Annotated in this window: 49 protein-coding genes and 3 rRNA genes (2 of these 52 cut by a window edge); 22 read left to right on the top strand and 30 right to left on the bottom strand. The window is 72.1% G+C overall.

From position 1 onward, the window contains the following. From Q2K16_RS05190 to nhaA, 3 genes are all read left to right on the top strand, one after another. Window positions 1-96, top strand: the 3' portion of a protein-coding gene (locus Q2K16_RS05190; protein WP_302743870.1) for a sensory rhodopsin transducer. The gene continues 282 nt to the left of window position 1, outside the view; the window shows 96 of its 378 coding nt (coding positions 283-378); its start codon lies beyond the left edge, outside the window; it ends in the stop codon at window positions 94-96. A gap of 41 nt (window positions 97-137) precedes the next feature. Next, window positions 138-1,280, top strand: coding sequence for an FUSC family protein (locus tag Q2K16_RS05185; protein ID WP_302743869.1), 1,143 nt, complete (start codon window positions 138-140; stop codon window positions 1,278-1,280). A 98-nt stretch (window positions 1,281-1,378) separates the two neighbouring features. After that, on the top strand, window positions 1,379-2,722 hold the full coding sequence (gene nhaA, locus Q2K16_RS05180; protein ID WP_302743868.1) for a Na+/H+ antiporter NhaA: 1,344 nt from the start codon (window positions 1,379-1,381) through the stop codon (window positions 2,720-2,722). Window positions 2,723-2,737: 15 nt separating this feature from the next. On the opposite strand, the gene Q2K16_RS05175 is transcribed toward nhaA, so the two are convergent. From Q2K16_RS05175 to Q2K16_RS05155, 5 genes are all read right to left on the bottom strand, one after another. After that, the gene (locus Q2K16_RS05175) at window positions 2,738-3,820 is read right to left on the bottom strand and encodes an ABC transporter ATP-binding protein (RefSeq protein WP_302743866.1); all 1,083 of its coding nucleotides are present in this window, start codon (window positions 3,818-3,820) and stop codon (window positions 2,738-2,740) included. After that, entirely contained in the window at window positions 3,802-4,632 is an 831-nt protein-coding gene (locus tag Q2K16_RS05170; RefSeq protein WP_489671901.1) for an ABC transporter permease, read from the bottom strand. The genes Q2K16_RS05175 and Q2K16_RS05170 overlap by 19 nt, the downstream gene beginning before the upstream one ends. Then, the gene (modA, locus tag Q2K16_RS05165) at window positions 4,608-5,390 is read right to left on the bottom strand and encodes a molybdate ABC transporter substrate-binding protein (protein WP_489671851.1); all 783 of its coding nucleotides are present in this window, start codon (window positions 5,388-5,390) and stop codon (window positions 4,608-4,610) included. Before modA ends, Q2K16_RS05170 begins: the two co-directional genes overlap by 25 nt. Beyond that, window positions 5,387-5,812: a TOBE domain-containing protein gene (locus Q2K16_RS05160; protein WP_302743864.1), complete on the bottom strand. Its 426-nt coding sequence runs from the start codon at window positions 5,810-5,812 to the stop codon at window positions 5,387-5,389. Before Q2K16_RS05160 ends, modA begins: the two co-directional genes overlap by 4 nt. Before the next feature lie 227 nt (window positions 5,813-6,039). After that, entirely contained in the window at window positions 6,040-8,103 is a 2,064-nt protein-coding gene (locus tag Q2K16_RS05155; protein ID WP_302743863.1) for a M4 family metallopeptidase, read from the bottom strand. A gap of 451 nt (window positions 8,104-8,554) precedes the next feature. Between Q2K16_RS05155 and Q2K16_RS05150 the strand changes: the two genes are divergently transcribed. The 7 genes from Q2K16_RS05150 to fxsT all read left to right on the top strand — a co-directional run bounded on the left by Q2K16_RS05150 (window position 8,555) and on the right by fxsT (window position 18,618). Next, the gene (locus Q2K16_RS05150; protein WP_302743862.1) at window positions 8,555-9,457 is read left to right on the top strand and encodes a DUF4231 domain-containing protein; all 903 of its coding nucleotides are present in this window, start codon (window positions 8,555-8,557) and stop codon (window positions 9,455-9,457) included. Window positions 9,458-9,553: 96 nt separating this feature from the next. Further along, the gene (locus tag Q2K16_RS05145; RefSeq protein ID WP_302743861.1) at window positions 9,554-9,727 is read left to right on the top strand and encodes a hypothetical protein; all 174 of its coding nucleotides are present in this window, start codon (window positions 9,554-9,556) and stop codon (window positions 9,725-9,727) included. Next, a complete protein-coding gene (locus Q2K16_RS05140; protein WP_302743860.1) occupies window positions 9,699-12,023 on the top strand; it encodes an FxsB family cyclophane-forming radical SAM/SPASM peptide maturase in 2,325 nt (774 codons plus the stop codon). The genes Q2K16_RS05145 and Q2K16_RS05140 overlap by 29 nt, the downstream gene beginning before the upstream one ends. Further along, complete coding sequence (locus Q2K16_RS05135) at window positions 12,014-12,808, top strand: AAC(3) family N-acetyltransferase (protein ID WP_302743859.1); 795 nt, start codon at window positions 12,014-12,016, stop codon at window positions 12,806-12,808. The genes Q2K16_RS05140 and Q2K16_RS05135 overlap by 10 nt, the downstream gene beginning before the upstream one ends. Window positions 12,809-12,882: 74 nt before the next feature. Beyond that, window positions 12,883-13,563: a TIR-like protein FxsC gene (locus Q2K16_RS05130; protein WP_302743858.1), complete on the top strand. Its 681-nt coding sequence runs from the start codon at window positions 12,883-12,885 to the stop codon at window positions 13,561-13,563. Further along, window positions 13,550-14,713: a TIR-like protein FxsC gene (locus tag Q2K16_RS05125; RefSeq protein WP_302743857.1), complete on the top strand. Its 1,164-nt coding sequence runs from the start codon at window positions 13,550-13,552 to the stop codon at window positions 14,711-14,713. Before Q2K16_RS05130 ends, Q2K16_RS05125 begins: the two co-directional genes overlap by 14 nt. Next, entirely contained in the window at window positions 14,710-18,618 is a 3,909-nt protein-coding gene (gene fxsT / locus Q2K16_RS05120) for an FxSxx-COOH system tetratricopeptide repeat protein (protein WP_302743856.1), read from the top strand. Before Q2K16_RS05125 ends, fxsT begins: the two co-directional genes overlap by 4 nt. On the opposite strand, the gene Q2K16_RS05115 is transcribed toward fxsT, so the two are convergent. After that, on the bottom strand, window positions 18,612-19,562 hold the full coding sequence (locus Q2K16_RS05115) for an alpha/beta fold hydrolase (protein ID WP_368052541.1): 951 nt from the start codon (window positions 19,560-19,562) through the stop codon (window positions 18,612-18,614). The two genes, fxsT and Q2K16_RS05115, sit on opposite strands and share 7 nt — an antisense overlap. A 209-nt stretch (window positions 19,563-19,771) precedes the next feature. Then, a complete protein-coding gene (locus Q2K16_RS05110; RefSeq protein ID WP_302743854.1) occupies window positions 19,772-20,743 on the bottom strand; it encodes a helix-turn-helix domain-containing protein in 972 nt (323 codons plus the stop codon). 148 nt (window positions 20,744-20,891) lie between these two features. On the opposite strand from Q2K16_RS05110, the gene Q2K16_RS05105 reads away from it, so the two are divergent. Further along, window positions 20,892-21,662 carry a nucleotidyltransferase domain-containing protein gene (locus tag Q2K16_RS05105; RefSeq protein WP_302743853.1) on the top strand — a complete coding sequence of 257 codons (771 nt, stop codon included), beginning with the start codon at window positions 20,892-20,894 and terminating at the stop codon, window positions 21,660-21,662. 150 nt (window positions 21,663-21,812) lie between these two features. On the opposite strand, the gene Q2K16_RS05100 is transcribed toward Q2K16_RS05105, so the two are convergent. The 3 genes from Q2K16_RS05100 to Q2K16_RS05090 form a co-directional block, all read right to left on the bottom strand. Continuing rightward, window positions 21,813-23,159 carry a DivIVA domain-containing protein gene (locus Q2K16_RS05100; protein ID WP_302746370.1) on the bottom strand — a complete coding sequence of 449 codons (1,347 nt, stop codon included), beginning with the start codon at window positions 23,157-23,159 and terminating at the stop codon, window positions 21,813-21,815. A gap of 316 nt (window positions 23,160-23,475) precedes the next feature. After that, the gene (locus Q2K16_RS05095) at window positions 23,476-23,616 is read right to left on the bottom strand and encodes a hypothetical protein (RefSeq protein WP_302743852.1); all 141 of its coding nucleotides are present in this window, start codon (window positions 23,614-23,616) and stop codon (window positions 23,476-23,478) included. An 11-nt stretch (window positions 23,617-23,627) separates the two neighbouring features. Further along, complete coding sequence (locus Q2K16_RS05090) at window positions 23,628-23,957, bottom strand: hypothetical protein (RefSeq protein WP_302743851.1); 330 nt, start codon at window positions 23,955-23,957, stop codon at window positions 23,628-23,630. Window positions 23,958-25,321: 1,364 nt separating this feature from the next. On the opposite strand from Q2K16_RS05090, the gene Q2K16_RS05085 reads away from it, so the two are divergent. The 5 genes from Q2K16_RS05085 to Q2K16_RS05065 all read left to right on the top strand — a co-directional run bounded on the left by Q2K16_RS05085 (window position 25,322) and on the right by Q2K16_RS05065 (window position 32,248). Further along, window positions 25,322-26,835, top strand: a 16S ribosomal RNA gene (locus Q2K16_RS05085). Between the two features lie 388 nt (window positions 26,836-27,223). Beyond that, a 23S ribosomal RNA gene (locus tag Q2K16_RS05080) occupies window positions 27,224-30,332 on the top strand. 105 nt (window positions 30,333-30,437) lie between these two features. Continuing rightward, window positions 30,438-30,554 (top strand): 5S ribosomal RNA (gene rrf / locus Q2K16_RS05075). Together the 16S, 23S and 5S rRNA genes form the textbook arrangement of a ribosomal RNA operon. 288 nt (window positions 30,555-30,842) lie before the next feature. Continuing rightward, window positions 30,843-31,433 (top strand): response regulator transcription factor, encoded by a 591-nt coding sequence (locus tag Q2K16_RS05070; RefSeq protein WP_302743850.1) that lies wholly within the window; start codon window positions 30,843-30,845, stop codon window positions 31,431-31,433. Between the two features lie 110 nt (window positions 31,434-31,543). Next, a complete protein-coding gene (locus Q2K16_RS05065) occupies window positions 31,544-32,248 on the top strand; it encodes a response regulator transcription factor (RefSeq protein WP_302743849.1) in 705 nt (234 codons plus the stop codon). Between the two features lie 184 nt (window positions 32,249-32,432). On the opposite strand, the gene Q2K16_RS05060 is transcribed toward Q2K16_RS05065, so the two are convergent. From Q2K16_RS05060 to Q2K16_RS04990, 15 genes are all read right to left on the bottom strand, one after another. Then, window positions 32,433-34,199: an ATP-binding cassette domain-containing protein gene (locus Q2K16_RS05060; protein WP_302743848.1), complete on the bottom strand. Its 1,767-nt coding sequence runs from the start codon at window positions 34,197-34,199 to the stop codon at window positions 32,433-32,435. Further along, window positions 34,196-35,863, bottom strand: a complete 1,668-nt coding sequence (locus Q2K16_RS05055) for an ABC transporter ATP-binding protein (protein ID WP_302743847.1) — start codon at window positions 35,861-35,863, stop codon at window positions 34,196-34,198. The genes Q2K16_RS05060 and Q2K16_RS05055 overlap by 4 nt, the downstream gene beginning before the upstream one ends. Before the next feature lie 70 nt (window positions 35,864-35,933). Beyond that, a complete protein-coding gene (locus tag Q2K16_RS05050) occupies window positions 35,934-36,053 on the bottom strand; it encodes a SapB/AmfS family lanthipeptide (RefSeq protein ID WP_067312693.1) in 120 nt (39 codons plus the stop codon). A gap of 76 nt (window positions 36,054-36,129) precedes the next feature. Then, the gene (locus tag Q2K16_RS05045) at window positions 36,130-36,249 is read right to left on the bottom strand and encodes a SapB/AmfS family lanthipeptide (protein ID WP_302743842.1); all 120 of its coding nucleotides are present in this window, start codon (window positions 36,247-36,249) and stop codon (window positions 36,130-36,132) included. A gap of 68 nt (window positions 36,250-36,317) precedes the next feature. Further along, complete coding sequence (gene lanKC / locus Q2K16_RS05040) at window positions 36,318-38,924, bottom strand: class III lanthionine synthetase LanKC (protein WP_302743840.1); 2,607 nt, start codon at window positions 38,922-38,924, stop codon at window positions 36,318-36,320. Window positions 38,925-39,221: 297 nt separating this feature from the next. Beyond that, window positions 39,222-39,920: an aspartate/glutamate racemase family protein gene (locus Q2K16_RS05035; RefSeq protein WP_302743838.1), complete on the bottom strand. Its 699-nt coding sequence runs from the start codon at window positions 39,918-39,920 to the stop codon at window positions 39,222-39,224. After that, window positions 39,917-41,218: an NAD(P)/FAD-dependent oxidoreductase gene (locus Q2K16_RS05030; RefSeq protein ID WP_302743836.1), complete on the bottom strand. Its 1,302-nt coding sequence runs from the start codon at window positions 41,216-41,218 to the stop codon at window positions 39,917-39,919. Before Q2K16_RS05030 ends, Q2K16_RS05035 begins: the two co-directional genes overlap by 4 nt. 11 nt (window positions 41,219-41,229) lie before the next feature. Beyond that, complete coding sequence (locus Q2K16_RS05025; RefSeq protein ID WP_302743834.1) at window positions 41,230-42,105, bottom strand: family 3 encapsulin nanocompartment shell protein; 876 nt, start codon at window positions 42,103-42,105, stop codon at window positions 41,230-41,232. Window positions 42,106-42,149: 44 nt separating this feature from the next. Further along, complete coding sequence (locus Q2K16_RS05020) at window positions 42,150-42,989, bottom strand: class I SAM-dependent methyltransferase (RefSeq protein WP_302743833.1); 840 nt, start codon at window positions 42,987-42,989, stop codon at window positions 42,150-42,152. Window positions 42,990-43,032: 43 nt separating this feature from the next. After that, a complete protein-coding gene (locus tag Q2K16_RS05015; protein ID WP_302743831.1) occupies window positions 43,033-43,860 on the bottom strand; it encodes an SDR family NAD(P)-dependent oxidoreductase in 828 nt (275 codons plus the stop codon). A 5-nt stretch (window positions 43,861-43,865) separates the two neighbouring features. Then, window positions 43,866-44,822 (bottom strand): sulfotransferase, encoded by a 957-nt coding sequence (locus Q2K16_RS05010; protein WP_302743830.1) that lies wholly within the window; start codon window positions 44,820-44,822, stop codon window positions 43,866-43,868. Beyond that, window positions 44,819-45,991, bottom strand: coding sequence for an MFS transporter (locus Q2K16_RS05005; protein ID WP_302743829.1), 1,173 nt, complete (start codon window positions 45,989-45,991; stop codon window positions 44,819-44,821). The genes Q2K16_RS05010 and Q2K16_RS05005 overlap by 4 nt, the downstream gene beginning before the upstream one ends. After that, a complete protein-coding gene (locus Q2K16_RS05000) occupies window positions 45,988-47,349 on the bottom strand; it encodes a DegT/DnrJ/EryC1/StrS family aminotransferase (RefSeq protein WP_302743828.1) in 1,362 nt (453 codons plus the stop codon). The genes Q2K16_RS05005 and Q2K16_RS05000 overlap by 4 nt, the downstream gene beginning before the upstream one ends. Window positions 47,350-47,869: 520 nt before the next feature. Continuing rightward, on the bottom strand, window positions 47,870-49,240 hold the full coding sequence (locus tag Q2K16_RS04995) for a M23 family metallopeptidase (protein ID WP_302743827.1): 1,371 nt from the start codon (window positions 49,238-49,240) through the stop codon (window positions 47,870-47,872). Between the two features lie 162 nt (window positions 49,241-49,402). Then, window positions 49,403-49,573: a LysE family transporter gene (locus Q2K16_RS04990; protein ID WP_489671850.1), complete on the bottom strand. Its 171-nt coding sequence runs from the start codon at window positions 49,571-49,573 to the stop codon at window positions 49,403-49,405. On the opposite strand from Q2K16_RS04990, the gene Q2K16_RS04985 reads away from it, so the two are divergent. Then, window positions 49,527-49,934 (top strand): LysR substrate-binding domain-containing protein, encoded by a 408-nt coding sequence (locus Q2K16_RS04985; RefSeq protein WP_302743826.1) that lies wholly within the window; start codon window positions 49,527-49,529, stop codon window positions 49,932-49,934. The two genes, Q2K16_RS04990 and Q2K16_RS04985, sit on opposite strands and share 47 nt — an antisense overlap. A gap of 77 nt (window positions 49,935-50,011) precedes the next feature. On the opposite strand, the gene Q2K16_RS04980 is transcribed toward Q2K16_RS04985, so the two are convergent. Next, window positions 50,012-50,965 carry a GlxA family transcriptional regulator gene (locus Q2K16_RS04980; RefSeq protein WP_302743825.1) on the bottom strand — a complete coding sequence of 318 codons (954 nt, stop codon included), beginning with the start codon at window positions 50,963-50,965 and terminating at the stop codon, window positions 50,012-50,014. Between the two features lie 101 nt (window positions 50,966-51,066). Between Q2K16_RS04980 and Q2K16_RS04975 the strand changes: the two genes are divergently transcribed. The 3 genes from Q2K16_RS04975 (at window position 51,067) to Q2K16_RS04965 (ending at window position 53,122) form a co-directional block, all read left to right on the top strand. Next, on the top strand, window positions 51,067-51,723 hold the full coding sequence (locus Q2K16_RS04975) for a DJ-1/PfpI family protein (RefSeq protein WP_302743824.1): 657 nt from the start codon (window positions 51,067-51,069) through the stop codon (window positions 51,721-51,723). A gap of 9 nt (window positions 51,724-51,732) precedes the next feature. Beyond that, window positions 51,733-52,065: a hypothetical protein gene (locus Q2K16_RS04970; RefSeq protein WP_302743823.1), complete on the top strand. Its 333-nt coding sequence runs from the start codon at window positions 51,733-51,735 to the stop codon at window positions 52,063-52,065. A 109-nt stretch (window positions 52,066-52,174) separates the two neighbouring features. Then, window positions 52,175-53,122: a hypothetical protein gene (locus Q2K16_RS04965; protein ID WP_302743822.1), complete on the top strand. Its 948-nt coding sequence runs from the start codon at window positions 52,175-52,177 to the stop codon at window positions 53,120-53,122. 277 nt (window positions 53,123-53,399) lie between these two features. Here Q2K16_RS04965 and Q2K16_RS04960 read toward each other — a convergent pair whose 3' ends face one another. Genes Q2K16_RS04960 through Q2K16_RS04945 form a run of 4 tightly spaced genes read right to left on the bottom strand, consistent with a single transcriptional unit; the run spans window position 53,400 to window position 55,621 of the window. After that, window positions 53,400-53,726, bottom strand: a complete 327-nt coding sequence (locus Q2K16_RS04960; RefSeq protein ID WP_302743820.1) for a hypothetical protein — start codon at window positions 53,724-53,726, stop codon at window positions 53,400-53,402. Then, window positions 53,723-54,916: a WXG100-like domain-containing protein gene (locus Q2K16_RS04955; protein WP_302743819.1), complete on the bottom strand. Its 1,194-nt coding sequence runs from the start codon at window positions 54,914-54,916 to the stop codon at window positions 53,723-53,725. Before Q2K16_RS04955 ends, Q2K16_RS04960 begins: the two co-directional genes overlap by 4 nt. Then, the gene (locus Q2K16_RS04950; protein ID WP_302743818.1) at window positions 54,913-55,233 is read right to left on the bottom strand and encodes a type VII secretion target; all 321 of its coding nucleotides are present in this window, start codon (window positions 55,231-55,233) and stop codon (window positions 54,913-54,915) included. Before Q2K16_RS04950 ends, Q2K16_RS04955 begins: the two co-directional genes overlap by 4 nt. Then, entirely contained in the window at window positions 55,220-55,621 is a 402-nt protein-coding gene (locus Q2K16_RS04945; RefSeq protein WP_302743816.1) for a YbaB/EbfC family DNA-binding protein, read from the bottom strand. The genes Q2K16_RS04950 and Q2K16_RS04945 overlap by 14 nt, the downstream gene beginning before the upstream one ends. Before the next feature lie 297 nt (window positions 55,622-55,918). On the opposite strand from Q2K16_RS04945, the gene Q2K16_RS04940 reads away from it, so the two are divergent. Next, window positions 55,919-56,560, top strand: coding sequence for a hypothetical protein (locus tag Q2K16_RS04940; protein ID WP_302743815.1), 642 nt, complete (start codon window positions 55,919-55,921; stop codon window positions 56,558-56,560). A 146-nt stretch (window positions 56,561-56,706) separates the two neighbouring features. Continuing rightward, window positions 56,707-57,380: the 5' portion of an SDR family oxidoreductase gene (locus Q2K16_RS04935; RefSeq protein WP_302743814.1), read on the top strand. Its footprint extends 796 nt past the window's final position; the window shows 674 of its 1,470 coding nt (coding positions 1-674); its start codon is at window positions 56,707-56,709; its stop codon lies off the right edge, out of view.

Here is a 57,380-nt window from a genome sequence, read left to right as displayed (position 1 = left end):
CGCTCGCCGGTGCCGGTGGTGGTGCAGTTCCTGCGTCAGGACACCCGGCTGCCCGGTGCGCTGGCGCTGGCCGCCACGATGGCGTACCCGGCCTGAGCGGGCGGGTTCGTCGGGGGCCGTCCCGGGTAACCGGGCCCATGGGTCAGACGGGCCGGGTGGCCGACGGGCGGTCGGCGGCGACCCGGCTCGGCGACCGGATCTGCGCCGTCGGGCGGGACTCGCACCGCCGGTTGCAGACGTACCTGATCGTCGCGGTGCAGGCCGGGCTGGCGGCGGCGCTGGCCTGGGTGCTGGCCCGGGAGGTGCTGGGCAACGCGGAGCCGACCTTCGCCCCGGCCGCCGCCGTCGGTGTGATCGCGGCGGCGTTGGGCAACCGGGCCCGGCGTACCGTCGAACTGGTCGTCGGGGTGGTGCTCGGCATCCTCGTCGGTGACCTGCTCATCCTGCTGGTCGGCACCGGTCCCTGGCAGACCGGCGTGATCGTCTTCCTGGCGATCACCGTCGCGGTGCTGGTCCGGGGCACCGGCGCGCTGGTGACCCAGGCCGGCGGTACGGCGGTGCTGATCGCCACGCTCACCCCGACCGCGCCGGACCTGGAACTGCCCCGCACGCTCAACGCGCTGATCGGCGGCGCGGTGGGTCTGTTCGTGGTGCTCGTGCTGGCCCCGCTGCATCCGCTGCGCACCGTGCGCCGGGTGGCCGGCCCGGCGCTGGAGCTGTTCGCCCGGGACCTGACCGCCTCCGGACGCGCCCTCGCGGGTCGGGACGCGGACGCCGCCGAGGGGGTCCTGGACCGGATGCGTGACGCCGAGCCGGAACTGCGTCGGCTCGGTGAGGTGATCGAGGCCGCCGACGAGGTGGTCCGGTTCTCCCCGGTGCGCTGGCGGCGACGCCGGGCGCTGGCCGCCTACCGGCACGGCGCCGACCACCTGGACCGGGCGTTCCGCAACAGCCGTTCGCTGGTCCGCCGGATCGGCTCCGCGCTGCGGGACGACGAGCCGGTGCCGGCCGGGTTGCCGGTCGCCGTGGCCGATCTCGGGGAGGCGGTCCGGCTGCTGCGCGGGGAGTTTCTCGGCACCCGCGAGCCGGTGCGTGCCCGGGAACGGGTGCTCGACGCCGTCCGGGCCGCCGGTGCCGCCTGCCGGCAGGAGGTCGGCTTCTCCGGCACCATCGTCGTGTCCCAGCTCCGGACGGTCGCCAACGACCTGCTGCGGGCCACCGGGGTGCCACGCGACGAGGCCCGACGGCTGGTCCGCCGGGCCGCCGCCGGCCAGCGCTGACCCGGCGGCCGGCCGCCGTACCGGATAGGGTTGCCCCAGGTGTGCCGGGAAGTCTGGTCGGCGGTCGATGACGCGACCCCTGCCGACGAGGAGTTTCCGTGACCGACGCCGACCGGCGCCGTACCAGCCTGTTCGCCCGCCGCTCGTGGGGCGAGACCAGCCGCATCTCCAGCATTCTCCGCAAGGAGACCGTCGGCGGGGCGCTCCTGCTCGTCGGGGCGCTCATGGCGCTGATCTGGTCGAATTCCCCCTGGTCGGGGGCGTACCAGGCATTACGGGACACCACCGTCGGCCCGGCGTCGTGGCACCTGGACCTCAGCCTGGCGACCTGGGCCGCCGACGGTCTGCTGGCGGTGTTCTTCTTCGTCGCCGGCCTGGAACTCAAGCGCGAGTTCGTCGCCGGCGACCTGCGCGATCCCCGACGGGCGGCGGTGCCGGTGGCGGCGGCCGTCGGCGGGGTGATAGCGCCGGCGGTGCTGTACTACCTGATCGCCGCTGGAGCGGGGGGCGACGCCGGGCGGGGCTGGGCCATCCCGACCGCCACCGACATCGCATTCGCCCTGGCGGTGCTCGCCGTGGTGGGCCGTTTCCTGCCGTCGGCGTTGCGGACCTTCCTGCTCACCCTGGCGGTGGTCGACGACCTGCTCGCCATCATGATCATCGCGGTCTTCTACACCGCGGACCTGTCCGTCGCCCCGCTGCTGGGCGCGCTGCTGCCGCTCGCCGCGTTCGGGATCCTGGTGCAGCGCCGCATCCGGTCGTGGTGGCTGCTGCTGCCGTTCGCCGCCCTCACCTGGGTGCTGGTGCACGAGTCGGGGGTGCACGCCACCGTGGCCGGCGTCCTGCTCGCCTTCACCGTGCCGGTGGTCCGCAGCGCGGCGGCCGGCGGCCCGGACGCCGGCCCCGGCCTGGCCGAGCACTTCGAGCACCGGGTGCGGCCGGTCTCCGCCGGCATCGCCGTGCCGGTGTTCGCGTTCCTCTCCGCCGGGGTCACCGTCGGCGGGTTCGCCGGGCTGGCCACCGCGTTGACCGACCGGGTGGCGGTGGGCATCGCCGTGGGCCTGGTCGTCGGCAAGCCGATCGGCATCCTGACCGCGACCTGGCTGGTGTCCCGGTTCACCCGGGTCGACCCCGACGAGGGTCTCAACTGGCTCGACGCGTTCGGGCTCGCGCTGCTCGGCGGGATCGGCTTCACCGTCTCACTGCTGATCGGGGAGCTGGCGTTCGGCCTGGGCAGCGCCCGTGACGACCACGCCAAGGTGGCGGTGCTCGCCGGTTCGCTGCTGTCGGCGCTGCTGGCCAGCGTCGTCCTGCGCGTCCGCAGCCGGGTTTACCGGCGGGTCCACGAGGCCGAGAGCGTCGACCTGGACCGCGACGGCGTGCCTGACGTCTTCCAGCCGGAGCCGCCCCGACCCGCCGACGGCCCGCCGGTCCCGAGGTGACCGCCGGCCCGGCGGTCAGGGCCCGACCGGGTACGCCCGGGTGTCGTCGGCCGCGACGCTCGCCCAGACCTGCTGCCCGGGGAGCAGCCGCAGGCCGGCGGCGACGGCGGGGGTGACGTCGGCGACGGTGTCGAGCGCCCCGGTGAGCTGCACCCGCAGGTGGTCGCCGTGCCGGTGCACCCCGGCGACGGTGGCCGGCCAGCCGTGCCGGGTGGTGCCGTCGGGGCGGTGCGGGTGCAGCCTCACGGCGGTGGGCGCGAAGACCACGAAGGCGTCGCCGTCGAGCCGGTCGGCGGTCGGCACGGCCAACCCTTCGGCGAGCCGGACCCGCCGCCCGTCGGCCCGGCCCCGGTGCAGGTTCAGCCCGACCAGCCGGGCGACGTAGTCGGTGCGCGGCCGGCGGGTGACCGTGGCCGGGTCGCCCTCCTGGACCACCCGGCCGTCCTCGACGACGACCAGCCGGTCGGCCAGCGCCAGGGCGTCCAGCGGGTCGTGGGTGACCAGCACGGCCGCCCCGGCGTGGTCGGTGAGGTGACGGTGCAGTTCGGCGCGGGTGTCCAGCCGGGTGCGGGCGTCGAGCGCGGCCAGCGGCTCGTCGAGCAGCAGCAGGGTCGGGTGGACGGCGAGCGCGCGGGCCAGGGCGACCCGCTGGGCCTGCCCGCCGGAGAGCTGCCGGGGCCGCCGCCCGGCGTACCCGGCCAGGCCCACCCGGTCCAGCCACCGGTCGGCCCGCGCCCGGGCGGCCCGCCGGGGCAGGCCCTGCCGGCGGGGACCGAACGCGACGTTGTCCCGGGCGGTCAGGTGCGGGAAGAGCAGGTAGTCCTGGAACACCACGCCGACCGGTCGGCGCTCCGGCCGGACGAACCGCCGCGCGTCCGGCTGGTCCAGCACCGTCGAGTCGAGGCGCAGCCGTCCGGCGCCGAGCGGATGCAGCCCGGCGAGGACGCGCAGCGCGGTGGTCTTGCCGGCGCCGTTCGGCCCGAGCAGCGCGACCACCTCCCCGGCGGCGACGTGCAGCCGGACGTCGAGCCGGAACCCGGCCCGGTCGACGACCAGGTGCCCGTCGAGCAGCGGCGGTGTCACGGGCCGCTGATCCATCTGTCGCGCAGTCCGGCGAGGATCACCACCGAGACGGTGAGCAGCACCAGACTGAGCACCACGGCGGCCTCCAGGTCGGTCTCCAGGGCCAGGTATACCGCGAGCGGCATGGTCTGGGTACGGCCCGGATAGTTGCCGGCGAAGGTGATGGTCGCGCCGAACTCGCCGAGCGCGCGGGCCCAGCACAGCACCGCCCCGGCGGCGACCCCGGGGCCGACCAGCGGCAGGGTGACCCGGGTGAAGGTGGTCCACCGGCCCGCGCCCAGGGTGGCTGCGGCCTCCTCGTAGCGGTGGTCGACGCCGCGCAGCGCCCCCTCCACCGCGATGATCAGGAACGGCATCGCCACGAACGCCTCGGCGAGCACCACGCCGGTGGTGGTGAACGGCAGCGTGACACCGAAGGTGGCGTCCAGCCAGCCGCCGACCGGCCCGCGCCGGCCGAAGACCAGCAGCAGCGCCACCCCGCCGACCACCGGTGGCAGCACCAGCGGCACGGTGACCAGCGCCCGGACCAGCCGCCGGCCGGGGAACTCCACCCGGGCCAGCAGCCACGCCAGGGGTACGCCCAGCGCCAGGCAGAGCAGCGTGGCGAGGGTGGCGCACTGCACCGACAGCCGCAGCGCGGTGAGCATCCCGGGCGCGGTGAGGCGCGGTCCCAGCGACGTCCACGGGGCGCGCAGCAGCAGCCCGCCCAGCGGCAGCACCAGGAACAGCAACCCCACGGCGGCCGGTACGAGCAGTGCGACCGGCACCCGTTGACCGGTGCCGCGTCGGCGGGTGGACGCGGTCACCGGCCTGCCGGTGGCTGGAATCCGGCGTCGGTGAGGACGGCCCGGCCGGGTGCGGACCGGACCAGCGCGACGAAGGCGCGGGCGGCGGTGGGGTTCGGCGCGTCGGTGAGCACCACGATCGGGTAGTCGTTGGCGGCGCGGGCGGACTCGGGGAACTCGATGCCGTCGACCTCCCGGTCGGCCGCGCGGGCGTCGGTGCGGTAGACCAGCGCCGCGTCGACCTCGCCGAGTTTCACCTTGGCCAGTGCCCCCCTGACGTCCTGTTCGAGGGTGACCGGGGTGACCCGTACGCCGGCCGCGTCCAGGGCGGTGCTCGCCGCCGCCCCGCACGGCACCTGGGCGGCGCACAGCGCGACCTTCAACCCCGGCCGGGTCAGGTCGGCCAGGCCGGTGAGGCGCTGCGGATTGCCCTGCGGCACGGCGATGACGAGCTGGTTGCGGGCGAAGACGGTGGGGGCGTCGGCGGCGTGACCGGCGTCGGTGACGGTGGCCATGTTCCTCGGGGCGGCCGAGGCGAACACGTCGGCGGGCGCGCCCTGGGTGATCTGGGTGGCCAGGGCGGAGCTACCGGCGAAGTTGAAGGTGACCGTCGTGCCCGGATGCTCGGCCTCGAACCGCCGGCCGAGGGTGGTGAACGACTCGGTCAGCGACGCGGCGGCGAAGACGGTCAGCGTGCCGCGCGGCCCACCGTCGGCGGCCGGTGCGGTGGTCCCGTCCGCGCATCCGGCCAGGGCGAGGAGGGCCGCGACGAGGGGGACGACTACGGCGCGGCGGGTCACGGGTCGGTCCTTGTCCTGGTGGGGCCGGTGGGCGCGGGACGCTCCACCACGACGGTGGTCGACTTGATCACGGCGACGGCCACCGAGCCGACCCGCAGGTCCAGTTCGTCGACGGCCTCGCGGCTCATCAGGGAGACGATCCGGAACGGCCCGGCCTGGATGTCGACCTGGGCCATCACGGTGTCCCGGACGACGGCGGTGACGATCCCGCGTAGCCGGTTGCGGGCCGAGGAGAACTCGGCCCCCTCGTCGGGGGCGGCGGACTGGGCGTGGACGAAGCCGGCCAGGTCCACGCCGTCGACGAGCCGGTGGCCGTGGGCGTCCCGCCGGGCGGGCAGCCGGCCGGCGTCCACCCAGCGCCGTACGGTGTCGGCGCTGACTCCGAGCAACTCGGCGGCCTCGCTGATCCGGAACACGCTCACCCGGTCACCCTAGCGACCCGCACCTGCCCACCGGAAGTAGGTATCCCCCTCGCGGCTGCGGACCATTGAGCCGTAATCGGCTCGTAGTCGCGGGTGACGGCGGAAGCCGGTCGGCCGGCGGGTGGACCCGGGCCGGCCCCGGGTGGCCGGGAGAGCGGGTGGGGCGGACACGCCGACGGCCGGCCGTCGCGGGTGGCGACGACCGGCCGCTGCCGGCGGTGGGAGGGTCAGCTCAGGGTGAGCGCGGTGTCGTCCACCACGAAGGACGTCTGAAGGCTGCTGTCCTCCACCCCGCTGAACGAGATGGTGACGGTGCTGCCCGCCAGCGCGGACACGTCGAAGCTGCGCTGCACGTAGCCGCTGGCGGCGTTGACGTTGGAGTACGTCGCCAGGGTGGTGCTGCCGGCCTTGACGGTCAGCTTGTCGTACGCCGTGCTGCCCGACTCGGCCGTGTCGATGTGCAGCCAGAAGGACAGGGTGGCCCGGCAACCGGCCGGGATGCTCACCGACTGGGTGAGGGTGTCGGTGTGGGTCGAGCCGTACCCGTCGAGCCACGCCTTGTACGAGCCACCGTGCGCGGCCTGGCTGGCCGACGAGGTGATCACGCCCGAGGTGGCGGTCCAGCCGGTGCTGCCGGACTCGAAGCCGGGGTTGGTCAGCTTCTGGCCCGAGCAGCCGCCCGAGGTCGGGGTGGGCGTCGGGGTGGAGGTCGCGGTCGGGGTGGGCGTCGGGGTGCCGCCGGTGCAGGTCGGGTCGCCGGACTGCGCCGGCACGCTCACCGCGTCCCAGGCGGCCTTGACCGTGTTGAACTCGGTGCAGCTGCCCGGGTAGAGGGTCTTGGCGGCCTGCAACGTCCAGGTGCGGTACTTCAGGTACGACGAGGTGGTCGTCTTGAGCAGCATCGCGTTGTACATGATCTTGATGGCCTTCTGGATGCCGAGGCCGGTCACGGTGCTGCTGTTGCAGGTCGGGCTGGTCGGCTGCCCGTTGGTCGGGTTGCTGCCCATGGCCAGCAGGTAGAACCAGTGGTTGCCCGGGCCGGCCGCCGCGTGCACCTCCTGGCTTGGGATGCTGCTGGAGTAGCAGTTCGCGTCGCCGAGCGCGGACGGGTTGTACATGTTGCGGATCGGGCCGCTGCCGACCAGGTTGATCTTCTCGCCGACGAGGAAGTCCGGCGCGTCGTACGTGGACGGCTCGTTGGCGAACCACTCGGTGGCCGCGCCGAAGGTGTCGGCGACGAACTCCTGGGTGTTGCCCCGGGAGATGCCGCCGGGGGTGGTGTCGTCGATGCCGTGGCCGATCTCGTGGGCCACCACGTCGAGCGAGCCGATCCACTGCCCGGCGGTGTTCTTGCCGATCTGCACCTGGGAGCCGTCGTAGTAGGCGTTCTGGTCGTTGAGGCCGACCCGGATGGGCCACGCACCACCGCTGCCGTTCGCGCCGTTACGACCCAGCCACTGCGTCAGCATCTTGTGCTCGGTCTGCGCCGAGAACAGGGCGTCGACGCAGCCGGTCTCCTTGTTGGTGCCGGTGCCGTTGCCCCAGACGTCGTCCGAGCCGGAGAAGGTGGTGTTGTTCGCGGCGTCCTGGCAGCTCAGGTTGGTGATGCTCGGGTCCTTCAGTGAGTAGGTGCTGCCCGACTGGGTGGTGTTCAGGGTGACCGGGCCGTTCCACACGCCGGTGCCCGTGCCCCGCACGACGTGCTCCTGGGTGTCCAGCACCGCGCCGGTGGCGGCGTCCACGTCGACGGTCAGCCGGCTGGGACCGTCCGCGCCGGTGCCGGTGACGGTGGTCTCCCAGGCCAGCGTGGGCCGGGCGCCGAGGGTGTGCACGACCAGCGCGGTGCCCTCGACGCCGCTGACCTTGCGCAGTTGGGCGCGGGCGGTCCGCTCCGCCGCGGCGGCGGTCAGCTTCGGCGTGGTGGACAGGTTCCCGATGCTCTGCTGCTGGGCGACGGAGGCGTAGGTGACCTCGCCGGTGGCGGTGGTCGCCAGGACGAAGTCGCCGCCGACCACGCGCAGGCCCTTGTAGGTGCGTTCGTACGGGACGTACTGGATGCCCTCGGAGGCGATGACGGGCCGTTGCACGAACGCGTCGTCGGCGCTCGCGTGCAGGTAGGCGGGACGGCTGGCGACCAGCGAGCTGGCCGCGCCGACGGCGGCGGCCCGGGCCTGGGCCGGGTCGGGGACGGGGTGGGACGGCGCGGCCTGGACCGCTGCGGCGGTGCCCGCGGCGATCAGGCCGGCCGCGACCGCGCCGGAGAGCGCGACGAGGCGGGGTGAGAGCGTCAAGGGGGGTGCTCCTGTTCTCGGGCGGCGTCGCGGTGCCTGGTGGGGTCGCGCGCCGGTGCTGCATGAGGCATGGTCGCGACGGGTGGTCTCCGGGCTGCCGGCGGGCCCGGTGGGGGTGACTGTCCGTCGCGTGTCGCCGGGGGTTGGCGACTGCTGGAGGCACGATCACACGGGCAGGCACCCATATCAATGGGTTGACCCGGGCAACCATGCGTCCGGGCTGCCGAAACCCCTGTTGCCAGGTGATGAACGATCGTCGACCACCCCGGTCTGAACAGGTGATCCCCGTCGATCTAGGGCCGGCCGGCCGCCCCAGTTGCGGGTTTTCGCCGGAACGCGCGCCGGATGCGCATACACCCGGTCGACCAGCAGTACGACAACGTCGTCATGTCCGTCGTGCTCGGCCCGTCGGGCACGAGTCGGATGGGCGTCGATCGCCTACCATGCGGCTGTGCCGGATATCGACGCGTCCCTCGCCGCCGGGCAGGTCTGGCGGGGGCAGGGCGACTGGTCGCAGGCCGCCCGACGGGCCAAGCGGCGGATCACCACCGGGCGGAGGGCGGTCGCCGCACTGACCGCAACCGCCGCCGTCGCCGGCACCGCGGCGGCCCGGCTGGCCGCGTCCGCGCCCACCGCCGGCCGGGTGCTGGCGCTCGTCGCCGCCCTGTCGCTGCTGCTGACGCCGGTGCTCGGCCGCCGCGCCTCCCGCGACGCGGTGGCCGTCTGGACCCGGCTCCGGGCGGTCTCCGAGGCGTCGAAGGCGGAGTTGTACCGCTACCTCGCCCGCGTCGCCCCCTACGCCGGCACCGACGCCGACGCCGTCCTGCTGCACCGCTACGGACTGCTCGTCGACGGCGTCGGCGACCTGGTCGGGCACATCCTCGACGGCGCCCCGGCCGACCGTCCGCTGCCGCCGGTCACCGACGTGCCGAGCTACCTGGTCGAACGGGTGCAGCGACAGATCGACGGCTACTACCTGCCGGCGGCGCGGCAGGCCGGCCGCGCCGCCGCCCGGCTCGGTCGCGCGGCGACCGCGTTGACCGTCCTGGCCGCCGTGCTCTCCGCCGTGGTCGGGGTGTTCGGCGACGGACTCGGCCTGACCGCGTGGGTGGGGGTGGTCGCGGTGGTCTCCACCGCGCTGGTCGGCTACGGCGCGGCCGAACGCTACGAACAACAACACCTGGAGTACGCCCGGACGGCCGACCAACTGACCCGGCTGCGGCTGACCCGGGCGGCCGGGCTGGGCTGGACCGACGACGAGGCGCTCGTCGCCGAGGCCGAGCGGATCATCGCCCAGTCCAACGCGGCCTGGATGGCCAAGATGATCGAGGACGATGGCGCTGCGCAGCAGTGACATGACGGGCTGTGGCGGATAGCATCATCGATATCCGTGATTGGTCGTCGACGTGGACGGACGTCCGTCCACCTCCGACACAGATGGGGGCCCGACGTGGACCGCACCCAACGCCCGTCCGATCCGTTCCCGGCGCCGCTGAGCGACGTGCGACGGACGCCGCTCGGCCAGATCCCGGTCGAGCGGGCCGCCGCCGTGGCACGCATCGACGACCGCCGGGCCACCCACCCGACCCGGGTCGATGTCGCCGCCTTCAGCTCGCACGTCTGACCCGGCCACCGCGCCCCGCTCCCCGGTCACCCCGCTCAGCCAGTACGTCCTCAAGCTGGCCAGCCGGTGCGACCTGGCGTGTGACCACTGCTACGTCTACGAACACCCCGACCAGTCGTGGCGTCGTCAACCCCGGCTGATGACGCCCGACACGGTCGAGGCCACCGCCCGGCGGATCGCCGAACACGCCGCCACCCACCGGCTCAGCACGGTCCGGGTGGTCCTGCACGGCGGGGAACCCCTGCTCGCCGGCGCGGCCCGGCTCGCCACCACCGCCACCACCCTGCGCCTGACGATCGACCCGGTGACCCGGCTCGACCTGCGGATGCAGACCAACGGCGTGTTGCTCACCCCCGAGATCGCCGACGTCCTCGTCGCCCACGACGTCAAGGTGGGCGTCTCCCTGGACGGCGACCGCTCGGCCAACGACCGGCACCGCCGGTACGCCAACGGCGCGAGCAGCCACGACCAGGTGCGCCGGGCGTTGGCCCTGCTGCGCCGCCCCGCCTACCGCAGCTCCTACGCCGGGCTGCTGTGCACCGTCGACCTGGCCAACGACCCGCTGCGGGTCTACCTGGCGCTGCTCGCCGAGGAACCGCCCCGGATCGACTTCCTGCTGCCGCACGCCAACTGGGACCGCCCGCCCGCCCGCCCCGACGGGGCCGCCACCCCGTACGCGGACTGGCTGCTGACCATCCACCGGCGCTGGCTGGCCGACGGGCGGCCGGTGCCGATCCGGCTGCTGGAGTCCCTACTGGCCACGGCCACCGGCGGCAGCACCGGCACCGAGGCGGTCGGGCTCGCCCCGGCGGACCTGGTCGTGGTGGAGACCGACGGCAGCTTCGAGCAGGTCGACTCGCTCAAGTCCGCCTTCCACGGCGCCGCCGCCACCGGCCTGGACGTGTTCCGGCACGCCGTCGACGAGGCGGCGGCCCACCCCGGCATCGCCGTCCGCCAGTCCGGCCTGGCCGGCCTCTGCGCCACCTGCCGCTCCTGCCCGTTGGTGCGCCGCTGCGGCGGCGGCCTCGTCGCCCACCGGTACCGCTCGGGCACCGGCTTCGACAACCCGTCGGCCTACTGCGCGGACCTGGCCGCGTTGATCCGGGCCACCGCCGTCCCCGGCGGGCCGCCGGAGCAGCGGCCGGCCGACACGCTGCCCCCCGCCGTCCTGGCCGACCTCGGCTCCGGGCGGGGCGGCCCCGGGTCCGTGGGGCAGCTCGCCGCCGTCCACCACGGCATCGCCCGCGCGCTGACGGTCGCGCTCAGCCCCGCCGCCACCGCCGACCCGGTCGCGGCGGCCGGCTGGCACCTCCTGGTGGAGTTGGACGTGTCCGCGCCCGACGCCGTCGACCACGTGCTCACCCACCCGTTCGTCAGGCGGTGGGCGCAGCGGTGCCGGGCCGGGGCGAACGGCGACCTGCCCCACCTCGCCGCCGTCGCCGCCGCCGTGGCGGTCCGGGCCGGCGTCGACGCCGACCTCGTGCTGCCGGTGCGGGCCGGCGCGGTGCACCTGCCGACCCTCGGCGCGATCATGGTGGACACCGACGCGGCCACGGTGCCCGTCACGATCTCCGCCGGCGGCGTCGCGCTGCGGGCCGGCCGGCGACGGGTCCTGGTCCGGCCGGCCGTCGGACCCCACCCGGACCGCTGGCGGCCCACCCGGGCGGCCCACACCGACGACGGGACCGTCCTGCTGGAGGACACCGACCCGTACCGGGACTGCTTCGACCTGCCGGTGGCGGCCCGGCTCACCCCGGCGGTCGCCGACCGCTGGACGCGGCAGGTGCGCCGGGCTGTCGACCGCCTCGACACCGAGGCCGCCGGATACGCCGCCGGGGTACGCGCCCTGCTGCGCGCCGTGGTGCCGCTGCGCCCCGACCCGTCCGGCCGCGCCCGCAGCGCCGCCGCCCGGTCCGCGTTCGGCGCGGTCGCCGTCACCCCCGTCGCCGACGACGCCGCGTTGGCGGTGCTGCTCGTGCACGAGGTGCAACACCTCAAGCTGGACGCGGTGCTCGACGTCTGCGAGCTGTTCGACCCCGCCGACGCCCGACGGCTACGGGTGCCCTGGCGCGACGACCCCCGCCCGGTGGAGGGCGCGCTGCACGGCGTCTACGCCCACCTCGCCGTCGCCGACGTGTGGCGGCACCGCCCCGGCGTCGAGGCTGCGGCCCACCACCGGCGCTACCGGGAGTGGACCGACGGGACGGTCGACGCGCTGCTCGACCTCGGCAGCCTCACCGCCGATGGCGAGCGCTTCGTCAGCCGGATGCGCGCCACGCTGGACGGATGGCGGTGAACGACAGGTCCACCCTCGCCGCCGACCTGCGGGCGCTCGGGCTGCCCACCGGCGCGACCGTGCTGGTGCACTGCGCGCTGTCCCGGGTCCGCCCCGACCCGGCAGCGCCGGCCACCCTCCTCGCGGCGCTGCGCGACACCCTCGGCGACGACGGCACGGTGGTCGTGCCGACGCAGACCGCAGGCAACTCGGTGACCTCACCGGCGTTCCGGGCCGCCACGGCGGGGATGACCCCGGCCCAAGCCGCCGCCGTCGAGGCGGCCATCGTGCCGTTCGATCAGGCGCACAGCCCGGCGCAGGGGATGGGGGCGTTCGCCGAACACGTCCGCCGGCAGGTCGACGCCCGGCGCAGCGCCCACCCGCAGACCTCCTTCGCCGCCCTCGGCCCGGCCGCCGCCGCCCTGACCGCCCGGCACGACCTGGACTGCCACCTCGGCGACCGGTCCCCGCTGGGCGCGCTGTACGCCGCCGACGCCCTGGTGTTGCTGCTCGGCGTCGACTGGTCGGTGTGCACCGCGTTCCACCTCGCCGAGTACCGGTGCGCCCGGCCCGCCCCGCACCGGGCGTACCGCTGCTACCTGCGTGACCCGCAGGGCCGCCGGGTCCGCCGGGACTTCCGCGCCCCGCACCTGGACGACAGCGACTTCCCGCGGATCGGGGCGGCCGTGGTGGCCGACGGGGCGGTCCGCTGCGGGCCGGTGGGGGCCGCCGACAGCCACTGCGTGCGGCTGCGCCGCGCGGTCGACCTCGCCCACGGGTGGATGGATGAGCACCGACTGGCGTGAAGGGGACAGCGCGGGGTTGGCCACTGTCGATACTGTGGTCGGCCGGGAGCGGCGACGCCGGGCGGGAGCGGTAGGTGGCGGAGGAACAGTTCTGGGAGGACGAGAGCGCCCCCGTGTTCTTCCTCAGCTACGCCCGCACCCGCAACCGGGTGGCGGCGCCCCCACGGGACACCAACCAGAAGGTCTTCCAGCTCTTCGTCGACCTCTCCGACCACGTCGTCGAGCTGCTCGGCCTCGGGCCGGGCCGGACGGCCGGCTTCATGGACCGGATGCTCGACGGAGGGCAGCTGTGGACCGACGATCTCGCCTTCGCCGCCGGCCACTGCCAGGTCTTCATCCCGCTCATCTCCCCGCAGTACCTGCGCAGCCAGTGGTGCGCCCGGGAGTGGGACGCGTTCACCCGCAGGCGGGCGGTGCCCCGTCCGGACGCCGAGCCGTCGGCGGGGGAGACCCCGGTGATCCCGGTCAACTGGTCGGTGGTGGACCGGCGACGGGTGCCCGAGGTCGTGTCGCGGCGGCAGATGTTCAGCCCCACCCGGCTACCCTCGGACATCGCCCCGCAGTACCACGAGGAGGGCATCTACGGCCTGCTCAGCCTCGGCAGCAACGGCAAGGACGCCTACGACGCGGTGGTCTGGCGGTTGGCCCAGCGGATCGCCCGCGCGTACCGCACGCACTCGGTCGAGCCGGCCGTCCCGACCGACCTGCGGCAGCTGCGCGACCGGTTCGAGGAGGACGGGCATGACCTGGTCTGACACCTCCCCGGTCGGGGTCCCCGGGCAGGAGACCTACTTCTTCCTCAGCTACGCGCACTCCGTCCCGCTGTCCGACGCCGCCCGGCCGGACACCGACTACTGGGTCGGCAAGTTCTTCCAGGATCTCGCCAGGGCGGTCCGGGAGCACCCCCGACGCACCGTCGAGATCGAGGCGGGCTTCTTCGACGGCCAGGTCGTCCCCGGCGCCGACCTGCGCCGTACGCTCACCGACGCGCTCAGCGTCACGCACGTGTTCGTGCCGCTCTACTCCCCGAACTACTTCCGCAACGCCTGGGCGCTGGGCGAACGGGACTCGTTCCGCAGCCGGCTGGCCCGGCTGCCGGCGGGCCACGCCGACCGGCACCTGCTGCCGGTGCTCTGGATGCCGTTGCCGTCCTGGGAGGACCGTCCCGAGATCGTCCAGGCGCTGGCGTTGACCGACGACCCCGACGACCGCGCCGACTACGCCGAGAACGGGCTGCGCGCGCTGTGCAAGCTCAGCGCCTACGGCCGGCAGTACCGGCGGCTGCGCGACGCGTTGGCCGACCGGATCGTGACGGTGACCGAGCAGCAACCGCTCGCCCGGTCCCGGGCGGCGACGCTGACCAGCCGGCCGGTCCCCGACGGTCCGGGCACCGCGCTGGTGGTCACCACCCTCGCCGCCGACCGGGCCCGCTGGCGGCCCTACGGCGACCAGCACCAACTGGCGGTCGCCGACTACGTGGCCGCGACCGCCGAGCGGCTCGGTCTGCCCACCCGGGTGGTCGGGCTGGCCGAGGCCCGCGACCAGGCCCCGCACAGCCCGGCGGTGGTGCTGGTGGACGCCGGTGTCGGGGTCGACGCCGCCCGCGCCGCGCTCGACGGGCTGCCGCAGTGGGTGGTCCCGCTCGTCATCGCCGCCGACCATGCGCGTGGCGAGCCGACACCCGAGGAGATCGCCGGTACCTTGCAGGACGCCCGGTTTCCCCGGGTGCTGCCGGTGCGCACCATCGACGAGTTCGAGCGCTGCGCGCCACTGCTGGTCACCGAGGCGCGCAAACAGTTCCTCCGGCACGGGCCGGTCGATCCGCCGGAGGGCCCGCACGATCCGAAGCCGAGCCTGGGGCCGGCCGGACCGTTCGACGTACGGCGAGGGAAGGCAGAACGATGACTCCACCCCGCGACGGCCAGGTCGTCACCTTCTACTCGTACAAGGGTGGCACCGGTCGCACCATGGCGCTGGCGAACACCGCCTGGATCCTCGCCGCGAACGGCCACCAGGTGCTCGTCGCCGACTGGGACCTGGAATCCCCCGGCCTGCACCGGTTCTTCGCGCCGTTCCTCGACCCTGACCAGGTCGCCTCCACCGGCGGGGTGATGGACCTGATCCTGGATTACGAGTGGGAGAACGCCCGCCGTCGGCGCGAGGGCGACGACACCCGCCCCGGCGACTGGCACCGCCAGTACGCCCGGGTCCACAAGCACGCCTTCTCGGTGAGCTGGGAGTTCCCCGGCGGCGGCACCCTGGACCTGCTGCTCGCCGGCCGGCACAACCCCGACTACGCCACCAGCGTCACCGGGTTGAACTGGGACAACTTCTACAACCGGCTCGGCGGGGCGCAGTTCTTCGACGCGCTGCGGGCGGACATGAAGCGGCACTACGACTACACCCTGATCGACAGCCGCACCGGCATCAGCGACGTCGCCGAGATCTGCACCATCCACCTGCCCGACGTGCTGGTCGACTGCTTCACCCTCAGCGACCAGGGCATCGACGGTGCCGCCTCGGTCGCCGCCCGGGTACGCGGCTACGAGGGCCGCCGCGCCCGCCGGGTGCTGCCGGTGCCGATGCGCGTCGACGAGGGGGAGAAGACCAAGACCGACGCCGGCCGGGCGCTGGCCATGCAGCGGTTCGCCGGCCTGCCCAGCGGCATGACCGAGCTGGAACGGCAGGACTACTGGCTCTCCGTCGAGGTCCCCTACCGGGCCTACTACGCCTACGAGGAGACCCTGGCGACGTTCGGCGACGTGCCGGGCAGCCGGGGCCTGCTGTCGGCGTACGAGGCGCTGACCCGGCACATCACCAACGGCACGGTCGCCGGGCTGCCCCGGATGGACGAGGGACTGCGCCGGCAGACCTTCCAACGTTTCGAACGCAAGCCGGTGATCGTCGACGAGTTGATCGTGCTGCGGTACGTGCCGGAGGACCAGGCGTGGGCGGAGTGGGTGCAGTCCGCGCTGCACGCCGTCGACCTGCGGGTGCTGGCCGTCCCGGTGGGTGCCCCGGCGACGGTGCCGGCCGGCGCGGCCTCCCGCGAGCTGCACCTGGTCTCCCGCGACTACCTCGCCGCCCGCCGGGCCCTCGGCGGGGTCGCCCGGCAGGCGGGTTCCCCCGTGCTCGCGCTGCACCTGGACGACACCACCCCGTCGGTGGACACCCCGCCGGGCAGTTGGGCCACCGTCTACGAGCGGGGTGCCGCAGCCGCCGCCGAGCAGGTGTGGGAGCTGGTCGGCCGGTCCACCGACGGGCGGGACAGGCCGGTGCCGGCGACCCGCTACCCCGGCGTCGAGCCGCTGGTCTTCTACGCCCCGGCGCGCAACGTGCGGTTCACCGGCCGGGACCGGCTGCTGCTGACCCTGCGCGAGGAGCTGAAGACGGCGGCGCGGGAGCGGGTCCCGGTGGCGCTGCGCGGCGGGGCCGGCATCGGCAAGACCCAGCTCGCCACCGAGTACGCCTACCGTTTCCACGGCGCGTACGACGTGATCTGGTGGGTGGACGCCGACCCGGCGCAGTTCATCGACGTCCGTTTCGCCGACCTGGGCCGCCGGCTCAGCCTGCCGGACCTGCAGAACGTGCCGGACAACGCCCGGGCGGTGCGGGACTGGTTCAGCCACGGTGGCGGCCGGGGCGTCGACGAGCCGCCGCTGCGCTGGCTGATCGTCTTCGACAACGTCGACCAGTACGAGGACGTCCGGGACTACCTCCCCCAGGGCGAGGGGCACGTGTTGGTGACCACCCGCAACCCGGACTGGGGTGACCTGGCCCGCGCGGTCGACGTGGACGCCTTCCAGCGCGGCGAGAGCGTCAGCCACCTGATCGGCCGGACCAGCCGCCGGGGCATGACCGTGGCCGAGGCGCAGCAGGTCGCCGAGGCGGTGGAGGACGTGCCGATCCTGGTGGCGCTGGCCGGCGCGTGGCTGGCGGAGAGCCCCGACTCGGTCGCCACGTACCTGGCCGGGCTGGCCCGCACCGGCCCCGACAGCGACGTGTGGGGCCGCTCGCTGGCCGGCCTGCGGCAGCAGTCCCCGGGCGCCTACCGGCTGCTGCAACTCGGTTCGGTGCTCGCCCCCGACATCGCCCTCGACCTGCTCTACGGCGACCAGGTGGCGAAGGTCATCGCTCCGCACGACCCGCTGGTCGCCGCGCAGGTCACCGACCGGGTCTCCGAACGGGACATCGCCGCCGCGCTGGTCCAGCGGATCAACCGGCTCGCCCTGATCAAGGTGGACCTGCACGCCCAGCGGGTGCAGATCCACCGGCTGCTCCAGGCGGCGTTGCGGTCCCGGATGTCCGAGCAGGAACTGGCCGAGGTCAAGCACGACGTGCACCGCATCCTTGCCGGTTCCCGCCCCTCCGGGGAGGTGGACGACCCGGCCTTCCAGTCCGGCTACCGGCACCTGTGGCCGCACCTGGACGGTTCGGAGGCGGTGTCCTGCCACGACGACACCGTCCGGCAGTTGGTCATCGACCGGGTCCGGTACATCTTCCTCAACGGCGGTTTCGAGCAGGGCGCGCAGTACGCCCGGGAGGTCGACAAGATCTGGACGACCATGCTGGAGGGGTTGTCCCCGGACACCGGCGCCCACCGCTCGCTGCGCGTGCAACTGCTGAACCTGCGCTTCAACCGGGCCAACCTGCTGCGCAGCCTTGGCCTGTTCGAGCAGGCCCGGACCCTCGACGACGAGACGCTGCGCCAGCAGAGGGAGCTGATCGGCGAGAACCACCCGTACACCCTGATGACCGCCGGCGGGTACGCGGCGGACCTGCGCGCCCTCGGTCGTTACCGGGAGGCGCTGGAGCAGGATCTGCGCACCTACGAGGCGTCCGTGGAGGTGTTCGGGGAGGACCACCGGCGCACCCTGAACGCGGCCAACAACCTGGCCGCCTCGTACCGGCTCTCCGGCGACTTCGTCCGGGCGCTCGACATCGACCAGACCACCTACCGCCGGCTGCGGGTCGTGCTCGGCCCGGAGCATCCCCGTACCCTGCTCTCGGCCAACAACTACGCGCGTGACCTGCGGGAGATTGGCGACTACCAGACCTCGGCGGCGTTGCTGGGGGAGGTGGTCGAGGCGTACCGCCGTGTCTTCGGCGAGGAGTTCCGTCCCGTGCTCACCGCGCAGGCGAACCTGGCGACGTCGTTGCGCAGCACCGGCCGGATCGCCGAGGCGGGTCGGCTGCTCGACGACGCCTACACCCGGCTGCGCTCCACCGTCGGACCGACCAACCCGGACACCCTGCTGTGCCGGTTGAGCCGGACGGCCAACCTGATGCTCCAGGGTCAGGCGGCGCAGGCCCGGTCGGAGCTGCAGGAGATGCAGCGGACGCTCACCCAGGTGTTCGGGGCACAGCACCCCTACACGCTGGTGTGTGAACTCAACCGGGGGGTGGCGCTGTGGGACGCGGGGGTGCAGGAGGAGGCGTACGCGTTCACGATGGCCGCGGCCGACGGGCTGCGGGAGGTGCTCGGACCCGAGCATCCGTTCAGCATGGGCGCGGACAACAACGCCGCCGTCTTCACCATCCTCAACGGGCAGGGCGAGGAGGGCTTCGCCCGGTTGCAGGCCGTGGTGGCCCGACTGACCGCGGTGCTGGGGGCCGACCACCCGGACACGCTGCGCAGCCTCGGCAACGTGGAGACGGCCCGGCAGGCGGCGAGCGGGGGAGTGGTCAGCATCGGGCGGATGCGGCTGGCGGACCGGCTCGCCGACCGGATCGGGCAGGAGCACCCGAGCGTGGTGGTGCTGCGCGACGGGCGGTACGTGCGGCGGGTCCTCGACCCGCACCCCTACTGACCGGGCCGGGCGCCGATGAGCACGTCAGAGTTCACCGGCGTCCCCGCTTCGGTGAGCCAGCGCAGGATGCGCGGCAGTTGTTGCATGGCGTCGAAATGGGCCGCGCCCGGCTGCACCTCGATCTCGGCACCCGGAATCCGGTCGGCCAACCAGCGGCCGTGGCTGGCCGGAGCGAAGGTGTCCTCCGCACCGTGCCACAGCCGCACCGGGGTGGCCATGGTGTCGATCGCGTCGAGGTCGAACTTCCAGTTCCGGCGCAGCGCCAACACGTCGTCGATCCAGCCGTACGGGCCGGCCCGCAACGCCTCCTGGTAGGTGTCGAAGATGATCCCGCGCAGCGCCGCGTCGTTGATCGCCCGGAGGTCGGGGAGACCCATCTGCGTCATCAGGTCCCGCAGCAGGAACCGGGGGTCCTCGGCGGCCCGGGCGGCCCGCTGCCGGATCTCCTCCACCACGGTGTCGGTGTCCGGCCGCTCGGCCCCGAATCCCCGTTGGTTGTCGGTGTTCATGCCGTCGAACCAGTCCAGGCCGGTGGCGTCCGACGGGGCAAGGCTGACCAGCACCGCGACCCGGCTCACCCGGCCGCGCAGGCGTTCGTCGGCGGCGCAGGAAAGCGCGTGCGGACCGCCACCGGAGCGGCCGGCGACCGCGAACCGGCCCAGTTGGAGCTGGTCGGCGATGGCCTCCACGTCCCGCGCCGCGTCGGCCACGTCCCGGCCCTCGAACCGGTCGGAGTCGCCGTAACCGGGGCGGTCGTAGGCGATCAACCGGATGCCCATGCGGTAGAGCACGATGCCCCGGGGTTTCGGCCCCCGGCGGCTGCCGGGCGTGCCGTGCATCAGGAAGACGGGGAACCCGTCGGGAGCACCGGTCTCCTCGTACGCCACCCGCTTGTTGTCCGCGCGGTGGGCGTATCGCGGCCCAGGCTCACCTTCTCGGGTCACTCCAGCCTGCCTTCCGGTGCCACTACCAGCCGATACTCGCAACCCGCATCGAACAAAGTCGATGTTTCCGTCGACCCCGTTCAGCCTCTGAGCCTAACGGTCGGGCCCGCCGCACCGCTATGCCGAGCCCGAACAACCGGCCGGATCTGTCGGAAACGACACCCGTCGGCCCGTCCGGTGGGAACGTCCGGCCGAAGCGGTGGCGGCGTTCAGCAGGTCAAAGGTCGGATATCCGACGGCGCGTCGACCAGGGCGGCGCGTGGATCGGCGTAGCGCCACTCCACCCGGTACTGCGCCCGCAACCGGGGCCGCGACACCACCCACTCGTACGCGATCCGCCCCTGCCGCTCCCGACCGTCCGGGCGTACCTCGGCGCTGCTCTCCGCGGTGAACGAGGTCTCGTTGCCCCAGACGGTGGGACCCGTCTCGGCGGGAAAGTCGAGCCGGATCACCAGGTTGCGGGTGGGCAGCCGGATGTCGCGTTGCAGCCAGTCGCCGAACTTCCACGCCGGAACCCGGTAGGAGTAGTCCACCATGGTGCGCTGGCCGGGATAGAGCGGCATCGGAGTGCCTCCGCCGTCGAGCAACAACACGATCTTGAGGAAGGCGTCCCGGCTGCGCCCGACCCGCCACCGCATCGGCTCCGGCTGGTCGACGCCGATGGTCGCCCGGAAGTCGACCTCGTCGATGGTGAGCGGATGCCGACCGTGGAAGACCGTCGACCGGGCCGGATCGTCGGGGAACCTGTCGATGTCGATCTGCACCGTGTGCCGGGTGATCGGCTCGGTGCCCACGCTGTGCAGCACCCGCCGGAACCGGCACTCGTACACCCCGTCGACGAGGGAGAGGCTGGCCTGCTCGTCCTCGATCACCAGATGCGACCCGGCCGGCGGCGGCACCGCGGTCGGACCGAGCGGGGAGCGGCGTCCCCCGGCACCCCGGCTGTCGGCGAAGGCGACGTACTGCTGCCAGATCCGGTTGCCGCTGTCCAACACCAGCTCGACCCGCCGGGCGAACTCCTCGGTGGGTTGGTGCCTGCCGTTCTCGATGTGGCTGACGTACGACGGGTCGAAACCGGTGCGTTCGGCCAGTTCCTTCTTGGACATGCCCCGCTGGTGACGCCAGTGGGTCAGTTCCCGCACGAAATCCGCCGCCGCATCGTCCTGTGTGGAGCTGCCCATGCCCCCGTCCTCGCTGTCGGGCCTCAAGTCTGTCCCACCCGTGGCGTCCGCGCCAGGGGTGCCCCCCACCCGACTCCGCCCGGCGGCCGGACCCGGCCCGCCCGACCCGCACCACCACGGCGCCCGTGCGGGCGGCAGGATGACCGGCATGGACACCGCCGTTCGCCGCTACCTCGCCGACCTGCTCGGCACCGCCCACGACGTGCTCGGGCCGGAGCTGGTGGGCGCCTACGCCGCCGGGTCGGTGGCGCTGGACGCGTACCAGCCGGGCCGCAGCGACGTGGACGTGGCGCTGGTCTGCCGGGACACGCTACCCCGACGGACCCGGCAGGAACTGGTCACCCGGCTACGGCACGAGGCGCTGCCCTGCCCGGCCCGCGGCCTCGAACTGGTCGTCTACACCCGCCAGGTGGCCGGCTCGGGCACTCCCGAACCGGGTTTCGAGGTGGAACTCAACACCGGGGCGGCGATGCCGTGGCGGGCCACCCTCGACCCGGCCGAGCGGCCCGCCGCCGACGGCCGGTTCTGGTACGGCCTCGACCGCAGCATCCTGCACCAGCGGGGCCACCAGTTGACCGGCCCGCCGGCCGGCGAGGTCTTCGCCGACCTGTCCCCGGACGACCTGCGCACACTGGTGGTGACGGCGCTGCGCTGGTGGCTGGCCCGGCCCGCCCCACCCGGGGACGCCCCCGCCCCCGGCGCGGAGGACGCGGTGCTGAACGCCTGCCGCGCGCTGGTCCGCCTCCGCGACGGAGACTGGCTGTCCAAGGTCGCCGCAGGCCGCCGGGTGATCGCCCTCGGCCGCGACCCGGAGCTGGTGCGCCGCTGTGTTGACGCCCGCGCCGGCGGCCCGCCCCCGTCCGCCGCCGTGGCCCGCGCCTTCCAACAGCGGGTCCTGGACGAGATCACCGCCGGCTGACCGAGCCCGGTGCCGCTTCGCCTCCGCCGCGGCCCGCCGCCGGGTCCGCACAGCCTGCTATGCGTGCGCTGGTCTTCGGTGACGGGACCGTCAGACTACGTCCCGACCGGCCCGGGGCACAGCGAATCGGCCCCGGGCCGTACCCGCTCGTCAGACGTTGGTCGGCACCTTGCCGGCGGGCGGTTCGGTGGACGCCTCGACCGGCGGGTCGGTGGCCGGCCGGGCCGCCACCGTCGGGTACTCGGCGGTCTCCCCACCCCCGGCGGCAGCCGCCATCACGGCGGCGGCGGCCAGGTCGGCGACCCGCTTCGCCTCCCGCTGCACCCGGGCCCGGACGTCCTTGGCGTGCCGCTCCACACTCTCGGCGGCCTGCCGGGCCTCCTCCAACCGGCGGTTCTCGGCGGTCAGGTCGCGACGCACCTCCTCCAACCGCTGCCGGGAACGCGCCAGCTCCCGCTCGGTGGTGTCACCCTCCTGCTGGATCTCGGCCAACTGTGCGCGGGCCGTCTCCAGCTCACCCTGCACCTCGGCGAGGGTCTTCTGCCGGTCGGCGATCTCCCGCTGCACCGTGGCGAGCTGATCCTGGTGGCTGCTGGTCTGCTCGTCGGCCCGCTGGCGGACCTCGGTGGCGTACTGCTGCGCCTCGGCGATCAACGCGGCGATCTGCTGCTCGGCGGCGCTGTGCTGGTTGGTCAGCTCCCGTTCCGCCGCCGCCCGCTGCTCGGCCAGCTCCTGCTCGGCCGCGGCCCGCCGCTCGCCGACCTCCCGCTCCACCGTGGCCTGCCACTGGGCCAGCTCCTGCTGGCTCTGCGTCCGGGCCGCCTGGATCTCCTGCTGGATCTGGGTCCGGGCCGCCTTGGTCAACGCCTCGGCGGCGGCCCTGGTCTGGGTGATCTGCTTCGCAGTCTGCTCGCTGATCCGCTTGGCCTCCTGCTGGGCCCGCTCGTGGGCGGCCTCCCCCTCGGCCCGCAGCCGCTCCGCCCGCTCCCGGATCTCGGCCAGCTCGGCGTCGGCCGCCGTCCGGCGCTCCTCGTACGCCTTCTCCTGCTCGTCGCGGCGGGCGGCGAGTTCCTCGTCCAGGTCCCGCAGCGCCTGGGCGGTCCGGTCCCGGGCCTCGACCAGCGTCTTCTCCGCCTCACCCTGGAGCTGGTTCGCCCGCTGGGTCGCCGAGTCGGTGATCACCGCGGCCTGCTTCTCGGCCAGGGCGAGGATCTGGTCCACCATCGGGCCGAGGTCGCGGAAGGACGCCCGGTCCACCTGGGCGGGACGCTGGCGCAACTCGGTCAGCTCCGCCTGCAACCGCTGGATGTGCGTGGTCAGACCCTGGATCTGGCCGGCCGCCTGGGCCCGCTCCGCGGTCAACGTCGACAGCGCGCCGTCCATCTGCTCGACGTACCGGTCCACCTGCCGCTTGTCGTAGCCCCGCAGCGCGAGCTCGAAGCTCGGCCGTGCCGACCCGTCGTCACGCGACGCGTACGACTCCTCCCCGGTGGACATATGACGCCAGCCTCCGTACTCCTCGGTGATCCAGGTCCGCGCGGGCGACCCCACACCCACGATGGGGCGAAACACTACCGGCGACCGATGTTCCGGCTGACCGGGCCCCGGTGGGGTCCACGCACCGATCCGGGCCGGCCAGCGGCTCCGCCGGACGCGGTCCGGATCGGTGCCTGTCAGTCTGGTCGCTGGCCCACCGTCCCGGCGTCGACCGTTCCGGCGCAATCGGCGGTACGGCTCGGGGCCGTGGGACGTCGGTGCCGGGGCGCGGTCGGCCCGCACCCCGGCACCGGGAGGAATTCCCGCAGGTCCCCGCTCAGCGGTCCGGACGACGAGCCCTGGCACCCCACTGGGCGACGGTCACCAGTAGGGCACCGAGCCCCAGGACGAGCGCGCCGATCAGACCGACGGCGGCCGTCGGAGCGCCGGTGACCGGCAGATCCTGACTCGCGGACATGTTCACCTCCCTCAGGCGTCGGTACGGATCGGGACGACCGCGCCTGCTCCGGGGTGGGCGATCCGCCCCGGTGAGGACCAGACGCAGCGGTCGACTGTGGGTTGGCGGATCGCCTTGATCAGCGCGTGCACCAGGACGACCCGGTAGAGCAGGTCGGTCAGGACGATCGTCGGCAGAAAGAGCAGCAGACGGGGCCGGCGCAACCGCCAGGCCGCGAGCGCGATCCAGAACGCCTGGCCGGCGAGCATCAGCAGCAGTCCGCCGACGAACCCGGGCCCGGCGGTGGCCAGCAGCCACAGGGTGGCCGGGGCACCGGCGACGTAGAGCGCCCGGTGCAGCATCAGCAGCAGGTAGGCGTAGTCGAACCGGCTGTGACGCCGGCCGACCCGGTGCCCGATGACGCCCTGGAAGGTGCCCCACAGCCAGCGCAGGTTCTGCCGGTACCAGTCCCGCCCGGTGGTCGGGTCCTGGAGCTGCGCGACGGCGCGCGGGGCGTAGACGACCTTCCCGAGCTGCCGGCGGTGGGTCTCCAGTACCCAGTAGGTGTCGTCGACGATGTACGGCGGCTGCTGCGGCAGCAGGACGTCCAGCAGGCGCCGGCGGCTGTCGCGGCGGCGGCGGTGGCGTCCGTCGAGGCGTCCGACACCACGAAGACCTGGGCGTCGGTGGCCCGGGCCGACCGTACGGTGCTCCCGATCGTCGCCGAGCCGTTACGGCAGGCGATCAGGATGGCCACCTCGTCCGGGCCGACCAGGGCGTGTCGGGGGAACCTCGGCGGACGGCGACGCAGGAGCGCCGCGCGTTCCGGCCGCAGGAATCCGTATCCGAAGGCGGCGACCACCAGGAACAGGGCCAATACACCGAGAGTGACGGCAACGGTGAGGACAGCCTCTCCTACGAGAAGCCCTTTACGTAGTGAGGAAGGGGTTGGAAGGCCGCTGCGCTGCGGTGCAGCCGTAACGCTACGTATATGAGTCACCTTCGCCAACCGCGATCGCAGGTTCTGGCCGTTCGGCCCGCCCGGCCCTCACCCCACCGGTCTTTGCGCAGCTCAGACGCGACCGCTGCCGGGGTTGCGCAGGCCGGTCCGGTGCTGTCGGCACGCGATGTGACCCGCGACGCCCGCCGTGGATTTGACGATCAACTCGGCGGACGCGTAACTTTCTCTCTGCCAGCGCGGAACGGACGAACCGGGCGAAAGTCCTGGAGGCCGGAGCGCGGCTCCTGATCTCGGGTGGCGCTTCCGGATCGGCCCGTGGGGTCGATGCGGCAGGGCCACAACGGCCGGGTAGGGTGAACGGCCGGCAGGGAACCGGGCGGGTGTGCGGGAGACCGTATCGGCCGGTCTGTCGGAAATCGTGAGTGCTTCCGGTGTGAGCTGGTGGTGTTCGTGGTGTGTGGAAAGTGTGGTGGAAGTGGTGTGGATCGTGACAGAGCGGTTTGACACGGCGGATACCACCGGGTAATGTGGTAAAAGTGCCCGGCGCGGAAGCGCTGGGTGTGGTGAACGAAATGCCCCGGTCGGGTCACCGTTAGTGCGGTGGTTTGGTTGGTGTGTGGTTGTTCTTTGAGAACTCAACAGGGTGCTTGTAAAGCCAGTGCCAATTGTTTTATGCCCCGTGCTGGGCAGGCTTGTGAGTATTGGTCTGTTCGGTTGGGATTCCTTTGGCAACATTTGTTGTCGGGATTGCTGTTCGACAGGTTTTTGTTGGAGAGTTTGATCCTGGCTCAGGACGAACGCTGGCGGCGTGCTTAACACATGCAAGTCGAGCGGAAAGGCCCTTTGGGGTACTCGAGCGGCGAACGGGTGAGTAACACGTGAGTAACCTGCCCTAGGCTTTGGGATAACCCTCGGAAACGGGGGCTAATACCGGATATGACCTTGCCTCGCATGGGGTGGGGTGGAAAGTTTTTCGGCCTGGGATGGGCTCGCGGCCTATCAGCTTGTTGGTGGGGTGATGGCCTACCAAGGCGACGACGGGTAGCCGGCCTGAGAGGGCGACCGGCCACACTGGGACTGAGACACGGCCCAGACTCCTACGGGAGGCAGCAGTGGGGAATATTGCACAATGGGCGGAAGCCTGATGCAGCGACGCCGCGTGAGGGATGACGGCCTTCGGGTTGTAAACCTCTTTCAGCAGGGACGAAGCGTGAGTGACGGTACCTGCAGAAGAAGCGCCGGCCAACTACGTGCCAGCAGCCGCGGTAAGACGTAGGGCGCGAGCGTTGTCCGGATTTATTGGGCGTAAAGAGCTCGTAGGCGGCTTGTCGCGTCGACCGTGAAAACTTGGGGCTCAACTCCAAGCCTGCGGTCGATACGGGCAGGCTAGAGTTCGGTAGGGGAGACTGGAATTCCTGGTGTAGCGGTGAAATGCGCAGATATCAGGAGGAACACCGGTGGCGAAGGCGGGTCTCTGGGCCGATACTGACGCTGAGGAGCGAAAGCGTGGGGAGCGAACAGGATTAGATACCCTGGTAGTCCACGCTGTAAACGTTGGGCGCTAGGTGTGGGGGCCTCTCCGGTTCTCTGTGCCGCAGCTAACGCATTAAGCGCCCCGCCTGGGGAGTACGGCCGCAAGGCTAAAACTCAAAGGAATTGACGGGGGCCCGCACAAGCGGCGGAGCATGCGGATTAATTCGATGCAACGCGAAGAACCTTACCTGGGTTTGACATGGCCGCAAAACTTCCAGAGATGGGAGGTCCTTCGGGGGCGGTCACAGGTGGTGCATGGCTGTCGTCAGCTCGTGTCGTGAGATGTTGGGTTAAGTCCCGCAACGAGCGCAACCCTCGTTCGATGTTGCCAGCGCGTTATGGCGGGGACTCATCGAAGACTGCCGGGGTCAACTCGGAGGAAGGTGGGGATGACGTCAAGTCATCATGCCCCTTATGTCCAGGGCTTCACGCATGCTACAATGGCCGGTACAATGGGTTGCGATGCCGTGAGGTGGAGCGAATCCCAAAAAGCCGGTCTCAGTTCGGATCGGGGTCTGCAACTCGACCCCGTGAAGTCGGAGTCGCTAGTAATCGCAGATCAGCAACGCTGCGGTGAATACGTTCCCGGGCCTTGTACACACCGCCCGTCACGTCACGAAAGTCGGCAACACCCGAAGCCGGTGGCCCAACCCTTGTGGAGGGAGCCGTCGAAGGTGGGGCTGGCGATTGGGACGAAGTCGTAACAAGGTAGCCGTACCGGAAGGTGCGGCTGGATCACCTCCTTTCTAAGGAGCACCATCCGGTGAAAGCCGGTATGGAGCCCGCGGCCTGCGGATGTCGGGTCGGGGTGCTCGGATGGCGGAGACACTGGCAAGTTTTTCCCTGGCAACGGCTGGGACGCCTAGTACAGCCACTTTGGTGGTGGGAGCGGGGTTCTGGTGCGGCTGGTGGAGGGATGTGGGCACCCTGTTGGGTCCTGAAGGAACAACCGGTGGGTTGTTTTTTCGGAGGACTGTTCTGGAGCGTTGGCTTCGGTGGTCTGCCAGGCATGGCCTGGTCTCGCATACCGGATTCTGTTCTGCCTGTGGGTGGGGTGGGGTTGCTGGTGTGGGGCTTTGGGGTTGTGGGTTGGTTGTTTGTTGAGAATTGCACAGTGGACGCGAGCATCTTTGTGGTCAAGTTGTCAAGGGCGGACGGTGGATGCCTTGGCACCAGGAGCCGATGAAGGACGTGGGAGGCCGCGATAGGCCTGGGGGAGCTGTCAACCGAGCTGTGATCCCAGGGTGTCCGAATGGGGAAACCTGGCACCAGTCATGTGGTGTCACCTGCACCTGAACACATAGGGTGTGTGGGGGAACGCGGGGAAGTGAAACATCTCAGTACCCGTAGGAAGAGAAAACAATTTAGTGATTCCGTGAGTAGTGGCGAGCGAAAGCGGATTGAGGCTAAACCGGTTGCGTGTGATACCTGTCAGGGGTTGCGTGGTCGGGGTTGTGGGACCCTGCTGAACAGGCTGACACTTGTTCGAGGAGTTATAAAGTCAGTGGCTAGCCGAATGGTGTGGAAAAGCCAACCGTAGTCGGTGAGAGTCCGGTAGGTGAAAGTTGCTGATCTTCTGTGGGTGTTCCCGAGTAGCGGCGGACTCCTGTAATCTGCCGTGAATCTGCCAGGACCACCTGGTAAGCCTAAATACTTCCTGGTGACCGATAGCGGACGAGTACCGTGAGGGAATGGTGAAAAGTACCCCGGGAGGGGAGTGAAATAGTACCTGAAACCGTTCGCCTACAATCCGTCGGAGCCTTGCGGGGTGACGGCGTGCCTTTTGAAGAATGAGCCTGCGAGTTAGTGGCATGTGGCGAGGTTAACCCGTGTGGGGGAGCCGTAGCGAAAGCGAGTCTGAAGAGGGCGTTTGAGTCGCATGTTCTAGACCCGAAGCGGAGTGATCTAGCCATGGGCAGGCTGAAGCGTGGGTAAGACCGCGTGGAGGGCCGAACCCACCAACGTTGAAAAGTTGGGGGATGATCTGTGGTTAGGGGTGAAAGGCCAATCAAACTCCGTGATAGCTGGTTCTCCCCGAAATGCATTTAGGTGCAGCGTCGTGTGTTTCTTGCCGGAGGTAGAGCACTGGATGGTCTAGGGGGCCTACAAGCTTACCGAAATCAGCCAAACTCCGAATGCCGGTAAGTGAGAGCGCGGCAGTGAGACTGCGGGGGATAAGCTTCGTAGTCGAGAGGGAAACAGCCCAGATCACCAGCTAAGGCCCCTAAGCGTGTGCTAAGTGGAAAAGGATGTGGGGTCGCATAGACAACCAGGAGGTTGGCTTAGAAGCAGCCATCCTTTAAAGAGTGCGTAATAGCTCACTGGTCAAGTGGTTCCGCGCCGACAATGTAGCGGGGCTCAAGCACACCGCCGAAGCTGTGGCATTCACATTTTAACTTCGCGTGCCCTTGATGGTGCGTGCAGGTGTGTGGATGGGTAGGGGAGCGTCGTGCCGGGGGTGAAGCAGCGGGGTGACCTAGTTGTGGACGCGGCACGAGTGAGAATGCAGGCATGAGTAGCGAAAGAAGGGTGAGAAACCCTTCCGCCGGATGACCAAGGGTTCCAGGGCCAGGCTAATCCGCCCTGGGTGAGTCGGGACCTAAGGCGAGGCCGAGAGGCGTAGTCGATGGACAACGGGTTGATATTCCCGTACCCGCGAAGGAGCGTCCCTGATGAACCTCGTTGTGCTAACCACCCGAGCTGCCAAGGACTTTCGGGTCTGCGGTGGGGAGCGTGGGAACCTGGCGGGTAGTAGTCAAGCGATGGGGTGACGCAGGAAGGTAGCTGAGCCCGGCCGGTGGTTGTGCCGGGGTAAGCGTGTAGGCCGTGCCGTAGGCAAATCCGCGGTACATGAGGCTGAGACGTGATGCCGAGCCGATTCAGGTGAAGTCAGTGATCCTATGCTGCCGAGAAAAGCCTCTAGCGAGTTTCGAGCGGCCCGTACCCCAAACCGACACAGGTGGTCAGGTAGAGAATACCGAGGCGATCGGGCGAACTGTGGTTAAGGAACTCGGCAAATTGCCCCCGTAACTTAGGGAGAAGGGGGGCCGGAGACGTGAAGCCCCGTGCGGGTGGAGCGTTGTATGGCCGCAGAGAGCAGGGGGAAGCGACTGTTTACTAAAAACACAGGTCCATGCGAAGAAGTAATTCGATGTATATGGACTGACGCCTGCCCGGTGCTGGAACGTTAAGGGGACCTGTTAGCTCTTTGGGGCGAAGCGGAGAACTTAAGCGCCAGTAAACGGCGGTGGTAACTATAACCATCCTAAGGTAGCGAAATTCCTTGTCGGGTAAGTTCCGACCTGCACGAATGGCGTAACGACTTCCCCACTGTCTCAACCACAGGCCCGGCGAAATTGCAGTACGAGTAAAGATGCTCGTTACGCGCGGCAGGACGGAAAGACCCCGGGACCTTTACTATAGCTTGACATTGGTATCTGAATGGGCTTGTGTAGGATAGGTGGGAGCCGGTGAAGCCTGTACGCCAGTATGGGTGGAGGCAATCTTGAAATACCACTCTGGTTGATTTGGGTATCTAACTTCGGGCCGTTATCCGGTTCAGGGACAGTGTCTGGTGGGTAGTTTAACTGGGGCGGTTGCCTCCTAAAGGGTAACGGAGGCGCCCAAAGGTTCCCTCAGCCTGGTTGGCAATCAGGTGTTGAGTGCAAGTGCACAAGGGGGCTTGACTGTGAGACTGACAGGTCGAGCAGGGACGAAAGTCGGGACTAGTGATCCGGCACTTGCGTGTGGAAGCGGTGTCGCTCAACGGATAAAAGGTACCCCGGGGATAACAGGCTGATCTTCCCCAAGAGTCCATATCGACGGGATGGTTTGGCACCTCGATGTCGGCTCGTCGCATCCTGGGGCTGTAGCAGGTCCCAAGGGTTGGGCTGTTCGCCCATTAAAGCGGTACGCGAGCTGGGTTTAGAACGTCGTGAGACAGTTCGGTCCCTATCCGCCGTGCGCGTAGGATACTTGAGAAGGGCTGTCCCTAGTACGAGAGGACCGGGACGGACGAACCTCTGGTGTGCCAGTTGTCCCGCCAGGGGCACGGCTGGTTAGCTACGTTCGGAAGGGATAACCGCTGAAAGCATCTAAGCGGGAAGCCTGCTTCGAGATGAGGTATCCCACCCCACATTGTGGGGGTAAGGCCCCCAGCTAGACGACTGGGTTGATAGGCCGGAAATGTAAGCTCGGTAACGGGTTCAGTTGACCGGTACTAATAGGCCGAGGACTTGATAACAAGGCTGCTACGCGTCCACTGTGCAACTCTGAACAAACACCAAACAACCCCCCACGGGTAGAGGGTTTCTGTGGGTGTGTGTGTTGTTTGATATGTTCATAGTGTTACGGCGGTCATGGCGGAGGGGAAACGCCCGGTTACATTCCGAACCCGGAAGCTAAGCCCTCCAGCGCCGATGGTACTGCACTCGGGAGGGTGTGGGAGAGTAGGACACCGCCGGACAACCATTTCAGATTGAGGCCGGCCCCGAACAGGGGCCGGCCTCAACTGCTATATCCGTCAAATCGGGACCTGCCGGACGTCCGGCAGGTCCCGATTCCCTCCCGTCCGTCGGCTACTGCATTTTTGACCATTTTTCCGGCGGCCGGAAACGGGTCGTCATTCCGACAGTCGCGACTGCTTCGGCCGCCATTTGGAAAAATATGACGGATGGACGAAATGGCGAGCGGGAAACAGTCATCGTCGGGTCCGGGCCGAGCGGCAGAAAACGATGAACCGACGATCCGTGTCGTGGTGGTGGGGCCTCCGGGACTGTTACGTACCGCCCTCGCGGCGGTCCTGGCCGCCGCCCCCGGGTTCGAGTTGGCCGGGGAGAGCGATCCCGAACACCAGTTGCCGGACGGGGTCGTCACCCGGCGTCCCAACGTCGTCCTGGTCGACCTCGACGCGATCGAGGACCCCGCCGTGCTCGCCGGGCAATGGCATGCCCGACTGCCGGAATGTGCGGTGGTGGTGCTGACCTCCCGGCGGACCGCCCGGGTGCTGCGCCGGGCCCTCGGGGCCCGGGCCCGGGGCATCATCGCCAAGGACGTCCCGCCCCAGGAGCTCCTGGACCAGTTGCGTCTGGTCGCCGAGGGGCGGCGGATGATCGACCCGGTGACCGCCCTGGCCGCGCTGGACGCCGCCGTCAACCCCCTCAACGAGCGGGAGCGTGAGGTGACCGCCGCCGCCGCACGCGGGATGTCCACCAAGGAGATCGCCGGTCAGCTGCACCTGGCGCCCGGAACGGTCCGCAACCACCTGTCCGCCGTGCTCCGCAAGACCGGGGCCCGTAACCGGTGGGAAGCGGTCCAGCGGGCCCGGGACGCGGGCTGGATCTGACCAGCCGTGAGAAGGGGTGTCGAACCAGTTACATATTTAATAAGATTCCGAACCGTGCGTCATCGACCGCGCACATTTCGTCAGCACGGGCCTGATCTCGGGAGTCGCTTATGGTTCGCACATTGCTCGCCCTCCAGGGCGGGCTGCTCCGGGGCGCACTCGCCCAGTTGCTCGCCGCCGAACACGACATCGAAATCGTGGGCGAGGTGGACAACCCGCACCATCTACGGGCGGCGGTCCGGGCCAAGCGACCCGACGTGGCCGTGGTCGATTTCGACATGTTGACCGTGACGGAACTGGTCCGACTGGCCACCCTGGGCGCCACCGAGGCCGTCGTCGAAACCACCCCGGCTGCCGTCGGCGAGTCCACCGTCACGGCCACCGCCCCGGCCCCCCGTTCGCCGACGGAGGCGATGACCGCACCCGTGGGCTCCCTACTGGTCCTCGTCGAACAGCGACGGGCCGGCCGGCTCGGCCCGGTACTCGCCGAACACGGCCACCGGATCGGCTTCCTCAGCCGTGACGTGCCACCCGGCCGGATCGTCGACGGGGTACGCCAGCTCGCCGAGGGACGGGTCGTCCTCGATCCGGACCTGGTCGTCGCCGCCCTCAAGGTCACCGACAGCCCCTTGACCAACCGGGAGCGGGAGGTGCTCGACGTGGTCGCCGAGGGGCATCCGGTCCAGGAAATCGCCGAACGGCTGGTGCTGTCGGCCGGCACCGTGCGCAACCACCTGTCACGCATCATGGCGAAGACCGGCGCGCGGACCCGCTGGGAGGCGGTGCGGATCGCCCGCGAGGCCGGCTGGCTGTGACCGGCACCGACCCGACCCCGACCCCCGACGTCACGTCCGGCACCGCCGTACGGCACATCCCCGGCGACGGCCACCCGCGGCCCGGTGGAACCCCCGCCGCCGGTTCGCCGGCCTGACCCGGGCACCGCCCGCGGGGCGTACCCCGGGGTGGTTTCCGGACCCGAACCCGCGCGGCCCCTGACACCTAGGTCCGGGCCGCCGCCGATGTCCCGTCCGACGCCGTCCAGAAGGTGGCGGTGTCCGACGGTTCCGTCTCGCCGTAGCCGACCAGGGCACGGTACGCCGCTGAGCGGCCCAGCAGCCCCCGGTGGGTGTCCAGCAGCGCGGTCCGCCCGTCGAGCAGCAGGACCCGCCGCGCCCGCAGCGCCGAACTGACCCGGTGGGCGATCACCACCAGCGTGCCGGGCCGGGCGGCGAAAGCCGTCTCCAGCCGGGCCTCGGTGGCCGGGTCCAGGTGACAGGTCGCCTCGTCGAGGATGGTCAGCGGAGCGGGGGAGAGCCAGGCCCGCAGCAACGCCACCTGCTGCCGTTCCCCGGCCGACAGGTCCGCCGGGCGCAGCAGCGCGTCGTACCCGCCGAGCCGGGTCAGCAGCCCGGTCAGCCCCAGCCGGGCCGCCGCCCGGTCGACCACGTCGTCCGGCACGCCGGGGGCCAGGTAGCCGAGGTTGTCGCGGAGCGAGCCGGTGAAGACGTACGCCTCCTGGGGGATGAGCACGCGCCGCGCGGCCAGTTCGGCAGGCGTCGCCCCGGTCACCGGCAACCCCCCGACGTGGACGGTGCCCGACTGGGGACGCAGCACCCCGGCGATCAGCCCCGCCAGGGTCGACTTGCCGATCCCGCTGGCCCCGACGATCACCAGGTGGTCCCCGACGGGCACCTCGAGGTCGAGGTCGTCGAGGACCGGGTCGGCGTGCGGGCCGTACCGGAAGGTCACCCCGCGCAGCGACAACGCCGCCCCGGTCCGCCGCGGGGCGGGCCGGGGCGGCGAACCGGCCGGGTCGGTGTCGGCCGGAGCGGCGGTACGCAACAGCCGGTCCAGGGTGACGGCGAACCGGAGACCACCGGCGGCGACCCCCTGCACCAGGCTGTGCAGGGCCGGCTGCACCCCCCGCGTGACGTAGACGAGCGCGCCCAGCAGCGCGCCCGGCCCCAGCCCCTGACGGACCAGCCACGGCGCGGCCAGCAGCAGCACCGGAACCGGCAACCAACCACCCAGCGCCAGGCTCAGGCTGCGGGTCGCCGCCATGGTGGCCAGTCGTCGCTCCACCCGGGCCTGCGCGTCGACGGCCCCGCCGACCCAGCCGGTGACCCGGTCGCGGGCCCCGCTGGCGGTGACGTCGCGGTGGCCGCTCACCGCGGTCACCACGGCCCGGCCGAGCTGCTCGTCGGCCAGCACGTACTCCCGCTGCCGGGCCACCATCACCGGCAGCGCCACGGCGAACAGCCCGAGACCGGCCAGCACCGGCACCGCGACCACCAGGGCCACCGGGGCGGCCAGCGAGAACAGGCCGAGCACGGCGGCGCCGAGGGCGAACAGGAAACCACGTACCACCATCAGCAGGCCGGCGTAGGTGTCCCGGACCAGCTCCACCTGGTGGGTGAGCCGGGCCACCGCCGCGTCGTCGGCCCGGCCGCCTGCCGCACCGGCCACCGCGCCGCGGACCACCCGGCGCAGCAGGTCGTCGCGGAACGGCTCCACCACCGCGCCGAGCAGCGCGTACGACCGGTTGGTGCCGGCCGCGCCGACCAGCACCGCCAACCCCAGCAGGGCCAGCCAGGCCAGGCCGACGCCCGGCCGGCCGGCCAGGAAGCCGCTGTCCACGGCCCGCGCGGTGAACAGCCCGGACAGGGCGGCCGGCAGCACCTCGGCGGCGGACCAGCCGGCCAACCGCCACAGCTGCGCCCGCCGTTCCCGCAGCGCGGCCCGGGTCACGCCGACGACCGTGGTCACGACCGGAACACCTCCCGGTAGTCGGGGTCGGCCCAGAGCGCCCGGTGCGGGCCGACGGCGCGGATCCGCCCGTCGGCCACCCACGCGACCAGGTCCGCGTGGGCGGCCATGCCGAGCCGGTGGCTGACCACCACCCGGGTACGCCGGTCGTCAGGCCCGGTCAGCGCCCGGGTCACCTGGTACTCGGTGGCGGTGTCCAGGCTGGACGTGGCGTCGTCGAGGATCAGCAGCCGTTCGGCGCGCAACGCGCGGGCCAGCCCGAGCCGTTGCCGTTCACCGCCGGACATGGCGACCTCGTTCAGCGGGGTGGCGTACCGGTCGGGCAGCCGTTCGACGAAGTCGTGGATGGCGGCGGCGCGGGCCAGCGGCACCGGGTCCGCACCGGCCCCGACGGCGGCGCCGACCGTGTCGCCGACCAGCACCGGACGTTCGAAGCCGTAGCCGATCGCGGCGTGCAGGGCGGCCGGGGTCAGCTCCGGCAGCGGCACACCGTCCAGGAGCACCACCCCGTCGTCCGGGTCGCGCAGCCGGCCGGCGACGGCGGCGAGCAGGGACTTGCCCGCGCCGGAGACGCCGACGACGACCAGCAGCGTGCCGCCGGGCACCCGCAGGTCCACCCGGTCGAGCAGGGCCCGGCCGTCGGCGTCGCGGACGGTGACGCCACGCAGCTCCAGGGTGCCCGGCCCGGACGGCAGGGGGCGGACGCCGTACGGCCGGGCGGGTTCGGTGAGCACGTCGGCGGCCCGGCGGCAGCCGGCGCGTACCCGGACGGCGGTGTTGAGGGCGGCGACCACGGTGCCGAGGCCCGCGCCGAGGGCGGCGTACTGGATGGCGGCCAGCAGCTCCCCGGGGGTCAACCGGCCGGCGGTCAGCGACAGCCCACCGACGGCGACGATCGCGACCTGGAGCAGCGGGTTGAGCACCGCGCCCCGGGTGGCCGCGCCGGCGAGCACCGTCCAGGTCCGTGCCCCGTGCCGGTGCAACGCGGCCAGCGGGGTCAGCACCCGCTCGACCTCCCGTTTACCGGTGCCGGCGGCGGCGATGGTGCGGGCCCCGGCCAGCGCCTCCACCAGACGGCCGGCGAGGTCGCCCTGGGCCTGCTGGTAGCCGGCGACGGCGGCGGAGGCGTCGGCGACGAAACCGCGCAGCAGCAGGCCGAGCAGGAGCAGCCCCGCGACGAAGGTGACGCCGAGCCACGGGTCGATCAGGGTGAGCGCCACCAGGCTGCCCACCGGCGGCAGCGCCACGGTGGCGGCCGTGACCAGCGTCGGGGCGGCCTGACCGGCGTCGGCGACCTGGCCCACCACCCGGCCGGCGAGGTCGCCCACCGGCCGGCGGGCGGCGGTCTGCGGAGCGAGGGCGAACAGGTGCCGGACCAGGGTGTGCCGCAGGTGGGCCACCGACCGGGCGGTGGCCGCGCCGGTGCCGTAGTCCCGCACGACGCCGACGACGACCAACAGGGCGATCAGCCCGACGACGGCGGCCAGCCAGCGGTCGGGGGAGTCCTTCGGCGCGGTGCCGACGGCGGCGTCGACGGCCCGGCCCAGCACGGCCGGCAGGGCAAGTTCGGCGGCCGTGCCGGCCACGGTGACCACGGCCAGCGTCGGGGTCCACCAGCCGGCCGCGCGGACGGCCCGCGCCAGGAGCCGGTCGGTCGGTGTCATCGCGTCCCCTCCCACGCCGCGCGGCCCCGGACCGGCAGGTGCCGGTCCGGGGCCATGCGATACCAGTCGATCAGTTGCAGGTGGTGACGCTCAGCGAGCTGTCGCCGCAGAGCAGGAGGCTGGCCTGGCTGCCGCCGCCGGTGCGCTCGGTGGCCGGCAGTTCCATCGCCTGGAGGTCGAGCAGAGCCATGGTCTTACCTCTTTCTGTCGGGTGTGCGGTACTGATGTGTGCCTGGTGTGACTCGGTCGGGTCGACGACCGTCGGTTCAGCTGCAGGTGGTGACGCTCAGCGAGCTGTCGCCGCAGAGCAGCAGACTCGCCCGGCTACCACCGCCGGTGCGCTCGGCGGCCGGCAGCTCCATCCCCTGAAGGTCGAGCAGGGCCATGTCTTTCCTCCTTTCACAGTCGTCGGGTCGGATGGCCCCGGGGTGACCCCCGGGGAGCGGGTGGGCCGTCAGTCGGCCGGGGTGGGATCGCCGGTCGGTGCCAGCAGCGGCAACCGGACCGGATCGGCGGGTCGGCTGGCGGCCACGGCGGCCAGCACGCCGGCGGTGCCGGTGGCCAGGTCCATCGAGAGCCGCAGTAGTTGGTCGCCGGGGAAGGCGGTGCCACCGGCGTACGGCAGGGCGTGCCAACCCAGCTGGCGGGCCTGGTGGTGGGCCACGTCGTACTCGCCCCGGCCGGCCAGGTAGGCCACGATGCCGGCGCGTCCGGCGAACAGCCCGGACTGGGCGTAGAACGGGAAGTCGGCGCAGCGGCGGATCGCGTCGGCCTGCTCGCGCAGGGTGTCGTCGGGCCGGTGACGCAGGTACCGGTCGAGCACGAGGCCCACCCCGACGCTGCCCTCCGCGAGGTACGGCATGGTGCGCCAGCCCTCGTTGACCTCCAGGTGTCCGTCGTCGCGGCGGACACAGCGGCGCAGGTCCTGCCGCAGTGCGGTGTCGGCGTGGTCGAGCAGTCGCGTGTCGGGTTCCCGCTCGTGCCGGTGCAGCAGCATCAGTGCCACCCCCGCGCCGCCGCGCATCAGCCCGGCGTACGGGTGCCGGCCGCCGCTGACCTCGGCCACCGAGTCGACGTCGCCGAGCCGGTCGACGACCAGGTCGACGGCCCGTCGGGCGGCGGCCTCGTAGCGGTCCTCGCCGGTCAGCGTGGCGAAGTGGGTCAGGTTCAGCGCGATGCCGGGCAGGCCGCCCACCAGGTCGTTGCCGAGTTCCGTCCACGGTTCGTCGAGGCAGCGGTCGATCAGCCGGCGGGCCTCGTCGTGGTGGCCGAGCAGGTCCAGCACGTACGCCACCCCGTGTAGGCCGTCGAAGAAGCCGAGTCGGCTGCCGGAGGCGGGTTCCCGCACCCGGTCGACCAGCCAGCGGACGTGGTCGGGGTCGACGGGGGCGCCGGTGGCGTGCAGCGCCCAGAGCACCCCGGCCGCGCCGTGGGCGAGGTTCAGCCCGCCGTCGTTGCCGCTGAACTGCCTGATGTCGCCGGGGAAGAGCCGGTCGTCGCGGTGCGGCGTGGCGCTGGTGGTGATCGCCCGGACCAGCCGGTCACGCAGGCCCGGCCAGTCGTCCGGGTCGACCCGTACCACGTCCGGGTCCGGCCGGGTCGGGGCCGCCGCGGCGGGTGCCGTCGGGGCTGTCGGGTCGGCCGTGCCGGTGGCCGGTGGGTCGCCGACGATCACCGTGACGGTCTCGTCGAGCACTTCCCGGTCGACCGGGAAGTGCTCGGCCACCACGTCGGCCAGGTGCGCGGCCTTCTCCGGGGCCAGCCGCAGCATGGCGGTCAGCGGCAGGAACAGGGCGAGCCGCAGGCAGGCCAGGGCGTACCGGTCGACGTCGGGGCCGACCCGGTCGCGGGGTGCGGCGAACGCCTGGTTGCGCAGCGCGGGGCGGCTCGCCTCGGCGGCCGGCGCGGAAACCTCGAAGTCGATCAGCGTGACCGTGCCGTCGTCGCCGACCATGATGTTGAACATGTGCAGGTCGCCGTAGACGATGCCGTGCGCGTGGATGGCCTCGACCGCCTCGGCGACCTGTCGGTGCACGTCCAGCGCCCAGAGGGTGTAGTCGGCGCGGTCGGCGTCCGGGTGCACCAGCGGGTAGCGCTGCACGACCACCTGGTTGAGCGGGCGGCCCTCGACGAACTCCAGGGCCAGGAACTCGTGCCCGCCGAAGCTGAACTCGTCGTGCACCCGCACCAGGTGCGGGACGTCGGCGAGTTGGCGCAGCACGGTGGCCTCCCGGCGCAGCCGGGTCACCGCGTCCGCTCCGGTGGCGTCCAGGCCGGCGTACGGGCGGGCCTCCTTCAGCACCACCCGGGTGTCGGTCCGGGTGTCCCGGGCCTCGTACAGGCCGCCGCCGTTGGAGAAGTGGACGACCTTCTCGATCCGGTAGGGCAGCTCGGTGGTGCTGGCGGCGTTGCGGGCGGCCAGGTGCGGGGCGAGGAAGTCGGGCAGGGTCACCCAGTCGGGCAGGTGGAACACCGGGTCGCGGCGGTCCGGCACCAGGGTTCCGGTGGCGTCGGCGATGGCCGGCACCACCTGTCCCTCGGCGGACAGGCAGAAACGGGCCGCGAAACCGCCGTAGCGCAGGTAGACCGGGCCGTCGCCGTAGCGCAGGTCGCTGAGGATGTAGGGCCCCTGCTCGCCGTCGAGCAGCGCCGCCAGTTCCTTGGCGGTCAGCTCCAGTTCGGCGTCGTCACGCGGGTAGACGGTGACGAACTTGCCGCTGCCGCCCCGGCGGGCGTACTTGCTGTTGCGCATCAGCAGCATCCGGGGGCCGCGCAGGTGCTTGAACGGGATGCCGCGCGGCTCGCAGTAGTCCATCACCTGGGCGAGGACCCGCTCGGCGTTGTCCAGCCGGGCCGAGACGTGGATCTTCCAGCCCTGGGCGGGCAGCGTGCCGCCGACCGGCGCGTGGATCAGCCAGTCGTCCTTGACCTCGCGTTCCCAGTCTGCCGGCTGCGGGCGGTCGGTGGCGTAGCCGATGCCGGTGGCGGTGGCGCTCGCGCTGGACAACGAGTCGTAGAAGAGCGGATCGACCGCGCAGTACGAGTCGTATCTGTCGTCCATCTCGGCTGCCTCCCATCCCCTGATCGGTTGGTGTCAATCCTGCGGTGGGCGGCCCGTCGCGCACAGTGCGATGCGTCATCGACCGACGGTGAGATTCCGGCCGGAAACTCGTGACAATGGCGGAGTTTGAAATCGTGAATACCGCATCACCTGCGGATCGGCCCTGTACGTCGACCCCGGCACGCGCGACCGCCGCGCCACGCACCGGGCGGCGTGCGGGGAGCCCACACGGAAAGAACCGCCGGTCGGCCGGGTCCGTAGTGGACCCGGCCGACCGGCGGGACGGGAGAGTACGGCCTACCGGCGCTCGGCGTACGGGTGCCGGGCCAGGCCGGCGTGCACCATCGTGGTCAGGGTGACGATGTCGTAGACCGGCACCCCCAGCCGGGCCTGGATCAGGTGCGCGAACGGCACCAGGTCGGTGCACTCGATGACCACGGCCCCCAGGTCCGGCCCGGCCAGGGCGTCCGCCCGAGCCACCACCTCGGCGGCCAACCGGTCGACGTCGAGGGCGTCGCGCCGGCCCTCCAGCATCACCTCGCGGAACTCCGGCGCGTCGGCCATCCCGGCAACCCGGATCGGCACGTCCTGCGCGCCGACGGCGGCCAGGTGCCGACGGGTCAGCGCCGCCGCGTCGGCGGTCAGCACCCCGACCGTCCGGCCCGGCCCGAGCATCCGGTGCACCATCGGCAGTTGGAGCAGGCTCGACGAGTGCAGCGGCACGTCCACGGCGGCGGCCAGCTCGGCCTGGAACAGCACCAGGAAACCGCACGCCCCGGTGATCGCGGCGACCCCGGCACCCTGCAGGTCCCGGGCGGCCGTGACGAACGGCGTGAGCAGGGTCGGGTCGGCCTCGCGGACCAGCCGTTGCGGGGTGGCCCCCTCGACGACCCGGTACACCACAGGGAAGTCGAACGTCGCCGGGTTGCGGATGTGGCCGGGGATCTTGTCGAAGCTGGTCTGCAGGCAGAGCACCCCGATCGTCGGGGCGCTCACCGGTGCCCCCGCCGGTGCCGGTCCACCGCGAACGTCGCCAGCGGCACGTCCGGCGTCGTCCCGGTGACGAGCTGGGCGAGCAGCCGCCCGCCGGCCGGGGCGAGCCCCATCCCGATGTGCCCGTGCCCGGTCGCGACGCTGACGTTGCGGTACGGCCCGAGCCGGCCGATCAGCGGCAGGCTGTCCGGGGTGCACGGTCGCAGCCCGCTCCACACCTGCACCTGCCCCCCGGTGTCGCACCCCGGCAGGTACGACCGCACCGTGCGCCGGATGCCGTCCACCCGGCGCGGGGACACGCCGGTGTCCAGGCCGGTCAACTCCAGCGTCCCGGCCAGACGTATCCGGTCGCCCAACGGCATGACGGCCACCTTCCCCTCACTGAGCAGGACCGGCAGGGTCGGGGTGGCCGGGCCCGCGTCGACGGTCACCGCGTACCCCTTGGCGGGTTGCAGCAGCAGGCCGACGCCCAACTGCCTGGCGCACGCCACCGACCATACGCCGGCGGCGAGCACCACCTCACCGGGGCGCAGGTCGCCCCGGCTGGTGCGGACGGCGCGGACCCGACCGTCGACGGTGTCGAAGCCGCGTACCTCGGTGCCGGTGAGGATCTCCACCCCGGCGGCCCGTAACAGCCGGGCGAAGGCGATCAGGAACGCCGGGATGCGCAGCGCGGCACCCTCCTCGTTGAGCAGCGCCCCGGCGACGGTGAACTCGACGCCCGGTTGCAGCCGGGCCAGCTCCGCCCGGTCCACGGTACGCAGCGGCACCCCCCGGGCCACCGCCGCCGGCACCGACGCCCGCGCCTGCGCGTACCCCTGTGGCGTACGGCAGGCCAGCAGCATGCCGCGGGCGGTGAGGGTGCCGGCGAGGTCGTCGTGTGCGCAGACCTCCCGCAGGATGGCCAGGCTGCGCTGCTTGAGGTCGAGCAGCACCTCGAAGCCGGCGCGGGCCTGCCGTTCGGTGCAGTGCCGGCGGAAGTGCCACAGCCAGGTCAGCAGCTCCCGGTCGAACCGGGGCCGGACGTGGAACGGGCTGTCCGGGTGGAGCAACCAGCGCAGCCCCTTCGCCGGCACCCCCGGCTCGGCCAGCGGGGCGGCCCCCTGGGTGCCGACGAAACCGGTGTTGCCCGACGAGCAGGCCGCCGGGTCGCCGACCTCGCCCCGGTCGACCACGGTCACGCTCAGCCCGGCCCGGCGCAGGAACCAGGCGCAGAACAGGCCGGCCACGCCCGCGCCGACGACCAGGACGTCGGGATCGGACCGCCCGGGCACGTCGTGCGGCGCGGGCGTCGTCGCCATGTCGACCCCCGCTACAGGGTGACGACGAAGAAGCAGGTGGGCAGGTTGACCACGACCCGTTCCCAGATCTCGGCGCACAGCGCCCGCCCCGGTTCGGCGAAGGTGCCCGGTGGCGGCTCGGCGAACCGGATCGTCGACCGGCCGGCGTCGAACAGCACCGCGCCGTGGCCGAAGTCGCCGACGATCGCGGTGCCCGGGTCGACCAGCCGGGTCCGGACGATGAAGACGCCGTTGTCCTCCACGTCGCGCATCAGGTGGCCCTCGCCGAGCAGCCGGTAGTAGTCGGCCGGGTTGATGATCAGCCCGTCGGCGGTGCTGCCCATCTGCTCCACCTCGTTGCAGGCGGCCAGGATGGTCGACGCGAACGGCGCGGGGTCGGTGAGCCGGCCGAGCTGCGGCATGTTCAGCAGGCCGCCCTCGCCGCGCAGGATGGTGTGGTTCTCGGCGGTGGCCAGCCGTACCACCAGGCGGTAGTCGATGAACTGGGCGAAACCCACCGGGTCGGCCCACAGCTCGTCGGGCACCTGCACCCAGGCCCGGGTGGTCAGCAGCTCCGGGATGGGAGAACGGTGGAAGTGGTTGGCGGCCTCCCGGCGCAGGTCCGCGCCGTCCACGACCGGGTCGCCGGGGCGCGGTGGGCTCTCGTGCCAGTAGAACTCCTGCGGCTCCCGGGACAGGTCGACCACCTTGAGCATGTTCCGCGACGGGTAGCGGGGCTTGCGCCGGGAACTGGTCAGCGAGTCGGTGATGGTGACGTCGTAGTCGACGCCGGTGTCGAAACCGTCCTTGGCGAACGCCTCGACGAACAACCCGCCTGGCGACATCTGGGTCCTGCGTTCGGCGACGACCTCGGCGATCGTCCGCTTGACGGCGTCGGTGCGCTGCATGACTGCCCTCCTGGTGTGAAGCTGGTACGCGGTCGGTGCGCCGGTCAGGCCGGCTTGCGGGCGACGAACATGCCCCAGCCGAACTCGCCCCGGTCGATCGCCGCCTGGATCTCGTCGCAGGAGGCGGCGAAGCCGAGGATCCACCGCCGGGCCGCCTCGTCGTCGCTTGCGGCGGCCCGCTGCCGGGCGGTCTCCCCGAGCACCCGGTACGTCTGCCGGATGTGCGTGTCGAGGCTGCGGGCGACGGTCACCTCGAACCCGGCCGCCGTCAACGCCTCGCGGTAACCGCCGAGGGAGTAGCCGCTGCTCCAGCGCACCCGGTCGTAGACGTGCCGGCGGGCCGCCGCGCCGACCTCGGCGACGGGTTGCAGGAAGTCGGTGACGGCGAGCGTCCCGCCGGGGGCGAGCACCCGGAACATCTCCGCGTGGCTGCGCGCCTTGTCCGGCACCAGGAACAGCGCGTCCTGGCTGACCACGTGGGTGAAGCTCCCGTCGGCGTACGGCATGGCGGTGGCCGAGCCGTGCCGGAAGGCGATCGGCAACCCGTCGCCGCGCTCGATGAGCTTGCCCTGGGCGAAGCGGACCCGTTCGATGCTCAGGTCCAGTCCCTCGCCCCGGCAGCCGGTGCGCCCGGCCAGCCGCAGCAGGAAGTTGCCGCAGCCGCAGCCGACGTCCAGCACCGTCGAGGACGCGTCGATGCCGGCGTCGGCGGCGAGGATGTCGGACGTCCGGTCGGCCGCCGCCGGATAGTCGGTGTCGTCGGCGTCGGCGAAGTAGCCGGTGTGCAGCACCCCCTCGCTGTCCCAGAAGCTGAGGTACGTCTGGGTGGTCTGGTCGAAGAACTCGGAGACGTCCCGTTCGGTGAACTGGCCGGTCGTGGACATGCGGCACTCCTTCGTGCGCGGAACAGGCGGGGTGGGGGTGGGGTCAGGAGTAGGTGTCCCTGCCGACCCCGGTCAGGTGGGGCAGGTCCGGGCCGGTCGCGGCGGCCCCGCCGTCGATCAGGTGCACCCCGGCGGTGACGAACGAGGCCCGCTCGCTGGCCAGGAAGGCGGCCACCGCGGCCACCTCGTCCGGCCGGGCCAGCCGGCCCACCGCGCTGTGGTGACCCATCGCCGCCAGCCGGGCCTCCACGTCGCCGGCGGTGGCGAGCCGGGCGGCGGCGCGTTCCATCGGCGGGGTGCGTACCCCGCCCGGGGCGAGGACGTTGACGGTGATGCCGTCGCGGCCGACGTCGACGGCGAGGCCCTGGGCGAAGCGGACCAGCGCCGCCCGGGTCACCCCGGAGAGCACCAGCGGCCCGATCGGCACGCAGGCGGTCTCGGAGGCGACGAACAGCAGCCGTCCCCAGCCGGCGGCCCGCAGGTGCGGCAGCGCGGCCGTGGCCAGCGCCACCGCCGGCAGCAGCACCCGGTCCACGGCGGCCCGGTAGTCGTCGACGGCGAAACCGCTGGCGGTGCCGACCGGCGGGCTGCCGCCGCCGGCCACCAGCACGTGCACGCCGCCCAGGTCGGCGGCGACCGCGTCGACCCAGGCGCGGGCCGCGTCGGGGTCGGTGAGGTCGACGCTGGTGGCGCTGACCCGGCCGGTCGCCACCTGCGCCAGTTCCCGTTCGGCGGCGGCCAGCCGGTGCGGGTCGCGTCCGCAGATCGCCACCTGGGCGCCCTCGGCGGCGAACTCCTTCGCGCACGCCAACCCGATGCCGCTGGAACCCCCCGCGACCAGGGCCACCCGCCCCTTGAGCCCGAGATCCACGCCTGTTACCTCCCGTCGTCCGATGTGCTGCCGACCGTCGCCGGGGCGGGGCCGGGGGAGCGGTAGCCGTACCGGCCGAACAGCGGCCAGGCCAGCGCGGTCGCGGCCCACCGCCGGCGGGGCGACAGGGTGCGCCGCCAGCCGTCGTCGGAGTCCCGGATGAGCGTCGGCCCGGTGCGGAACCGGTCCGGGTTGCCGGTGACCGTGTGGTTGGTGTGCAGGTGCACGGTGCGGCCCTGTACCGGGTTGCCGGCCGGGTCGGCGGCACAGAACCGCAGCAGCGCGTCGACGGTGCCGGCCGGGTCGGCGGTGAACTGTTCGTAGCGCAGGAACAGCGACCGCTCCGGGTGCCGGCGGGTGATCGCGGCGGCGGCCCGGTTGAAGCCGTGCCAGTAGCCGGTGCTGCGGGCGGCGGACATCGCGTAGACGTACTGCTTCGGCTCCCGCCACGAGTGCGCCACGGCACGGGGGTCGCGGACCAGGTGCACGTAGTACGGCCGGATGCCGGGCAGGTGCGTCAGCAGCGCGGCCTCGCCGGGGATCTTCGTGGTATCCACGATCACCCGCGCGCCGGTCCGCTCGGCGATGCCGTGGTAGATCCGGCCCATCAGGTCGGCGTGTGCACGGATCTCGTCGTCGTGCAGGCCGCGTCGTAGCACCCGCCAGGTGTGCCGGGTCCGCACCCGGGTCCACTGCCGCCGGATCACCGTCGCGGCGTGCGCGTCCGGAGACGACCCGTCGGGCCGGCCGATCGGCAGCACCGTCGACCAGATCGGGCAGCCGGTCAGCGGTTCACCGCAGCCGCACCGGTCGTTGACCCCCCGGCCGGTGGCGTTCTTCCACAGGAAGTGCAGCTCACCGACGTGGAAGAAACCGGGCACCTCGTTGAGGACGTTGCCGATGATGGTGCTGCCGTTGCGGCACCAGCCGGTGATGCACAGGACGGTCAACGGGTCGCTCATCCGGCGGGTACCTCCGTGGGGGTGGTGGGGCGGCCGATGCGTACCGCCAGGGCCGCCGCGACCAGCGCGCAGGCCGCGCCGACCGTGAAGACCGCCGGGTAGCCGAAGCCGGCGGCGACCAGGCCGGTGACCGGCCCCCACACCGCGAGCCCCAGATCCCAGAACGAGGTGTACGCGCCGATCGCCGCGCCCTGCCGGGCCGGGTCGGTCCGGTTCATCACCATCAGCGCCAGCGACGGGTGCAGCAGCGAGAAGCCGACCCCCATGACCACGCTGCCGGCCACGGCGACCGGCAGGTTCGGGGCGACCGCGACGACGGCCAGCCCGACCGCCTCGCCGACCCCGCACCAGGCCGCCACCCGGCGCGGGCCGAGCCGGTCGGGCAGGTGCCCGATGACCAGCCGGGTGCCCGCGTAGACGGCGCTGAAACAGCTCAGCACCACCACCCCGTGCCCGATGTCCCGGGCGTCGAGGTGCAGCACCACGAACGCGGCGAGCCCGGCGTAACCGGCGGCCCCGAAGGTCAGCGCGATCCCGGGCAGCAGTGCCGGGCGCAGCAGCAACCCGCCACCACCGCCCGTCGGGGCGGTCCGGGGCGGCGTCGGCACCACGACGATCAGCCCGGCGGCGAGAAGCGGCGCGGCGGCGCTGAGCGCCCACACCGCGGTGAAGGAGACCTGTTGCAGGGTCGCGCCGAGGAACGTGCCGGCGGAGATGCCGCCCCACATGCTCACCCCGTACAGGCCGATGAGCTGGCCGCGCCGGTGGTGCGGGGCCAACGCCACCGTCCACACCGCACCGGCGGTGAACAGCGCCGCCTCACCGGCCCCGAGCAGCAGCCGCACCGCGACCAGCGCGGGCACGCCCAACGGCAGCAGGTAGAGCAGCCCCCCGGCGGCGACGACCAGGGCCCCGGCCAGCATCACCGTACGGTGACCGTACCGGTCGGCCAGCGCGCCGGCCACCGGGCGGACCAGCAGCGCGGTCACCGCCGTCACGGTGACCACCAGGCCGACGGTGAAGTCCCCGGCGTCGTGCCGGTCCCGCAGGAACGCCGGGAGCACCGGGATGACCGCGGTGAGCCCCAGGTAGCCGGCGAAGAGACCACCGAAGATGCCCACCATCGCCAGCCGGGGGACGGCGGTGTCCCGGGTCGGGGCGGTGGTCATGCCCGCACCGACTCCACCCCGACGGCCGCCGGGAGCGTCCCGTCCGGTGCCGCGCCGCCGGGCGTCCCCGCCGCGGCGGCGACCTTGCGGACCGCGCGGATCAGCTGGTCGCAGTCGTCCGGGGTCAGGCTGGACGACAGCGGCACGTCGACCGTCTCGGCCAGCAGCCGGGCGGTGCGCGGCAGGGTGGCCCGCACCCGTGCCGGGTCGCGGTCGTCGTACATGAACCGCCAGTTCCAGAACGCCCGCACGTTGAGGTCGTCGTCCGCGCCGATGTTGCGGGCGTCGATGCCCTCGGCACGCAGGGCGCGGGCGAACCAGCCGGCGTCACCGCCGGGCACCCGGAACACGAACGCCTCACCGAGGTACGCCCCGGGCGCGACCGGGTTGCGGATCGCGATTCCCGGCAGGTCGGCCAGCGCGCCGCTGACCTGGGCGTAGTTGCGGTGGAACAGGGCCAGTCGCTGCGGCAGCCGGGTCAGCTCGGCGCGCAGCAGGGCGGCCCGGATCTCGTCCATCCGCAGGCTGAGCAGGGGCAGGTCCAGCCCGTCGATGGGCGGTTCGGTGCCGGGGAAGTGCCGCCGCAGCCGCCCCTCGTACGCCCCGGACAGCGCCACCGCCCGGCCGAACAGGGTGCTGTCGTCGGTGATCAGGAAGCCGCCCTCACCGCAGTTGAGCGCCTTGTCGGACTGGGTGCTGAACGCCCCGGCCACGCCGAACGTGCCGAGCTTGCGGCCGTGCAGTTCGGCACCGAGCGCGGGCACCGCGTCCTCGATCAGCGGTACGCCCATCTCGGCGGCGAAGGCCGCCAGCGCGGCGACGTCGGCGGCGAAGCCGCGCATGTGCACCACGAGGATCGCCTTGATCTCCGGTCGCCAGCGGCGGCGCAGGTCGTCGAGGTCCATCCGTAGGTCGTCGTCCACCTCGACCAGGAATGGTCGGCAACCGGCCAGCACAATGGCGCTCGGGGTGGCCACGAAAGTGAATCCCGGGCAGGCCACCAATGAGCCGGGCGGAACGGCGGCACCCATGATCGCCAGCGCGAGCGCGGCGGTGCCACTGGATACGGCGAGGGCGTGCCGGGTGCCGAAATAGTGGCACAGTTCCGCCTCGAACTGCCCGCACTCCGTTTCCGACTCGGCCCGGTGGTCGTAGCGGAAGTAGAGGTGACTGCGGATAGCGCGCATCGCCGCTTCCTCGTCCTCCGCGCACACGTGCACCGCGCCCTTGTCATAGGTGGGCCAGGGGGTGCGCCGGACCGGTGGGCCGCCCCGCAGGGCAAGCTGTGCATGCAGGTCAGCGCCGTGTGACGCCGGCCGGGGCCGGGTCGGCGCGGGATCTTCGTCGTTCCCGTTCACCGGTGTGCTCCTGACTGCCTGCGGCAGTTTTCCCGACTGGGTCGACAGGAAATTGCGCACGGGGCATCCGCCTCGCGGGCAACCGCGTCGAAACGCCGGAACAACTACCAGATCCGACATTTGCGCGGGCCGGGAATCCGGTGAACAACATGATTGCCCCCGGGATGCGGGCCGTCAACCATGTGCCGGGAATGACCGCAGACTTAACAAGCGTTGAGGTCAGTCGGCCCATGGCGGCGGTGGCGCACAGTGACCATTACGAATGACGAATGTCGGGCATTCCGCCGGGCCGGATCGTCCCGGCCTGCCGGTATGCACGGCCGACGGGGGGCCGGGCCTCCTACCGTGCGTACGGAGAGGTGGCCGGAGTCGCGCCGCGCCTGGTCGGGTGGCCTGACCTCCGGCGGTCCGGCGTGGCCGGCGCGTCGGCACGGAGGGTGGGTGGTGGTGCCGGTGCGGCGCGGCCCGGGTGCCGCCGGTGGGTGGCACCCGGACCGATGAGCCTGACGGGTCGGGGTGTTCAGACGGTGTAGAGGACCTTCACGCCGCTGATGGTGGTCGCCGAGACGGCGGTGCCCCGGACGTTGGAGTTGAGGTTGCGCCAGCCGTTGTTGCTGGCGGCCTCGTGCACCAACCCGCCGACCACGATATAGATGATCTTCACGCCGTTGAAGCTGATCGCGGCCAGGGCGTCGGGGCTGACCCCGGAGATGCCGGCGTTCAGGTTGCGCCAGCCGTTGATGCTGTTCGCCTCGTGCACCCAGCCGCCGACGACGGTGTAGATGTACTTGACGCCGTCCAGGCTGATCACGGCGAGGGCGTTGTTGCTGACGCCGGAGATGCCGGTCCACAGGTTGCGCCAGCCGTTGTTGCTGGCCGCCTCGTGCACCAGCCCGCCGACCACGGTGTAGATGATCTTCACGCCGTTGTGGTTGATGGCGGCCAGGGCGTTGGTGCTGACCCCGGAGATGCCGGTGTTCAGGTTCTTCCAGCCGTTGGCGCTGGACGCCTCGTGCACCCAGCCGCCGACGACGGTGTAGATGTACTTGACGCCGTCCACGTTGATCACGGCGAGGGCGTTGTTGCTGACGCCGGAGATGCCGGTCCACAGGTTGCGCCACCCGGTGTCGCTGGACGCCTCGTACACCAGACCGTTGTTGACCGTGTAGAGCAGCTTGTTGCCGCCCATGACCATGGACGCGGTGGCCGAGCCGGTGATGCTGTTGACCGGCAGCATCTGCCAGCCGCTGTGGCTGCCGGACTCGTACACCTGACGGTTGGCGGCCTGGCCGCAGTTCTGGCTGGTCATGTTCCGGGCCGGCGAGGTGGGGCCGGAGACGTAGAGCGGGCCGGTCGACGGGCTGCCGTCGGAGGTGATGCCGGAGGGCACCCCGTTGAAGTACGACTCGGTCTTGACGCCGTCGCGCACCTGCTCGTAGTGCAGGTGCGGGCCGGTGGAGTTGCCGGTGCTGCCGACCCGGCCGAGCTGCTGGCCGGTCGACACCCCCTGCCCGGCGGCGACCATCGGTGTCTCGATCATGTGCAGGTAGAGCGTCCGCCACCCGCCGCCGTGTTCGATGATCACGTGCCAGCCGCCGCCGCTGCCCCAGCCGGCGAAGGAGACCGTGCCGCTGGCGGAGGCGAGGATCGGCCGGCCGTTGCTGGCCCCGCCGGTGAAGGTCAGGTCGATGTCGTAGTCGTCGTGACCGTAGTAGGTGGCCAACCGCCAGGTCTCGCCGCAGGGCACCGGCATCTGGAAGTTCGGCCGGGGGCCGGCGGCGTGGGCCGGGGTGGTCACGGCGGCGGTGCCCGCGAGCGCGAGCACCGCGACGCCGGCGGTCGCGAGCGTCAGTCGGGCGGCGGTGCGGAGTCGGGCGAGTGGACCCGTCATGCGCGGTTACCTCCACAGTGGATGTCGTGTTGAAGGATGTCGATCCTACGGCCCCGAGGTCCGTCCGGTCCCGGCCGGCCAGGACGACGTCTGGACGGGTGCCGCCGAGGCGGCGGGGTCGGGGTCGGCGGTCTGGCGGGGACCGGCCGCCGCCCACGCCGTTCAGCCGACGGCGACCGAGACGGCGACGGCCACCATGATCACGGCGATCGTCCCGTCGATCACCCGCCATGCCGCCGGGCGGGCGAGCAACGGCCCCAGCCGGCGGGCACCGAGACCCAACCCGGTGAACCAGGCCAGGCTCGCCGTCGCCGCACCCGCCCTGCACGCCACGAGCTTCGCCGACCGCGACCCGGGCACCGCGTTCCCGACCGCGACGATGATCCGCTTCGACCGCAAGGACACCCTGCAACACCGCTTCGCCCGTACGCTCACCCGCCGCGACGTCGACCCGCCGACACACTTCGTGCCCGGGACGGCCGCCTTCACCGAGGCGGTCCGGCTCGGCCTCGGCTGGGGTCTGCTCCCCGAGGCCGTCGCCCGCCCCGACGTGGCCGCCGGTCGTCTCGTCGAGCTGGCCCCCGGCCGGCACCTCGACGTGCCGCTGTACTGGCAGTTCTGGCGGCTGGAATCAGCGGCGCTGGCGGCGTTGACGACGGCGGTCCGGGACGCCGCCCGCACCGCACTGCGCTGACCAACTCGCTACGCAGGGGCGCCTGTCGAACGACGCTGCCCCCTCCCGCCCGCGGCGGACCCCACCGGGGCCCCCGCTCAGCCGGGCACCCGCCCGGCGACGAAAGTCCTGCGGTACACCTGTGGCGACACCCCACTGAGCCGCTTGAACTGGACCCGGAAGTGCGCCGGTGAGGCGAAACCCACGAGGTGGGCGATCCGGTCGACGCCGTGGTCGGTGCGTTCCAGCAGCTCCTGCGCCCGGCGGACACGCACGGCGGCGACCCACTGCATCGGGGTACGGCCGGTCTCCTCGTGGAAACGGCGATTGAGCGTACGCACGCTGAGCCCGGCGCGGGCGGCCACGTCGGCCAGGGTCAGCCGCCCGTCCGCGTGCGACTCCAACCATTCCAGGACCGGGCCGAGACCCGCCGCGCCGGGGCCCACGCCGGGGCGCACGATGAACTGCGCCTGCCCCCCGTCGCGGTGCAGCGGGGCCACGGCCTGCCGGGACGCGTCGGCGGCGACCGCGGCACCGTGGTCACGGCGGACCAGGTGCAGGCACATGTCCACGCCTGCGGTGGCCCCGGCGGAGGTGACGAACTGGCCGGTGTCGACGTACAGCACCTCCGGGTCCACCCGGACGGCCGGGTACGTCGCCTGGAACAGCTCGGCGGCGGCCCAGTGCGTGGTGGCCCGCCGGCCGTCGAGCAACCCGGCGGCGGCCAGGGTGAACGCCCCCACGCAGATCGAGCCGACACGGACGCCGGCGGCAGCGGCGGCCCGCAGCGCGTCCAGCACCGCACCGGGCACCGGCGCGGCCGGGTCGTACCGGCCGGGCACGATGACGGTGTCGGCGTCGGCGAGCGCGTCGAGGCCGTGGTCGACGGCCAGCCGCAGCGGGCCGGCGTCGACGACCGGCTCGCTGCCGCAGACCAGCACCCGGTAGCCGGCCCGGCCGCCCGGCAACCGCACCCGGCCCAGCACCTCGATCGGGGTGGCCAGGTCGAAGGCGATCGTGCCCGGGAGCGCCAGGACCAGCACGGTGTGCACAGCGGCACCTCCTCGGGAGCGGCGACGTGCGGCAGGAAACAGTCGGACGATGGCAATCCTGCCACTGGCCGGGTCAGGCGGTGAGGTCGAGGATCGGTGGCATGTTGGTACAGATCGTGTTGTTCGACGGGTTCGACCCGCTCGACGTCATCGCGCCCTTCGAGATCCTCGCCGCCGGCGGCGACACCGTCGGGGGCGCCCTGACGGTGGAACTCGTCTCGGCAGAGGGCCCGAGGGAGGTGGTCAGCGGCACCCGGGGACTGACGCTGCGGGCGACCGCGCCGCTGGACCCGACCCGGTCGGGCTACGTCGTGGTGCCCGGTGCCAGCGGTCCGAGCACCGGCGACCCCGACGAGGGCGTGGTGACCATCCCCGTGCTCCTGGCCCGGGTCGCCGACTCGGCGGCCGTACCGCTGCTGCGCGCCGCCCTCGACAACCCCGACGTGACGGTGGCGGCCGTCTGCGGCGGGTCGCTCGCCCTGGCCATGGCCGGCCTGATCGAGGGCCGCCACGCGGTGACCCACCACCTCGGCATGGACGTGCTCGACGCCACCGGCGTACACGCGGTGCCGGCGCGGGTCGTCGACGACGGCGACCTCGTCACCGCGGGCGGCGTCACCTCCGGCCTGGACCTCGGGCTGCACATCCTGGAACGGGAGTTCGGCCCCCGGGTCGCGCACGCCGTGGAACACCTCTTCGAATACGAGCGACGCGGCACCGTGTGGCGTGCCGCCGGCGCCCTACCGGTCACGGTCTGAGGGGGAACGGTGACACACCCCGTCATCGGCACCTGGGACGTCAGCCTGAAGACCCCCGTCGGCACGCTCCGCGCCACCTACGTCTTCCACGACACCGACGGGGTGCCCACCGGCACCGCGTCGTCAGCCACGGAGACCGTGGCGCTGGTGGCGGTGACCTGTGCCGACGCCCGCGTGACGTGGCGACAGTCGGTGACCCGTCCGATGCGCCTGCACCTCGACTTCGACGTGGTGGTGGACGGCGACACCCTGGCCGGTCACTCCCGCGCGGGTCGGCTGCCCCGCACCGTGGTCACCGGCACCCGCCGCCCACCCGCCCAGGTCACCCGCCCCGCCCGGTAGGTTGCCGCAGGTGCCGATCCGGGTGCTGCTCCACCCGGGCACACGACGGGACGGGCGCTCGACCCGGGGACGGAGATCCCGAGCTGCCGGCGTGAGGAAGGATCGGGGTATGCAGAGCTTCCTGACCCCGGAGCAGGTCGCCCGCCGTACCCGGCGCGCGGTCGACGCGGCCGTTCACGCCGGACGTGCACGGGGACTCGACGTGACCGACGCCCGCGTGCTCTACGAAGCCTTCTCCGTGGTCGTGCACCTGGCGCCGGCGCCGGTCGTGGCCCGGGTGCCCACGGTCCTGCCGGGCTATGCGGACCTCGACAGCGTGTCCGGTCGACAGCGGGCGGAACTGGACGTGACGGGATGGCTCGCGGAGCGGGGCGTGCCGGTCATTCCGCCCAGCTCCCTCGTGCCCCGAGAACCCGTCCGGCACGACGGCTTCTCGATGACGTTCTGGCAGTTGATCGAGCTGGCCCCTGCCGGAGAACCTGACTACGTGGCGAACTGCGGCCTCGTACCCGAACTGCACGCCGCCCTGCGCGACTATCCGGGTGAGTTGTCGTTTCTGTCCGCCGCCGAACCCCGGTTCGTCGAGGACGGCCTCGTCGCGCTCGACGGCCAGCCCGACCTCATCGCCCCGGCGGACCTGGACCGCGCCCGCCGGGAATGGCAGGTGCTGGCACCACTCGTGCGCTCCCGCGAGTTGTTCGAGGAGACGTTTCCCGGGATCGACCTCCAACCCGTCCACGGAGACTCGCCGGTCGTGAACATGGTCGCCGGGGTGGACGGGTACCGCTACGCCGACTTCGAGATGGTGACGCTCGGACCCGTCGAGTGGGACGTCGTCGGCGTCGGCCCGGAGGGGGAAGCCGCCTACCGGCGTGCGGCGCAGCGCCGGAGCATGCGACAGCTCGACGAGGACGTGCTCCGCTTCGTGACGGCGGTGGGGATGCTGCGGGGCGTCGCCTGTCTCGCCCTGGCCCCCCAGTTGCCGATGTTGGCGGACGCCCTCGGCGGCATGCTCGACCAGTGGCGGTCGACGCCGTTCGCCGGAGGGCTCGGCTAGCGGGTGGCAACGAGCCGAGTGATCCTGCTCCGCTGGTTGTCGTGTTTCTGACGCGACGGCGGTCGCCATCGATGCAGATGGCGACGTGCGCTCGCTCTCCGGTATCGCTGACCGTGCGAAAGCGCAGGTACACGACGACTGCAGCGGTGTTCCCCTCGGCCGTTCACGGGCGAGGGCAGTGCCGTGGCATGGTGTTGCCCGACCGGTCATCGATCAGGTTGTGATCAGGCCATGCCCGTCGCGGCGGAAGCGTCAGGCGCCGCGACTCCGTTGTATGTCAGTCGGGATAGCCGGCGGAGTAGGTGGCGTCCACCAGTTCCTGAAGATGGCGTACCACGTCGGGCTTGTCCTCGCTGTCCGGCAGTTCGTGGTTGCCGGCGGTCACCAGATCGCGTCGCCAATGACTGACGATCTCTGCTTGCGCGTCTGGTGGCAACTCGTGGACCCAGATCGAGCCGAGGTTGTTGTCGACGACCTCTTGGAGTTGGTCGGCGACCTGCCTGTCGGAGAGCCTCGAGACGAGGAACTCCAGCGTCCAGTCGAACAGACCGCCGGTCGCCGTCCAATCGACGCCGGGCTTCAGCACGATGAGGCCAGCCATCATTTCCCCACAATGAACACTCGCGGGCCCAGGCCGCGATCAGCTATGAACCGCTCGATCGTAGCGATCTGCTCCGCTGAGAACCGCGAAACGTCGATCGGTACGAGGTCGGCCTTGGTCAGGTGTCGCTCGATCTGGTACTGCAATTGAGGCCACTGCTGGTCGAAGTAATGGCCCGGAAAGTTACCGACCGCATCATAGGTTCTGCCGTTGCTGTCGACCCAGTCGGCGGACGAGTTCTGCGGCGCCCGGGTCAGCGTCACGTTCAGTTCTCGCTCCAGCCGGGCTGCTGTTTCGGTCTCACCGGGCCGGAACCTGCCCGTGGCCGGATCCATGCCGAGCTGACGGAGCCGTTGGTCCTCATCGAGACGCGGTGGATCGGCACGGCGAGGAGGCTCGGCAGGCGACGTACTCCTTCCGTTAGCTGGGCCGCCGTTGCGAAGCCGGCTGAGGAGTTGCTTGAGTTTCTCGACGAGGTCGCCGAGGCGGCGTAGTTCCGGCAGCAACCGCCGCAGGCTGGCCAGCAACCCGCGCAGCAGTCGCGCGATCCGCGCCGCCCACGAGCCCACCAGCGTGGTCACCTGCTCCACCACCCACGGCGTGGCGAGCCCGCCGGTGGCGAGCAGCTCGCCCGCGTACACGATGAGGCGGGAGACGCAGGCGGCGACGGCGTCGCGGACGAGGAGCCGGACGGCGGCGACGAGGCCGGCGGCGCCCTCGGTGGCGGCGGCGAGGGTGTCGGCGCCCTGGGCGAGGCCGGTGACCGCCCGGTGTTGCTCGGCGGCCCAGGCCCGGTAGGCGGTGCCGGCGCTGCCGCCCCAGCCGGCGACCTCGGTACGCACCGCGTGGGTCAGTTCGGCGGCGTCCTGCCGGAGGGCTGCGGCGACGTTGCGCCAGGTCTGGGCGTGGGCGGTGATCTGGGCGGGGTCACCGGCGAGCCAGTCCAGGGCCTCGCTGAGCGGCCTGACGTGTTCGATGAGCCAGGCGATGCCGTACTGGAGCAGCGCGCCGACCGGGTCGGAGACGAGGGCGAGGGCGTCCAGGCCGGCGCTGACCACGCCGAGGCTGCCGTCGATCCAGCTGCCGGTGCGGACGCCCTGGGCGATGAGTTCGATGTCCTCGCAGATCCAGATCCCGGCCCACGCGCCGGGGCCGGCGTCCGACGCCGAGGCGACCAGCGGGTTGCCGGTCACCGACCGTCCCGTATCCGGTCGAGGTGCCGGGCGGCCCGGGTGTCGGCGGCCCGGTAGCCCGCGGCGCTGGACCGCAGCTTCACGGCGGTGTCACGGACCGATCCGGCGGCGGTGCCGACGCCGTCGACCAGGGTCTGCTGGAGGCCGTCGAGCAGCGCCGGCATGATCGCGCAGAGTTGCCCGTACGCGTCGGCGTCGAGTCGGACGTGTCGGCCGGCCCGGCCGGCGGTGTCGAGGCTGTCGGCGCAGCGGTCGAGGTGGGCGGCGTGCCGGTTCAGGTCGTCCGGGTCGACCCGGATGCCGTCACCGGTGGGCATCCGGCGTGTCCGGCCCGGCGTCGAGTCGCCGCCGGTGGGACTCGATGATCGCCTGGGTGGCCGGGTCGTCGACGCCGAGGGCCCGGGTGGTGGCCTCGGTGAGTTGCCGCAGCAGGTCGGTGCGGGCGGCCCGGGTGGTCGCCATGATCTGCCGGGCGGTGTGGGCCGCGGACTGCTGTCGGGTCTGTTCGTCGAGCCGCAGGTCGACCAGCAGGCCGGTGGAGTCGACGGTGACCTCGATGGTGCGGTCGGAACTGTGTGCGGTGCCGGTCAACGCCTGCGCCCGGGCCGACAGGGCCCGCGCCCGTTCCGCCTGCCCGACGAGCGACGACTCCCACTCGTCGAGCCGGCGTGCGGTGGCGTCCAGCGCCGTCTCGTCCGCCCACATCCGACCCTCCCCAGGGGACAGTGGCCCCGACGCCACCTCGCCCGGTGGTGTCGGCCCGCCGTGGTCGACCGACCCGACGTCACCGACACGGTAGCAACCGGTTACTCCCGGCATTGTCCCGTCAGGGAGGGAACCCGGCGGCCGGCGATGTGGGGGTTCGCCCGCCCTGTCGCCGCCTCTCGGAGGAAGGCGGTCCCCGGGGGTTGCCGGCCGGCCCCCGACCGTCCATGATGCTCACAGCGTGTGTCGGCAAAGGTGCCCTCGGTAGTCGCGCTTCTTGATCGAAGGGAATCCCGCGTGAACTGGATCGCCCGGACGGGCCTGCTGCTGCGGCGGCGGGGCCCGGGAACGACCACCCCCCTGCGCACCGTCCTGGCCACCCTCGCCGTCCTGGTCGCGGGGGTGGCCGCCACGTTCACCGTCGCCACACCGGCCAGCGCCGCGACGACGACGATCTGCAAGAGTTCACCAATCCCCGCCGGCTACGTGATCGTCGCCGAGGGCTCGTCGGCGTCCTGCCCCTACAGCTTCCCGAACACGTGGACCATCACCACGCCGTCGACCACCTCGACCACCGTGGTGTGCAAGGTCTCCACCATCCCGACCGGGTACGTGATCGTAGCGGAGGGCTCGTCGGCGTCCTGCCCGTACAGCTTCCCCAACACCTGGACGATCCGCATCCCACCCACCGGTTCGGCGAGCGTGGTGTGCAAGGCGGCGACCCTGCCGACCGGGTTCGTGATCGTTGCGGAGGGCTCGTCGGCGTCCTGCCCGTACAGCTTCCCGAACACGTGGACCATCACCACCCCGTCCACCACGGGCATCACCACGATCTGCTCGGTGTCGCCCATTCCGGCCGGCTACGTCGTGGTGGGCACCGGGTCGTCGGCGTCCTGCCCGTACAGCTTCCCGAACACCCGCAGCATCAAGCTGCCCTGACCTCCGGGGCGGCACCGCCGGCCGGTGGTGGCCCAGCTCACCGCCGATGTCAGGCGCGGACGTCGCATCGGCCCGGCCCGGGTGCGTAGAGTTCCCGGGTCGGGCCGGCGGTCGGCCCCGGGCGCGAGGGCGGGACGATAGCGGACATGACGGTGCACAACGTCGGACAACCGGCCCCCGACGCCGGCACCCCGGGTGTCGACCAGGGCGACCTGGCGGCCGCGCTGCGGGTCTTCGCGGCGCTGGAGTCGCTGCCCAGCGACCACCCGGACGTGGTGCGGGTGCAGCGGGCCACCGCGCGGCTGTTCAAGATGGTGAAGCAGCGGCGACGCGAGGAGCGGCGGGACGCCGTCCTGGCGCACGACCGGGCCGTGACGGCAGCCACCGCCACCGGCGCCCCGGGACGGATCGACGACGAGACCAGAGGCATCCCGCTGGCCTCACCCACCGCCGGCGACACCGCCGGGACGCTGATCAACCCGCGCGGCTGCTACATCTGCAAGACCCGGTACCGCCAGGTGGACGCGTTCTACCACCAGCTCTGCCCCGACTGCGCCACCGTCAACCGGGAACGCCGCGACGCACGGTGCGACCTGACCGGGCGGCGGGCCCTGCTCACCGGGGGCCGCGCCAAGATCGGCATGTACATCGCGCTGCGCCTGCTGCGCGACGGCGCGCACACCACGATCACCACCCGGTTCCCGCACGACGCGGTCCGCCGGTTCACCGCCATGCCCGACAGCGCCGACTGGCTGCACCGGCTGCGCGTGGTCGGGATCGATCTGCGCGACCCCGCCCAGGTGGTGGCGCTCGCCGACTC

The organism is Micromonospora cynarisoli, assembly GCF_030518815.1.
Taxonomy (GTDB): Bacteria; Actinomycetota; Actinomycetes; order Mycobacteriales; family Micromonosporaceae; genus Micromonospora; species Micromonospora wenchangensis.
Note: the sequence above shows the minus strand (reverse complement) of the source record. Positions and strands in the feature narration are given on the sequence as shown.

What these genes read in the sequence shown, in the direction of transcription:
- Q2K16_RS05185 (WP_302743869.1), top strand. Translation starts at nt 138, where the DNA reads ATGGGTCAGACGGGCCGGGTGGCCGACGGGCGGTCGGCGGCGACCCGG.
- Q2K16_RS05175 (WP_302743866.1), bottom strand. Translation starts at nt 3,820, where the DNA reads ATGGATCAGCGGCCCGTGACACCGCCGCTGCTCGACGGGCACCTGGTC.
- Q2K16_RS05140 (WP_302743860.1), top strand. Translation starts at nt 9,699, where the DNA reads ATGTCGCCGCCTTCAGCTCGCACGTCTGACCCGGCCACCGCGCCCCGC.
- Q2K16_RS05135 (WP_302743859.1), top strand. Translation starts at nt 12,014, where the DNA reads ATGGCGGTGAACGACAGGTCCACCCTCGCCGCCGACCTGCGGGCGCTC.
- Q2K16_RS05125 (WP_302743857.1), top strand. Translation starts at nt 13,550, where the DNA reads ATGACCTGGTCTGACACCTCCCCGGTCGGGGTCCCCGGGCAGGAGACC.
- fxsT (WP_302743856.1), top strand. Translation starts at nt 14,710, where the DNA reads ATGACTCCACCCCGCGACGGCCAGGTCGTCACCTTCTACTCGTACAAG.
- Q2K16_RS05110 (WP_302743854.1), bottom strand. Translation starts at nt 20,743, where the DNA reads ATGGGCAGCTCCACACAGGACGATGCGGCGGCGGATTTCGTGCGGGAA.
- Q2K16_RS05105 (WP_302743853.1), top strand. Translation starts at nt 20,892, where the DNA reads ATGGACACCGCCGTTCGCCGCTACCTCGCCGACCTGCTCGGCACCGCC.
- Q2K16_RS05100 (WP_302746370.1), bottom strand. Translation starts at nt 23,159, where the DNA reads ATGTCCACCGGGGAGGAGTCGTACGCGTCGCGTGACGACGGGTCGGCA.
- Q2K16_RS05095 (WP_302743852.1), bottom strand. Translation starts at nt 23,616, where the DNA reads ATGTCCGCGAGTCAGGATCTGCCGGTCACCGGCGCTCCGACGGCCGCC.
- Q2K16_RS05090 (WP_302743851.1), bottom strand. Translation starts at nt 23,957, where the DNA reads ATGCTGCACCGGGCGCTCTACGTCGCCGGTGCCCCGGCCACCCTGTGG.
- Q2K16_RS05065 (WP_302743849.1), top strand. Translation starts at nt 31,544, where the DNA reads ATGGTTCGCACATTGCTCGCCCTCCAGGGCGGGCTGCTCCGGGGCGCA.
- Q2K16_RS05055 (WP_302743847.1), bottom strand. Translation starts at nt 35,863, where the DNA reads ATGACACCGACCGACCGGCTCCTGGCGCGGGCCGTCCGCGCGGCCGGC.
- Q2K16_RS05050 (WP_067312693.1), bottom strand. Translation starts at nt 36,053, where the DNA reads ATGGCTCTGCTCGACCTCCAGGCGATGGAACTGCCGGCCACCGAGCGC.
- Q2K16_RS05045 (WP_302743842.1), bottom strand. Translation starts at nt 36,249, where the DNA reads ATGGCCCTGCTCGACCTTCAGGGGATGGAGCTGCCGGCCGCCGAGCGC.
- lanKC (WP_302743840.1), bottom strand. Translation starts at nt 38,924, where the DNA reads ATGGACGACAGATACGACTCGTACTGCGCGGTCGATCCGCTCTTCTAC.
- Q2K16_RS05030 (WP_302743836.1), bottom strand. Translation starts at nt 41,218, where the DNA reads ATGGCGACGACGCCCGCGCCGCACGACGTGCCCGGGCGGTCCGATCCC.
- Q2K16_RS05025 (WP_302743834.1), bottom strand. Translation starts at nt 42,105, where the DNA reads ATGCAGCGCACCGACGCCGTCAAGCGGACGATCGCCGAGGTCGTCGCC.
- Q2K16_RS05020 (WP_302743833.1), bottom strand. Translation starts at nt 42,989, where the DNA reads ATGTCCACGACCGGCCAGTTCACCGAACGGGACGTCTCCGAGTTCTTC.
- Q2K16_RS05010 (WP_302743830.1), bottom strand. Translation starts at nt 44,822, where the DNA reads ATGAGCGACCCGTTGACCGTCCTGTGCATCACCGGCTGGTGCCGCAAC.
- Q2K16_RS05005 (WP_302743829.1), bottom strand. Translation starts at nt 45,991, where the DNA reads ATGACCACCGCCCCGACCCGGGACACCGCCGTCCCCCGGCTGGCGATG.
- Q2K16_RS04995 (WP_302743827.1), bottom strand. Translation starts at nt 49,240, where the DNA reads ATGACGGGTCCACTCGCCCGACTCCGCACCGCCGCCCGACTGACGCTC.
- Q2K16_RS04975 (WP_302743824.1), top strand. Translation starts at nt 51,067, where the DNA reads ATGTTGGTACAGATCGTGTTGTTCGACGGGTTCGACCCGCTCGACGTC.
- Q2K16_RS04965 (WP_302743822.1), top strand. Translation starts at nt 52,175, where the DNA reads ATGCAGAGCTTCCTGACCCCGGAGCAGGTCGCCCGCCGTACCCGGCGC.
- Q2K16_RS04960 (WP_302743820.1), bottom strand. Translation starts at nt 53,726, where the DNA reads ATGATGGCTGGCCTCATCGTGCTGAAGCCCGGCGTCGATTGGACGGCG.
- Q2K16_RS04950 (WP_302743818.1), bottom strand. Translation starts at nt 55,233, where the DNA reads ATGCCCACCGGTGACGGCATCCGGGTCGACCCGGACGACCTGAACCGG.
- Q2K16_RS04945 (WP_302743816.1), bottom strand. Translation starts at nt 55,621, where the DNA reads ATGTGGGCGGACGAGACGGCGCTGGACGCCACCGCACGCCGGCTCGAC.